The sequence below is a fragment of the Enterobacter sp. 22452 genome, assembly GCF_052045065.1.
GTDB classification, from domain to species: domain Bacteria; phylum Pseudomonadota; class Gammaproteobacteria; order Enterobacterales; family Enterobacteriaceae; genus Enterobacter; species Enterobacter mori.
Genome location: NZ_JBQEOB010000003.1, coordinates 171485 through 227031 on the forward strand (window position 1 = coordinate 171485; position 55547 = coordinate 227031).

Below are 55547 nucleotides of genomic sequence, written 5' to 3' on the forward strand. Positions count from 1 at the left end.
CTGCCACAACATGCCGCGTTTGTTACGTTAGTCTTACGGCGCGGCGTTAAACGACTATTTTCCTGCCTTACCACCGTCTCAGCGTCCGCATGCCAGGATGCGACCGCCTTCAAAAAAACGATTTTCTAAACCAAATCCTAACAACAGCACACTTTCGTGACACTAAAATTGCAGCTAAACGACATCGCCATTACATTGTATTACCCAAAAAATAAACAGTTAGCCAGCAAAGCGTCTGGCGTCATGAGGATATGCTGTTGTCAGAGTTAATGTCCCTTATCCTTTTCCTGGCTTCCGTTGGCGTTTACGCCTGGAAAGCGGGCCGAAACACCTGGTGGTTTATTGCCACGCTGGCGGTGCTCGGCATTTTTATTGTTTTGAACATTACGTTATACGCCAGCGATTACTTTACCGGTGACGGTATTAATGATGCGGTACTCTACACCCTGACGAATAGCCTGACGGGCGCAGGGGTTGGTAAGTACATACTTCCCGCTCTTGGCGTGGTATTTGCTCTGGTTGCTATTTTTGGTTCCCTTGCCTGGGTGCTGCGTCGTCGTCGCCATCACCCGCACCATCATGGCTACAGTCTGCTGGCGCTGTGCCTGGCGTTGGCCTCTGTTGACGCCAGCCCGGCATTCCACCAAATCACCGAACTGGTGAAATCCCAGTCGCGCGAGGGTGACCCCGATTTCGTGGCGTATTACAAAGAACCCGCGAAGAAGATCGACAATCCGAAGCTCAATCTCGTCTATATCTACGGCGAGAGCCTGGAGCGCACCTATTTTGATAACGATGCCTTCCCGAACCTGACCCCGGATCTGGGGCCTCTGAAAAACGAAGGTCTCGATTTCAGCCACACCATGCAGTTACCCGGCACCGATTACACCATCGCCGGTATGGTCGCGTCGCAGTGCGGTATCCCGCTGTTCGCGCCTTTTGAGGGCAACGCCTCGGCGTCCATGTCGAGCTTCTTCCCGCAAAATGTCTGTCTTGGCGATATCCTGAAAAATTCCGGCTACGAAAACTACTTTATGCAGGGCGCAAACCTGCGTTTCGCTGGCAAAGATGTGTTCCTGAAATCACACGGTTTTGACCACCTCTACGGCTCTGAAGAGTTAAAAACCCTCGTCGCGGACCCGAGCTACCGTAACGACTGGGGCTTCTACGACGATACGGTGCTGGACGAGACCTGGCAAAAATTCGAGGAACTTTCCCGCGCGGGCAAACGCTTCTCGCTCTTTGCCCTGACCGTGGATACCCATCATCCGGATGGATTTGTCTCTCGTACCTGTAAACGCAAAAATTATGACATCAATGGCAAGAGTAATACGTCATTTAGCGCCGTCACCTGCAGCCAGGAACATATCGCCGCGCTGATCGACAAAATCAAAGCCTCGCCGTATTTCAAAAACACGGTGATTGTGGTGTCGTCTGACCATCTGGCGATGAAAAACAGCGCCTGGGATGAGCTTAACAAGCATGACCGCAGCAACCTGTTCTTCATCCTGCGCGGCGACCAGCCTCAGCAGGAGGTGATCGCCACCAAGCGTAACTCAATGGATAACGGCGCCACGGTGCTGGACATACTGGGCGGCGATAACTTCATTGGCCTTGGCCGCAGTACGCTGTCCGGGCAATCTCTGTCTGAAGTGTTCCTCAACATGAAGGAGAAAATCCTGGCGTGGAAGCCAGATATCATCCGCCTGTGGAACTTCCCGAAAGAGATGAAAGACTTCACCATCGACCAGGATAAAAAAATGATTGCCTTCTCCGGCAGTCACTTCCGCCTGCCGCTGCTGCTGCGCGTGTCGGACAACCGCGTCGAACCGCTGCCGGAAAGTGAATACTCCGCACCGCTGCGTTATCAGCTGGCTGACTTCGCCCCGCGCGACAATTTTGTCTGGATCGACGCGTGCTACAAGATGGGCCAGCTCTGGTCGCAGCCGCTGGCCCTGTCGACCGACTGGTGTGTCGCTCAGGGACAGCTCGGCGGAGAGCAGTCCGTCCAGCATGTTGATAAAAAACAGTGGAAAGGCAAAACGGCGTTTAACGATACGGTTATCGATACCGCGCGCTATCAGCGTAACGTCGACATGCTGAAGATTGTCGATAACGACATTCGCTATAAAGCGGACAGTTTTATCTTTAACGTGGCCGGTGCGCCGGAAGAGGTCAAACAGTTCAGCGGCATCTCCCGTCCGGAATCCTGGGGGCGCTGGTCCAACGCCCAGCTGGGTGACGAAGTGAAAATTGAGTATGCCCATCCGCTGCCGGAAAAATTCGATCTGGTGATCACGGCCAGAGCGTTCGGGCCAAATGCTAACCGCCCTATCCCGGTGCGCGTGGGGGATAAAGAACAGATCCTGACGCTTGGCAATGACGTAAGCACCACCACGCTGCATTTCGACAATCCGTCGCGCAGCAGCACGCTCGTCATCGTTCCGCCAGACCCGCAGTCCACTAACGAAGGCAATATCCTCGGCCATTCACCGAGACGGCTTGGGATTGGGATGGTGGAAATTAAAATTGTCCGTCGCGACAGTTAATATCCTCTCTGCCCGGCATTCTGCCGGGCAATTTCAAAATTATAAAAAGCTTTGCGCTTATTATAAATCAGATAAAATCACTATATTTAACGCAATCCAATCTATATACATATTAGTTTATGCTCAGGATGTAGAGTATTGCCCTACTTTGATTTTCATGAGGACCCTCTGGCTCCCTCACGTTAACGGGCGACACCTGACATGACTCTCTCACGCAGCACCCACGTCGACTTTCACGTCATCGTTCTGAGCGATAACTATTTCCTGTGGCTTGGCCTGAAAACGCTGATTTCGATGATGATGACGCCGCGTCCTGATATTTTCTGGATCAACAGCGTCAGCCCGGAAACCATCTTGCGCATGCGCGAGCAAATCATGAAAGAGACCACCGATAACGGCTGGCTCATATTTACGGACGCATGCCGCGTGAACGACATCAACGTCTATCTGCCTGCCGGGCGCGTCAGGGTGCTGGCTGGAAACATCTCGATTATTCAGCTCAGCCAGCATTTGAGAAACGCCGATTTCACCCAGCGCTACCGTCCTGATGCTAACCTCACCCGCTCTGAACTGCGGGTGTGCACCCTGCTCAGTAAAGGGATCAGCCTGGTTCGCATTGCGCAACTGCTGAATAAATCCCCCAAAACCATCTATACCCACAAGCGTAACGCGATGACCAAATTCCGCTGCCAGAACCTGGCGGAGTTTCACCGAAAAATCTGCCTGCTGGAACAGCACTCGCTTTACCTCTGATTGTGCTCATTTATTAAACAGCGAGAATGCCCGACTGGATCAATGTTATCGGTAACAAAGCAGTTAGAATAGCGAGCTTCTTAGATGAATAGCACGCGTACTATTCACCGTTTGTATTTTTCCAACTGCTCCTTTGATAATACTCTATGAAATACCTGCTCGCTGATACCCTCGTCTATAACGACGAAGACGGTTCCGTTTCACTTGTTGATACGCCAGAGGTCGAACCTCAGGTGATGACGGCAACCGCCAACAACATTATGAAAATGCTGTTGCTTCATCACGGTAACGTCGTCGAACGCGAGGCGTTCCTGCATGAAGTGTGGGACGAGCGCGGCCTGCAGGGCTCCAACAATTCACTTAATCAGTACATCAGTATCCTGCGAAAAATGCTGGCAAGCCTCATGCCCGACATGGTGGTTATTGTCACCGTCCCCAAAGTAGGCTTTATGCTGAGCGCGGACATCAGGGTCCATTCCCTGGCTGAAAAATCTGATTGCCCAGCCTCAGCCAGTAGGCCGTATCATTTTCAGCCTCAATGGCTGCTCTGTAGCGGGCTGACGCTTGTGGTACTGGCGCTGTGCATCTGGATAGTCGCGCTCAAGCAAAACCAGCAGCATGCAGAAATGCATCTTCTGACACATTTTGGTGAATGTCCGGTCTACACCTTCTCACCGCTGGCAGATGTGTTTCGTAACAAGGCAATAGCGCTGGCACAAGCGATACAGCGCGACGGCAACCTGCCGTGCCTGAAAAACTCCCTCTTTTATCTGCACATTCAGAACACGCTCTTCTACGGCCATGAAGGAAGGATGGTGCTTTCGCAATGCTCCCTGTCGAAAGAGAACACCGCCAGCGCCTGCCGCACGCTTTATGCCTACGAATGGTGAATCATGACGCGTAAAAAAATAGGGCTGGTTATCGCCTTCAACCTGCTGTTAATCATCATGGCCGTGGCATGGTACCGACATACACCGCCCCTGCCCGTCATTTGCGAAGGTAACCTGACCTTCACGCAGCAGCGTGACGACAACAACTTCACGTTCGACGGCGAGATCCTGATGCGATTTCACCCCGACGGCACGGGTTACTTCACGCTCAACGGGAATGTGCAGAATATCCGGCAGGGATGGGAAGTCTCCCGTCAGGAAACGTTTAACTGGCGGCACATGCACGACACGCTTTTTGAAATCGCCATTATCAAGGTCGAGCGATTTAGCCACGATGAATTACCCGATGGGGTATTTGAGAAATACGTTGCTGGCTTAACGCAGGGACAGAAAAGGCTACTGACCATCGAACGCACGCCGGAAGAGGCGATGGTGATCGGCAATTTCTACTCGCCACTGCTAATCTGCTCGGAATAAACAGATCAGGCTATACTTGCCGCCATGAAAATCATCTTCCGCCCCACCACTGCGCATGACGTTGCCAGTCTGCCCGCCATTGAGCGCGCGGCAGGCCAGCGTTTTCGAGCCTGGCCTGAACTGGCATGGCTCGCTGATGGCGACGTCATTTCCGTTGAACAGCATCGCGACTATGTCGAACAGGGCCTGAGCTGGCTGGCGCTGGCAGCGGATCGTCCTGTGGGTTTTCTCCTCGCAGAAGCCCATCCTTTGTCGTTGTTTATCGTGGAGCTTTCGGTTGATCTGGACTGGCAGGGAAAAGGAATAGGTCGGCAGCTCATCGCCTGTGCAGCTGAGCATGCCCGTAAAAAGGGACTGACGTCGCTGACGTTAACGACGTTCCGGGACGTGCCGTGGAATGCGCCATTCTATGAAAAGCTGGGGTTTGAATACGTCACTGAACTCACGCCTGAACTGGGTGAAAAACGTGAAGAAGAAGCAGCGCACGGCTTAGCGTATAACTCCCGCTGCGCTATGCGTCTGCCGCTTTGATATCGCCCGGTGGCGCTTCGCTTACCGGGCCTACAAATCCCTGAACCGTAGGCCGGGTAAGGCGTAGCCGCCACCCGGCACAACGCGCTGGATTAGAACGTTTCCCAGTTATCACCCGCGTCGGCCGTCGCGGCTTTACGCGACATCACCGGGGTGACAACGTTTTTCGCTGACGCGAACTCGCGCGCTTTCATCTGCTCCTGCTGAATGCGGAACACCGCCACAGCCTGGGTCAGACGGCTCGCCTGCTCTTCCAGTGCGGCAGCCGCTGCGGCAGATTCCTCAACCAGCGAGGCGTTCTGCTGAGTCACGCGATCCATCTCCGCGACCGCCAGGCCGACCTGGTCGATACCGCGGCTCTGCTCGTCAGACGCAGACGCAATTTCACCCATGATGTCCGTCACGCGGGTTACCGCATTCACGATCTCACCCATGGTTTCCCCCGCGCTCTCTACCAGAGTAGAGCCCACTTCCACGCGGCTGACGGAGTCTTCAATCAGGCTTTTGATTTCACGGGCAGCCTGGGCGCTGCGCTGCGCCAGGTTACGGACTTCGCCTGCAACAACGGCAAAGCCACGGCCCTGCTCACCGGCACGCGCCGCCTCTACCGCCGCGTTCAGCGCCAGAATGTTGGTCTGGAAGGCAATGCCGTCGATCACGCTGATAATATCGGCAATTTTCTGCGAACTGCCCGCGATGTCACGCATGGTTTGCACCACGTTATCCACCACTTTACCGCCTTTCTGCGCGGTCTCAGACGCGCTCAGCGCCAGGTTGCTCGCCTGACGCGCGTTTTCGGCGTTCTGCTTCACGGTAGCGGTCAGCTCTTCCATGCTGGCCGCGGTCTCTTCCAGGGAGGCGGCCTGCTGCTCGGTACGGGACGAGAGATCGTTGTTACCCATCGAGATTTCGCTCGCGCCGCTGTAGATGGCATTGGCACCGTTACGCACGTCGCCGACGGTACGCACCAGCTCGCCCTGCATGTGGCGCAGCGAGTCGGCCAGTTCACCCATCTCATTAGAACCTTCAACATCGATGCGCTTCACCAGGTCGCCGCTGGCGATATGGCGAATGCTGTCGATCAGGCGATTCAGCGGAGAAATCAGCGCCTGCTTGATGCCCAGCCAGACGGCGACAATCACCACCACCACGGCAATCAGCACGCTAATCAGCACCCAGATAGCCTGGCTGTAAGAGCTGTTGCTGTCTTTCACCGCCGTCTCATACAGCTTGTCGTTCTGCTGCAGGTAGCTCACGTACTGCTTCTCAAAACCGTCCTGATAGCTCTGGGTCGGCTGGTCGAAGAAGGCGTTGATTTTCCCCGCACCCAGCAGCTGAATCAGCTCAGCCAGCGCGCCGTGGTAGATTTCGTAATTACGTTTGATTTCCAGCGCAGCGGCGTCGCTCTGACGCGGATCGCGCGGCAGGGCTTCGTAATCCGCCCAGTTTTTTTCCGCCTGCTTCAGCGAGGCAGACGCAATCTGCATCAGATCGGAAACGGTCGCGCCGCTGCCGATGTTACTCTGATCCATCATGTAGCGGATACCCGCGCGGTTCAGGGTGTTACGGGTTTGCAGCAGGGCAACCCAGCTCCCGTTGAGGGTAGATTGTTGCTGACGAATGGTTTGCAGGACGGTGAAATTCTCTTTGTCATTCTTCAGGGCATTAAAGAAAAGACCACCGGATGTGAGTTGTAAAAGGCCAAATATCGCTAAAACCAGCAGTAAGCTGGTGACAATCTTGATACGGTTTAACATGTTTTCTCTTCCTCAGACAGATACAGAATTTTCGGCCTGGAAAGGGAAAACTTTACGAAAATCATCCTGGAATTTGTGGTTTTTACTCTTCTTCCCGCGCTGCGTTATCCCGGTTTCCGAGTTCAATAAACTCTTCCAGCAGCGCCGTCAGCTGCTTCATCTTCTCCGGCGTGTATTCCGCCTCAATCTGCCGATACGCCTCTTCGACCTGCGCCTGGGCGTGTTCATACAGCGCATTCCCCTCTTTGGTCAGCGACACGTACAGCTTGCGCTGGTCGTTCACCGGCTTTAAGCGCAGCACCAGGCCGTCGCGCTCCATGCGCGTCAGAATGCCGGTCAGGCTCGGGCGCAAAATGCAGGTGCGAAACGCCAGATCGTGAAAATCCATCGACGGATGTTCAGCCAAAACGCGCACAATGCGCCACTGCTGCTCGGTCAGATTATGGCGCTTTACGATCGGGCGGAAGTACGACATCGCCGCTTCCCGCGCCTGCAGCAGCGCGATGGTTAATGAGTCATGCATAGCCTCTCCCTTCACATCATTAACAAGTAAACAATCACTAAAAGATGCTTTTATAAACAACACGTTTTCCGTCAAAAAGTCTAACAGAAACCATTCATTTTTATTAACACTCTGATTTGTATAAAAATAAAAATCAATATGTAAATTTATTGTTATTCATATCACAAATTTTTCACTTCTGATTGCGAAATAAACAGCAAAAGCATAAAACCAGATCATTAACATATTAATGAAATCATAACCCGGACCGCCGGGGTGAGGAGTATGTGAATGAAAGGTACCGTTTTTGCCGTGGCGCTGAATCATCAAAGCCAGCGTGACGCCTGGCGTGAGGCGTTCGAAAAAGCCCCCTACAACACCCCGCCGAAAACAGCCGTGTGGTTCATCAAGCCGCATAACACCGTGATTCGCACCGGCGAGCCGATCCCCTTCCCGCAGGGGGAAACGGTGCTAAGCGGCGCGACGGTGGCGCTGGTGGTGGGCAAAACCGCCAGCAAGGTGCGCGTGGAGGACGCCGCGGCGTACATCGCGGGATACGCGCTGGCCAACGAGGTGAGCCTGCCGGAAGAGAGCTTCTACCGCCCGGCCATCAAGGCCAAGTGCCGGGACGGGTTTTGCCCGCTTGGCGAGCTGGCCGCCGTGGACAACGTGGATAACCTGACCATCATCACCGAGATCAACGGCCGCGAAGCGGACCACTGGAACACCGCCGAGCTTCAGCGTAACGCTGCCGAACTGCTGAGCGCCCTGAGCGAGTTCGCCACCCTCAATCCTGGCGATGCGATATTGCTCGGTACCCCGCAAAACCGCGTTGAAATCCGCCCGGGCGATCGCGTGCGGATTCTGGCGGCAGGCTTTCCGCCGCTGGAAAACCCGGTGGTGGATGAGCGCGACGTCACTATTGCAAACAGCACGCCGCCGCACGCCACGCTGTTTGCCCTCGGCCTGAACTACGCCGACCACGCCAGCGAGCTGGACTTCAAGCCGCCCACCGAGCCGCTGGTATTTATCAAAGCGCCAAACACCTTCAACGGTGACAACCAGACGTCGGTGCGCCCGAACAATATCGAATATATGCATTACGAAGCGGAGCTGGTGGTGGTCATCGGGAAGACCGCGCGCAAGGTCAGTGAAGCCGAGGCGATGGGCTATGTTGCGGGCTATACGGTCTGCAACGACTACGCCATCCGCGACTACCTGGAAAACTACTACCGCCCGAACCTGCGGGTGAAAAGCCGCGACGGGCTGACGCCCATTTCCCCCCACATCGTGCCGAAAGCGGCGATTCCCGACCCGCACAACCTCACCCTGCGCACCTTCGTCAATGGCGAGCTGCGCCAGGAAGGGACCACCGCCGATCTCATTTTCAGCATTCCGTTCCTGATTGCGTACCTGAGCGATTTTATGACCCTGCAGCCGGGCGACATGATCGCCACCGGCACGCCGAAGGGGCTGTCCGACGTGGTGCCGGGCGATGAAGTGGTGGTGGAAGTGGAGGGCGTGGGGCGCCTGGTGAACCGAATTGTCAGCGAGGAGACTGCAAAATGAAAAAGATTAACCACTGGATAAACGGTAAAAACGTCGCGGGAAGCGAGTACTTCCACACCACCAACCCGGCCTCCGGCGAGGTGCTGGCGGAAGTCGCCTCCGGCGGTGAAGCTGAAATTCACCAGGCCGTCGCCGCCGCCAAAGAGGCGTTCCCGAAATGGGCCAACCTGCCGATGAAGGAGCGCGCGCGCCTGATGCGCCGCCTGGGGGATCTGATCGACCAGAACGTGCCTGAGATCGCCGCCATGGAAACCGCCGACACCGGCCTGCCGATCCACCAGACCAAAAACGTGCTCATTCCGCGTGCCTCGCACAACTTCGAGTTCTTCGCCGAAGTGTGCCAGCAGATGAACGGCAAAACCTACCCGGTCGACGACAAGATGCTCAACTACACCCTGGTGCAGCCGGTGGGCGTCTGCGCGCTGGTGTCGCCGTGGAACGTGCCGTTTATGACCGCCACCTGGAAAGTCGCGCCGTGCCTGGCCTTAGGCAATACCGCGGTACTGAAGATGTCTGAACTCTCCCCGCTCACCGCCGACCGTCTGGGCGAGCTGGCGCTGGAGGCGGGCATTCCGGCGGGCGTCCTCAACGTGGTGCAGGGCTACGGCGCGACGGCAGGCGACGCGCTGGTGCGCCATCACGACGTGCGCGCCGTCTCCTTCACCGGCGGCACCGCCACCGGGCGCAACATCATGAAAAACGCCGGACTGAAGAAATACTCCATGGAGCTGGGCGGCAAATCCCCGGTGCTGATTTTTGAAGATGCCGACATCGAACGCGCGCTGGACGCCGCCCTGTTCACCATCTTCTCCATCAACGGCGAGCGCTGCACCGCCGGCTCGCGCATCTTCATCCAGCAGAGCATCTACCCGGAATTCGTGAAGCGCTTTGCCGAGCGCGCCAACCGCCTGCGCGTGGGCGACCCAACCGATCCGAATACTCAGATTGGCGCGCTCATCAGCCAACAGCACTGGGAGAAAGTCTCCGGCTATATCCGCCTCGGCATTGAAGAGGGTGCAACCCTGCTGGCGGGCGGCCCGGACAAACCGACCGATCTGCCCGCGCACCTGAAGGGCGGTAACTTCCTGCGCCCAACCGTGCTGGCGGACGTCGACAACCGCATGCGCGTGGCGCAGGAGGAGATCTTCGGGCCGGTGGCCTGCCTGCTGCCGTTTAAGGACGAAGCGGAAGGCCTGCGCCTGGCGAACGACGTGGAGTACGGCCTGGCGTCGTACATCTGGACCCAGGACGTCAGCAAGGTGCTGCGCCTGGCGCGCAGCATCGAAGCGGGCATGGTGTTCGTGAACACCCAGAACGTGCGCGACCTGCGCCAGCCGTTTGGCGGCGTGAAGGCCTCCGGGACCGGGCGCGAGGGCGGCGAGTACAGCTTCGAGGTGTTCGCGGAGATGAAGAATGTCTGCATCTCCATGGGCGACCATCCGATTCCAAAATGGGGGATCTGACCATGGGTAAATTAGCGTTAGCGGCAAAAATCACCCACGTGCCGTCGATGTACCTCTCCGAATTGCCGGGGAAAAACCACGGCTGCCGCCAGTCGGCCATCGACGGGCATAAAGAAATCAGCAAGCGCTGCCGCGAGCTGGGCGTGGACACCATCATCGTGTTCGACACCCACTGGCTGGTGAACAGCGCGTACCACATCAACTGTGCGGACCATTTTGCGGGCGTCTACACCAGCAACGAGCTGCCGCACTTTATCCGCGACATGACCTACGACTACGACGGCAACCCGGCGCTCGGCCAGCTGATCGCCGACGAGGCGGTGAAGCTCGGCGTACGCGCCAAAGCGCACAACATCCCCAGCCTGAAGCTGGAGTACGGCACGCTGGTGCCGATGCGCTACATGAACGCGGATAAGCACTTCAAAGTGATATCCATCTCGGCGTTCTGCACGGTTCACGACTTCGCCGACAGCCGCCGGCTGGGCGAGGCCATCGTCAGCGCGATTGAGAAATACGACGGCACCGTGGCGGTGCTCGCCAGCGGCTCGCTGTCGCACCGCTTTATCGACGACCAGCGCGCGGAGGAAGGGATGAACAGCTACACCCGTGAGTTTGACCGTCAGATGGACGAGCGCGTGGTGAAGCTGTGGCGCGAAGGCCAGTTTAAGGAGTTTTGCAGCATGCTGCCGGAGTACGCCGACTACTGCTACGGCGAGGGCAACATGCACGACACGGTGATGCTGCTGGGGATGCTCGGCTGGGACAACTACGACGGCAAGGTGGAGTTCCTCACCGAGCTGTTCGCCAGCTCCGGCACCGGCCAGGTTAACGCCGTTTTCCCGCTGCCCGCGTAAGGAGTCACCATGCCGCACTTTATTGCTGAATGTACCGACAACATCCGCGAAGAGGCCGACCTGCCGGGGCTGTTCGCCAAAGTGAACGAGGCGCTCGCCGCCACGGGCATCTTCCCCCTCGGCGGTATCCGCAGCCGCGCCCACTGGCTGGACAGCTGGCAGATGGCCGACGGCAGGCACGATTACGCCTTTGTGCATATGACGCTGAAGATTGGTTCCGGGCGCAGCCTGGAGAGCCGGGAAGCCGTGGGGGAGATGCTGTTTGGGCTGATCAAAACGCACTTCGCGGAGCTGATGGCCGCCCGCTATCTGGCGCTGTCGTTCGAGCTCGACGAGCTGCACCCGACGCTCAATTACAAACAAAACAACGTGCACGCGTTGTTTAAGTAGCCGTCTGCTCGCCCGGTGGCGCTTCGCTTACCGGGCCTACAACGGCCCCGAACGTAGGCCGGGTAAGCGCAGCGCCACCCGGCAAAAACAGGATATCGCCATGCTCGACAAACATACCCATACCCTGATCGCCCATCGTCTGCATCAGGCGGAGCAGTCCCGGGAGCAGATCCGCGCGATCTCCCTTGAGTACCCGGAGATCACGATTGAAGACGCCTACGCCGTCCAGCGCGAATGGGTCAGCCTGAAGATCGCCGAAGGCCGCGTGCTGAAAGGCCACAAGATCGGCCTCACTTCTAAGGCGATGCAGGCCAGCTCGCAGATCAGCGAGCCGGACTACGGCGCGCTGCTGGACGACATGTTCTTCCACGACGGCAGCGACATCCCCGTCGATCGGTTTATCGTCCCGCGCATCGAAGTAGAGCTGGCCTTCGTTCTGGCGAAGCCGCTGCGCGGCCCGAACTGCACAATCTTCGACGTTTACAACGCTACGGATTACGTCATCCCCGCGCTGGAGCTGATCGATGCCCGCTGCCACAACGTTGACCCGGAAACCCAGCGCCCGCGCAAGGTGTTCGACACCATTTCCGATAACGCCGCCAACGCGGGCGTAATCCTCGGCGGCCGTCCGATTAAGCCCGACGCGCTGGATCTGCGCTGGATCTCCGCCCTGCTCTACCGCAACGGCGTAATCGAAGAGACCGGCGTCGCCGCAGGGGTGCTCAACCACCCGGCGAACGGCGTGGCGTGGCTGGCGAACAAGCTGGCGCCGTACGACGTGCAGCTTGAGCCGGGGCAAATCATCCTCGGCGGCTCCTTTACCCGCCCGGTGCCCGCCAGCAGAGGCGACACCTTCCACGTCGACTACGGCAGCATGGGCTCCATCAGCTGCCGCTTTGTCTAGGAGAGAACGATGCAAAACGCATTCAAAGCGGCGCTGAAGGCAGGCCGTCCGCAAATTGGCTTATGGCTGGGGCTGACCAGCAGCTACAGCGCGGAGCTGCTGGCAGGGGCAGGTTTCGACTGGCTGCTGATCGACGGCGAGCACGCGCCGAACAGCGTGCAGACCGTCTTAACCCAGCTGCAGGCCATCGCGCCCTATCCCAGCCAGCCGGTGGTTCGCCCGTCGTGGAACGATCCGGTGCAGATCAAACAGCTGCTGGACGTGGGGGCACAAACCCTGCTGGTGCCAATGGTGCAAAACGCCGAAGAAGCCCGTCTGGCGGTACGTTCCACCCGCTACCCGCCCGCGGGCATTCGCGGGGTGGGCAGCGCCCTGGCGCGCGCCTCGCGCTGGAACCGTATTCCGGATTATCTCCAGCAGGCTAACGACGCCATGTGCGTGCTGGTGCAAATCGAAACCCGCGAGGCGCTGAAAAATCTGCCGCAGATCCTGGACGTGGAAGGCGTCGACGGCGTGTTTATCGGCCCGGCGGATCTGAGCGCCGACATGGGCTTTGCCGGTAATCCGCAGCACCCGGAAGTCCAGGCCGCCATTGAGCAGGCGATCGCGCAGATACGCGCCGCCGGTAAAGCCCCCGGCATCCTGATGGCCAACGAGGCGCTGGCAAAACGCTATCTCGACCTCGGCGCGCTGTTTGTCGCCGTCGGCGTCGACACCACCCTGCTCGCCCGCGGCGCGGAAGCGCTGGCGGCACGCTTTATCGAACAACCGGTTACGTCAGTTAATAACAATAAATCCGTCTACTAAACGTAAGATCTGGAGCGCACCATGACGACCTCTACCCTGCAAACCCATGATAATAAAGCTGTTGAACATCGCGCCATTAACAAGCTGTTCCGACGCCTGATCGTCTTTCTCTTTATCCTGTTTGTCTTTTCGTTTCTCGATCGCATCAATATCGGCTTTGCCGGGCTGACGATGGGTAAAGATCTGGGCCTTACGTCGACCATGTTTGGCCTTGCCGCGACGCTGTTTTACGTCACCTATGTACTGTGCGGGATCCCGAGCAACATCATGCTGGCGAAAATCGGCGCGCGGCGCTGGATCGCCGGGATCATGGTGGTGTGGGGCATCGCCTCCACCTGCACCATGTTCGCCACCAGCCCTGAAACGCTCTACGTCCTGCGCATGCTGGTAGGCATTGCCGAAGCGGGCTTCCTGCCGGGGATCCTGGTCTATCTCACCTGGTGGTTCCCGGCCTATCACCGCGCCCGCGCCAACGCGCTGTTTATGATCGCCATGCCGGTGACCATGATGCTCGGCTCGATCCTCTCCGGCTATATTCTGGCGATGGACGGGCTGTGGAACCTGAAGGGCTGGCAGTGGCTGTTCCTGCTGGAGGGGCTACCGTCGGTGGTGCTTGGCGTGGTGACCTGGTTTTACCTCAACGACACGCCGGATCAGGCCACCTGGCTGGACGACGACGAAAAGCAGGCGCTGAAAACCATGATCGCCCGCGAGCAGGAGGTCGCCATTGCCCAATCCGTCACGCCGCGCTCGACGCTGCGCGAAGTACTGACCCCGGCGGTGCTGCTCTACACGCTGGCCTACTTCTGCCTGACCAACACGCTCAGCGCAATCAACATCTGGACGCCGCAGATCCTGCAAAGCTTTAACACGGGGAGCAGCAATATCGTCATCGGCCTGCTGGCGGCGATCCCGCAGTTTTGTACCATTCTCGGGATGATCTGGTGGAGCCGACGCTCCGACAGGCTGAAAGAGCGAAAAAAGCACACCATCCTGCCGTACCTGTTCGCCGCGGCGGGATGGATGCTGGCCTCAGCCACCGATCACAGCCTGATCCAGTTGCTTGGCATCATCATGGCCTCAACCGGATCGTTTACCGCCATGGCGATATTCTGGACCACGCCGGATCGGGTCATTAGCCTGCAGTCGCGCGCCGTGGCGCTGGCGGTGATCAACGCTATTGGCAACGTCGGATCCGCCGTCAGCCCGCTGCTGATCGGTATTCTGCGCGACGCCACCGGCAGCTTCAGCTCGGGGCTGTGGTTCGTGGCCGGGCTGCTGGTGGTCGGCGCGCTGGTGCTGACGCGCATTCCGATGTCGCAGCGGGATCAACAGAGGAACGATCATGTGCCAGAGCCCCATCGCCAACATTGATATCAGCAAGGAGTACGATGAAAGTCTGGGCACCGACGATGTGCACTACCAGTCGTTCGCCCGCATGGCGGCCTTTTTTGGCCGCGACATGCAGGCGCACCGTCACGACCAGTATTTTCAGATGCACTTTCTCGATACCGGGCAGATTGAACTCCAGCTCGACGATCACCGCTACTCGGTGCAGGCCCCGCTGTTCGTCCTCACGCCGCCGTCGGTGCCGCACGCGTTTATCACCGAATCCGACAGCGACGGGCACGTGCTGACGGTGCGCGAGGATCTGATCTGGCCGCTGCTGGAGGTGCTCTACCCCGGCACGCGGGAAGCGTTTGGCCTGCCGGGGATCTGCCTCTCGCTGGCCGACAGGCCGGACGAGCTGGCGGCCCTGAAGCACTACTGGCAGCTCATTGCCCGGGAATCCACGGAACAGCTGCCCGGTCGCGAGCATACTCTGGTCCTGCTGGCGCAGGCCGTTTTTACCCTGCTGCTGCGCAACGCGAAGCTCGACGACCACGCTTCAGGCGGAATGCGCGGCGAGCTGAAGCTGTTCCAGCGCTTTACCCAGCTGATAGATGCCCACTACCACCAGCACTGGACGGTGCCGGAATACGCCAGCGAGCTGCACCTGACCGAATCACGCCTGACCGATATCTGCCGCCGCTTCGCCAACCGCCCGCCGAAGCGGCTGATCTTCGACCGGCAGCTGCGCGAAGCCAGACGTCTGCTGCTCTTTTCCGACAGCGCGGTTAGCGAAATTGCCTGGCAGCTGGGGTTTAAGGATCCGGCCTATTTTGCCCGGTTTTTTAACCGTTTAGTGGGGTGCTCGCCGAGCGCGTACCGGGCGCAGAAAGTACCGGTGTCGTAATTCCCCGGTGGCGCTACGCTTACCGGGGCTACGGTCCGTAGGGCGGGTAAGCGCAGCGCCACCCGCCGAAAAGCCGCACAGATCACAAAACCACATCCCACCCGAAAAGTACCCGCCGTTGTCCCAAACGTCCCTTCACGTTCCGCCCCTCTCAGGCTTCAATTAAACAACAAAAACAAAACATAAATTTAACAATTCTATTCCGATACGAGGTCCCTATGAAGCCTGAAGATTTCCGCGCTGATGCCAAACGTCCGTTAACCGGCGAAGAGTATTTAAAGAGCCTGCAGGACGGCCGTGAGATTTACATCTACGGCGAGCGCGTCAAAGACGTCACCACCCATCCGGCGTTTCGCAACGCGGCGGCCTCTATCGCGCAGATGTACGACGCGCTGCACAAGCCGGACATGCAGGATACCCTCTGCTGGGGCACCGACACCGGCAGCGGCGGCTATACCCACAAGTTCTTCCGCGTGGCGAAAAGCGCCGACGACCTGCGCCAGCAGCGCGACGCCATCGCCGAATGGTCACGCCTGAGCTACGGCTGGATGGGCCGCACGCCGGACTACAAAGCCGCGTTCGGCTGCGCGCTCGGTGCCAACCCGGCCTTCTACGGCCAGTTCGAGCAGAACGCCCGTAACTGGTACACCCGCATTCAGGAAACCGGCCTGTACTTCAACCACGCTATCGTTAACCCGCCAATCGACCGTCACAAACCGGCGGACGAAGTAAAAGACGTCTACATCAAGCTGGAGAAAGAGACCGACGCCGGGATCATCGTCAGCGGCGCGAAAGTGGTGGCAACCAACTCGGCGCTGACCCACTACAACATGATCGGCTTCGGCTCCGCGCAGGTGATGGGCGAAAACCCGGACTTCGCGCTGATGTTCGTCGCGCCGATGGATGCCGAAGGCGTGAAGCTGATCTCCCGCGCCTCTTACGAGATGGTGGCAGGCGCAACCGGATCCCCGTACGACTACCCGCTCTCCAGCCGCTTTGACGAGAACGATGCGATCCTGGTGATGGATCACGTGCTGATCCCGTGGGAAAACGTGCTCATCTACCGCGATTTCGACCGCTGCCGTCGCTGGACGATGGAGGGCGGCTTCGCCCGCATGTACCCGCTGCAGGCCTGCGTGCGTCTGGCGGTGAAGCTCGACTTCATCACCGCCCTGCTGAAGAAATCGCTCGAGTGCACCGGCACCCTGGAGTTCCGCGGCGTGCAGGCAGATCTCGGCGAAGTGGTGGCGTGGCGCAACATGTTCTGGGCGCTGAGCGACTCCATGTGTTCTGAAGCCACCCCGTGGGTCAACGGCGCTTACCTGCCGGATCACGCCGCGCTGCAAACCTACCGCGTGATGGCGCCGATGGCCTACGCGAAGATCAAGAACATCATCGAGCGTAACGTGACGTCCGGGCTGATCTACCTGCCCTCCAGCGCCCGGGATCTGAACAACCCGCAGATCGACCAGTATCTGGCGAAATACGTGCGCGGCTCCAACGGTATGGATCACGTTGAACGCATCAAGATTTTGAAACTGATGTGGGATGCCATCGGCAGCGAGTTTGGCGGTCGTCACGAGTTGTACGAAATCAACTACTCCGGCAGTCAGGATGAGATCCGCCTGCAGTGTCTGCGCCAGGCGCAGAGCTCCGGCAACATGGACAAAATGATGGCAATGGTCGACCGCTGCATGTCCGAATACGATCAGCACGGCTGGACGGTGCCACACCTGCACAACAACACCGATATCAACATGCTCGACAAGCTGCTGAAATAGCGCAGCGGGAGGTTGCAATGCATTCAGATGAACAACGCCTGCGTTTTCGCGACGCGATGAGCAGCCTGTCGGCTGCGGTTAATGTGGTCACCACCGAGGGCGAGGCGGGCCGCTGCGGTATCACCGCCACCGCCGTCTGCTCGGTGACGGACACACCGCCCTCGATCATGGTGTGCATCAACGCCAACAGCGCCATGAACCCGGTCTTTCAGGGTAACGGCAGGCTGTGCGTTAACGTGCTGAACCATGAGCAGGAGATCATGGCTCGCCATTTCGCCGGAATGACCGACATAGCCATGGAGGAGCGCTTTGCCCTCTCCTGCTGGCAGAAAGGCCCGCTGGCGCAGCCGGTGCTCAAGGGCGCGCTCGCCAGCCTGGAAGGGGAGATAAGCCAGGTGCAAACCATCGGCACGCATCTTGTTTATCTCGTTGAAATTAAAAACATCATCCTCAGTGAAGAGGGCCACGGCCTGATCTATTTCAAACGCCGCTTCCACCCCGTGATGATGGAGCTTGAAGCAGCCGTTTAATCCCTTCCCGCGCTGACCTTTCTTCGGTCAGCGCGGCTTTCTACAAAAAACCCCTAAGGTTTCCGCTAAAGCACGCCGTTATATAACCATAAGAGAAATTTTCTGTGCCTGAATACTGACACCCCGTGTCAGTGCTACCCGCATCATTCAGCGCCGCCCCCAATATACAGGAAGACCTTATGGCTAAATCGACGCGGAGCCGCTCGGCTGAACGTCTGGTCGATATTCTGGTTGAGCTACATTTACACGGTGTGGTAAACCGCAGTGCGCTCATGGATAAATTTAAAATTACCGAGCGCACTGTCTACCGCGATTTAAATGCACTCTCCCCGATTGTTGAACATACCGGAAATGGGCTATATCGGCTCATTCATTCAGCGCAATCTCCCGGCTCGCAAGGACTGCACCACACCCTTGCTAACTTCTTGAATGCTGATAATTTTTTCCCCGATCGTAATGCCGAGTTTTGGCAAAAACTCGAAAACCGCGTTGATGAAAATCATATTCTTATTCTTGGCAACGACGCTGAGCACACCGTACACCGTGATATTGGTCGTTATTTACCGAAAATTGAGAAATCGATTAAAAACCATAATGTTTGTCAGATCGTTTATAAAGGTAAAACCCGTCTGATTAATCCTTACAAACTCATTAACAAAAAAAATATATGGTATTTACAAGCCACCGAAAATAGCAGGTTAAAATCCTTTTCGCTGAGCCAGATTCGCTGGATGGATATTCAGGGCACAACATTTATTCCTGACGAGAGCGTGATTGAACTACTGGAAAAAAGCCTCGATCCCTGGGTCTCTGAAGATACTTTCGAAGTGAAAATATTTATCAACGATAATATTTCCCATTACTTTATGCGACGCGATCTCCTGCCGGAACAAGAGCTGCTGGAAGACCATCACGATGGCGTCACGCTCCGCTGTCAGGCAGCACACGAGAACCAAATTTTGCCGCTGCTTTTGTACTGGCTGCCAAATATTCACATTTTAGAACCTGCCTGGCTGAGGGAAAAGCTGGTGACGACCCTGACAACCTATCTGGCTGAGTGCACGGCATAGCTAACTGCGTGATCGCAATCACATATTTTCTCCCACCGGCGGCGAGCCTGAACCACTCGCCCTCACCTTTGACCGCTCACCCATCACTTTCAACCACTCACTCATTTACCGTCCTTTACACGCGCGTGGATCTGGCACGATCGCTCCAGCATTAATCAATACCTCCTCACAACGAACCCTGACCCTTTTTTCTTTACATAAAAAACCAGGTCTTACTATGGATACTAAAAAACTACTGAAGCACGTGCCCTGGGCCTTACTCGGGATCCTCGGCGCTTTTTGTCTGGCGGTTGTCGCATTACGCCGGGGCGAACACGTAAGCGCCCTGTGGATCGTGGTCGCGTCCGTTTCCGTCTATCTTGTGGCTTATCGCTACTACAGCTTGTACATCGCGCAGAAGGTCATGAAGCTCGACCCGACGCGCGCCACGCCGGCGGTCATTAACAATGACGGCCTGAACTACGTGCCAACCAACCGCTACGTGCTGTTTGGTCACCACTTTGCCGCTATCGCCGGTGCAGGCCCGCTGGTCGGCCCGGTGCTGGCCGCGCAGATGGGCTACCTGCCGGGTACCCTGTGGCTGCTCGCTGGCGTAGTGCTGGCGGGTGCGGTGCAGGACTTTATGGTGCTGTTTATCTCTTCTCGCCGTAACGGTGCTTCTCTGGGTGAGATGGTCAAAGAAGAGATGGGCCGCGTGCCGGGGACTATCGCCCTGTTCGGCTGCTTCCTGATTATGATCATCATCCTCGCGGTGCTGGCCCTGATCGTGGTGAAAGCGCTGGCCGAAAGCCCGTGGGGCGTCTTCACCGTCTGCTCAACCGTGCCGATTGCGCTGTTCATGGGTATCTACATGCGCTTCCTGAGACCGGGACGCGTGGGTGAAGTGTCGGTGATTGGTATCGTGCTGCTGGTGGCCTCCATCTACTTCGGCGGCGTGATTGCGCACGACCCGTACTGGGGCCCGGCGCTGACCTTCAAGGACACCACCATTACCTTCGCGCTGATCGGTTACGCGTTTATCTCCGCGCTGCTGCCGGTCTGGCTGATTCTGGCCCCGCGTGACTACCTGGCGACCTTCCTGAAAATCGGCGTTATCGTCGGTCTGGCGATCGGCATCCTGGTGATTAACCCGGATCTGAAAATGCCTGCAGTAACGCAGTACATCGACGGCACCGGCCCGCTGTGGAAAGGCGCCCTGTTCCCGTTCCTGTTCATCACCATCGCCTGCGGTGCGGTCTCTGGCTTCCACGCCCTGATTGCCTCCGGTACCACACCTAAGCTGCTGGCGAACGAGAAAGATGCGCGTCTGATCGGCTACGGTGCCATGCTGATGGAGTCCTTCGTGGCGATCATGGCGCTGGTTGCAGCCTCCATTATCGAACCGGGTTTGTACTTCGCGATGAACACCCCGCCTGCTGGCCTCGGCATTACCATGCCAAACCTGCACGAGATGGGCGGTGACAACGCGGCGCTGATTATGGCGCAGTTGAAAGACGCAAGCGCACACGCGGCGGCAACCGTCAGCTCCTGGGGCTTCGTGATTTCGCCTGAGCAGATCATGCAGACCGCGAAAGACATCGGCGAACCGTCCGTGCTGAACCGCGCCGGTGGTGCACCGACGCTGGCCGTGGGTATCGCACACGTGTTCCACAAAGTGCTGCCGTGGGCGGACATGGGCTTCTGGTACCACTTCGGTATTCTGTTCGAAGCGCTGTTCATCCTGACCGCGCTGGACGCCGGTACCCGTGCGGGCCGCTTCATGCTGCAGGACCTGCTCGGTAACTTCGTGCCGTTCCTGAAGAAAACCGACTCTCTGGTGGCGGGCATTCTGGGTACCGCGGGCTGCGTAGGCCTGTGGGGCTACCTGCTGTATCAGGGCGTTGTCGACCCGCTCGGCGGCGTGAAGAGCCTGTGGCCGCTGTTCGGTATCTCTAACCAGATGCTCGCAGCGGTTGCGCTGGTGCTCGGTACCGTGGTCCTCGTGAAGATGAAACGCACCAAATACATCTGGGTCACCGTGGTACCTGCGCTGTGGCTGCTGCTCTGCACCACCTGGGCGCTTGGCCTGAAGCTGTTCAGCGCCAACCCGCAACTGGAAGGCTTCTTCTTCATGGCTAACCAGTACAAAGAGAAGATTGCCGCAGGCGGCGCGGATCTGACCGCGCAGCAGATTGCCAACATGAACCATATCGTGGTGAACAACTACACCAACGCGGGTCTGAGCATTCTGTTCCTGGTGGTGGTGTACAGCATCATCTTCTACGGCATCAAAACCTGGATGAACGTGCGCAACGCCGACGGTCGTACGGATAAAGAAACCCCGTACGTGCCGGTGCCGGAAGGCGGCGTGAAGACCTCTTCACACCATTAAAAAAATGGCGGGTGGCGCTACGCTGACCCGCCCTACACAGAAACTGTAGGCCCGGTAAGCGTAGCGCCACCGGGCTTTTTCTGTCTGGAACCCACAATGTTTGGTAACTTAGGCGAAGCAAAAAAATACCTCGGTCAGGCGGCAAAAATGCTGATTGGCATTCCGGACTATGACAACTACGTTGAGCATATGAAGACCAACCATCCGGATAAGCCGTACATGACCTACACCGAATTCTTCCGCGAGCGTCAGGAAGCGCGCTACGGCGGAAGTGGAGAAGGCGGCGTCCGCTGCTGCTAAAGGAGAGACCATGACCCCGATTGCCGTTACCCTGCTGACCGGTTTCCTCGGCGCCGGTAAAACCACCCTGCTGCGCCACATCCTGAATGAACAGCACGGCTTCAAAATCGCCGTCATCGAAAACGAGTTCGGCGAAGTCTCCGTTGACGACCAGCTGATTGGCGATCGCGCCACCCAGATCAAAACCCTCACCAACGGCTGCATCTGCTGTACCCGCTCTAACGAGCTGGAAGACGCCCTGCTGGACCTGCTCGACAGCCGCGACCGCGGTGAAATCGACTTTGACCGTCTGGTGATCGAGTGCACCGGCATGGCCGACCCCGGCCCGATTATTCAGACCTTTTTCTCGCACGAGATCCTCTGCCAGCGCTATCTGCTGGACGGCGTCATTGCCCTGGTCGATGCGGTCCACGCCGACGAGCAGATGAACCAGTTCACCATCGCCCAGTCTCAGGTGGGCTACGCCGACCGCATCCTGCTGACCAAAACCGACGTGGCGGGCGAAAGCGTTAAGCTGCGCGAGCGTCTGACCCGCATTAACTCCCGCGCGCCGGTTTACACGGTGACGCATGGCGACATCGATCTGTCTCAGCTGTTCAACACCCACGGCTTTATGCTGGAAGAGAACGTCACCGCAAAACCGCGCTTCCACTTTATGGGAGACAAGCAAAACGACGTGGCGTCGATTGTGGTGGAGCTGGATTACCCGGTGGACATCGGTGAGGTTTCGCGCGTGATGGAGAACCTGCTGCTGTCGTTTGCCGACAAGCTGCTGCGCTACAAAGGGATGCTGTGGATTGACGGCGAGCCGAACCGCCTGCTGTTCCAGGGCGTACAGCGCCTGTACAGCGCCGACTGGGACAGGCCGTGGGGCGATGAAGCGCCGCACAGCGTGATGGTGTTTATTGGCATCCAGCTGCCGGAAGAGGAAATTCGCGCGGCGTTTGCGGGGCTGAAGAAATAACCGCTATGCATCCCCTCTGCCCAGTAATTAATTAACCTGAAGCGATGAACGTTGCTTCAGGTTAATTAATGACTTACAGCGACGCCCTGGTCCGGCTGTAAATCGCCGAAGCGTTTCCGTAAGGCCGGGGCGAGGCGCAGGGAGGCGCCGAGAGGGCGTGGCCTGCAGGGATGCAGGCTCATGCCCGACCCGATAGCCTGAAGGAATAAGCTGAGGGAACCGCGAAGCGGCGATTTACCGCCGGGAGCCCGGGTCGCCAGGGTGGTGGCGATTGAGCCACCCTGGCACGTTCACCGGTCATGCCGTTACAGAGTAGCAAGGAACATAAAGTGAACGGAATTACCTCCACAGCCGTATGTTCCCCCTCACCCCAACCCTCTCCCTCAAGGGAGAGGGAGCCGTCTGTGCAGGCATTATTTCGTAGGGATACTTATTTCACCGCCTCCGGCAGCGTCACAATCCACAGCTCGCTGTCCGACTCCGGCTTCTTCAGCGGCTTCACGCTGAGCGTGGTTTCCACCGGTTTATCATCCAGCGTCAGCTTGCCTTCCGCATTCACCCGATAATCCTTGAGCTTCTTGCCCTCGACCGGGTGTTGCATCGCCACCTTCACGCCAAAGTCGTTATCGTTCGCCACCGCAAGCCGTTTGCTGTCGATCAGCGCCAGCCCTTCGGCCTTCTCCTGCTGCCAGCCGAGCGCGCGCAAATCAACAACCTGCGTTTTTGCAGCAAGCGTTATGCCGCGCTGCGCCAGGGTTTTCTCATCATCAAACTCCGGGTACTCGCCCGGCTTGTCAAAGGCGCTCAGGTCGCTCGCCTTACTGAGATCCACCTTGTAAATCAGGTTACGCATCCCGTCGTTTTTATCGCTTCCCTGCTCAATCAGCAGGATATGCTGGTCATCGAGCGCCACGATGTCGCCGATTTTGGCGTCGCTGTTTTTGCTGTAGGCCGCGCTGTCGATAGGGTAACCGTACATCGCGGTTTTCCCGGTCGCCGGGTCGAAGCTCACCAGACGCGTAAACAGCGCCTGCTTTTTGCTCTTACCGTCGATATCCAGCGTACTTTGCACGGCGGCGATAATTCGCCCGTCCGGCATGCGGGTCAGGCCTTCAAAGCCCCGATTCGCCTGGCGCCATTTGATAATGTTTGGCAGACCATCCGCGATGGATTTCTCCCCTTCCGCCGCCTGCGGCCCGTGGATCGCCAGGATCTTCCCTTTGCTGTCGACGTTAATCAGGAACGGGCCATACTCGTCGCACAGCCAGTAGCCGCCTTTGCCGTCCGGCGTGATGCCTTCCGTGTCCAGCCCGCGGTTGTCGCCCTTCAGAATGTTTAGCGTGTCGCTGAATGCCACTTCATTGGTGGAGCCAATCACGCCGCTTTGCAGCGGCAGACCGTTAATCTCGCCTTTATCGTCATGCAGCGGGCGGGTATCCGTTGCCTCTGCCTTACCGTTCTGGACGCGAATGGTCATCAGCAGCGGCGCGAAATCTGGCGTGACAAATATTTTGGCTTCATTTTTACCTCTTTTTGGCGCATCGGCGTTGGGACCGCGATCGGTCACGGTCGCAAAGGTCAGGGCGTCGCCCTGCTTGCCGGTAAACAGCAGGCCAGAGCCAATCCCCACCGGGAGTCCGTTCGGAAAGGCGCTGGCAAACGCGCCGCTGTATTTCACATGCGAGCCTTCAGGGAAGCTGACGATATAGCGCTCTGCGGTAGGTTGTGCCGCCAGGGCAGAGAATGAGAGCGCACAGCCCACGAGTACAGGAATGATTTTTCTTTTCATGTTGTTAGCATCCAGTTAGTGAAGCCAACACCGTAATGAAGAAACGTGTCAGAAAAATGACATAAAAGGACGACGGATCTGCACAACATTACGTATAGCAACCACCAGAAATGTAAACCTCTGTCTTTATCTGTGACAGCTGAAACACTTTTGGAAATTATTAGAAACTCAATTAATTCATCTCAAATGGCTTTCTTTGCCTCGTTCAGTTGTCGTTTAGCCAAAAATCTAAACTGTTCCTAAACGCGAATTTATTTGCCATTGACGATCTTCTAAACAAACAATTTTGCAACAGATAAAGATTAAATACCCAACAAAAACAGTATAAAACCGCGATAGATATCACATTTGCAGTCATAAACATCCGTTGTTAAGGTGCCCTCAGATTAATTTGATAACGAGGAACACTCATGAAAAAGCTTAACGTACTTATCCTTTCCGCTCTGACCGCGGTATCTGGCTCCGCACTGGCAATGGGCGGCAGCATTGAGCAGGGTAAAAACTTTACCAACCTGAATGTGGAAATGGGTAAATCTACCTCCGGCCTGTATACCGAAGGCAACTGGCTGAAAAATACCGATGACGGCACCACGACTGGTGGCGTAGGTGCAGGCTACAACTTTGAAGTCGGCCCGGTGATGTTGAACGCAGGCGCTAAGGCTCTCTACGTTGGCCCGAAAAAAGGCGATAACGGCGTGGCGTTCCCAATCGGCGGCGGCGTGAACGTTGCTCTGACCGACAGCATCAAGGTCTTCGGCGAAGGTTACGTTGCGCCAGACGGGCTGAACAACAGCGTGAAAAACTACGTTGAAGCTAACGGCGGCGTAAGCTGGACCCCAATCAAACCGGTTACGCTGAAAGTGGGTTACCGCCACGTGAGCGTTGACGGCAAAGATGGTCGTCCAAACCACACCCTGATTGACGGTGCGTACGTGGGCGGCGGCGTGAGCTTCTAAGGCTCCGCAAAGTGCATAAAAAACCTGCCATCCGGCAGGTTTTTTTATGGTTGAAATTACTTACGCACCACCACCAGCTTCTGGTTCACAAACTCTTTGATCCCCAGATCCGACAGCTCGCGTCCGTAACCGGAGCGCTTCACGCCGCCGAACGGCAGCTCTGGCGCGGTATCGGTGAGCCAGTTGATGTACACCATCCCGGTCTCAATCCGTGATGCCATTTTCTTGGCACGCTCGATATCCTGGCTGAACACCGCGCCCCCCAGACCGTAGTGGGAATCGTTCGCCAGCGCGACCGCCTCGTCGTCGCTTTTCACGACGTACATCTGCGCTACCGGGCCGAAGAACTCCTCGAAGTACGCCGGGTTGTCGCGGGAGATATTCGTCAGGATCGTCGGTTCAAAGAAGCTCCCGTCACGCTGTACGGGCTTGCCACCATGGTGCAGCGTCGCACCGTTTTTCACCGCATCGTTAACCTGTTTGGTCAACGTTTCGAGCGCGTCTTTAGACGACAGCGGCCCCAGCGTGGTGGTTTCGTCCAGCGGATCGCCTATCTTCACCTGCTTAAACGCCTCGGTAAATTTGCTCAGGAACGTATCCGCAATCTTCTCGTGCAGGATAAAGCGCTTCGCCGCGGTACAAACCTGTCCGGCATTGTTGAGCCGCGCGTTAACGCCGATCTTCACGGCTTTATCAAGGTCGGCATCGTCCAGCACCACGAACACATCGTTACCGCCCAGTTCGAGCGTAGATTTCTTGATGTGCTTCGCCGCCTGCGCCGCTACAACGCTGCCCGCTTTTTCGGAACCGGTCAGCGCCGCCCCCTGCACGCGATCGTCGGCAATAATCTTTGCCACCTGATCCGAAGAGATAAACAGGTTGGTCCATGCCCCTTCCGGCGCTCCCGCCTCGCGCACCAGGTGGGCAAAGGTTTCGGCGCAGTGAGGCACGATGCTGGCATGCTTGGCGATCACCGGGTTGCCCGCCGCCAGGTTTGGCGCGAGGACGCGCATCAACTGGTAGTACGGAAAGTTCCACGGCTCGACGGCCATCAGCACGCCGATGGGGTGGTGTTCCACCCACGCTTCCCCGAGCTCAGAGTCGTACTTCACTGGGGCAAGGAAACGCTTCGCGTTGTCGGCGTAGTAGCGAGCGATCTGCGCGCACAGCTTCACCTCGCCGCGACTCTGTTCGATGAGCTTACCCATCTCCTGGCTGGCGATTTTCGCCAGATCCTCCACGCGCGCGTCAATCAGGTCGGCAAGTTTATGCAGCACCGGCAGGCGCTGGTTGATGTCGCCTTTCGCCCAGTCCGAATGGTAAAGCGCATCGGCCGCCTTGAGCGCCGCTTCGATATCCGCATCGGTATGTGAGGGGTATTCTTTGATGAGCTGGTTAGTGGCAGGATTTACTGTCTGATAAGCCATGTCGAATCTCCTTGTTTTACCGCTTAGGGTATTAAGGGTAGTCAACATGACTGGCTGTGGGCGTAAAGTTGGGTATATCCGGAAGGTTCTTAATGAAGCACTGCCAGAGGGTTCGCTGACGTGGTATAAAAAACCTTCAGAAGGAGCGCCCATGACCGATACCCGACACGTCCGTCAGACTTTTCACCGCGCCTCAGGCCTTGAGCTGCGCAGCACCTGGCAGAGCACCCAGGCGTACAAACGCCATAGTCACCCTCAGCTTTCCATCGGCGCGATTGTGGAGGGCCAGACCTGCTGCGTGTGTCACGACAGAGAGTACATCCTTCATCCCGGGGATCTCATTGTGATCCCGTCCTGTGCGCCGCACAGCTGCAATCCCGTCGCCGGGCAACCGCGCAGCTACCATATGCTCTATATCGACACTGAGCTTCCTTTGGCGCTACAGGTGATTCGTAGCCCTGACCTGTTTGCCCAGTACCTGGACGTTGTCGAGACGCTGTCTTCAGCAGCCCTGGACATGCTGCTTTCTGCCCTTCCCCTCAGCACAGATGACGCAGATGCGCTTCGTTCAACCAGCCAGCAGGTTCAGGCGGCATTTCTTTCCGACCTTGCCGCACCACCTTCGCTTGACGAGCTTGCTCAACGCTTCTCGCTGCGCAAGGAGACGCTGATTCGCACCTTCAAGCAGGACACCGGCCTGACGCCGGGCAGCTTCCTCAACATCTCCCGCGTGGAATACGCCAAAGCGCGGCTGCGCGCCGGGGATGATATTGTCGACGTTGGCTACCAGAGCGGTTTTGCCGACCAGAGCCATTTTCATAAGACCTTCGTGAGCTATACCGCCGCCACGCCGCGCCAGTACGCCACGGGCCGATCAATATCAGACAATAAATAGGTTCTGCCGCGCCGTACTCTGACCTCAGATTGTTAACTGAGGTCGCTATGGAACTGTTAGTCCCTTCCGCTTTTCTCGCCCTGGCGCTGGCGCACTTTGTTGCCCTGCTAAGCCCGGGCCCGGATTTCTTCCTGCTGGTAGGCTACGCCGCGCGCTATCGGGTGCGCGGCAGCGCGGGATTGTGCCTCGGCATCGCCGCGGGTAACGCGTTTTATATTCTTCTGGTGATTATCGGCTGGAGCGCGCTGCGCCAGTTTACCTGGCTGTTTACGCTTATCGAGCTTTGCGGGGCGCTGTACCTGCTGTGGATCGGCTCGCATCTGGTGCGCAGCCGCCCGCAAGCGCTGGCGCTGAATGAAACTCGCCAGCGCTTTCCTTCGCTGCGTAAGCAGATCCTGCTGGGGCTCGGCTCGGCGCTCCTTAATCCGAAGAATGCGCTGTTCTATCTGGCGCTGATGACGGCGCTGCTGGGGCCGGACGTCACGCTGCTTCAGCAGGCGACCTGCGGCGTCTGGATGGTGATGGTGGTGCTGGTGTGGGATCTGGCGCTGGTGTCGCTGATGGGGCTGCCCGCGGTCCAGCAGAGGCTCAGCCGCTCGCTGTGGTGGATTGAGCGCACGGCGGGAGTGGTGCTGATGGGGTTTGGTGGGTGGGTGTTGTGGCGGTTTTTGCACATTCCCCCCGTCTCCCTCTATTCTTAACCCATGGAAAAAATAGCTGAACTCAAACGCGCCAAGCTGTTGGCACTGTCGCTGCTGCTGATTGCCGCCGCAGCGTTTATCACCACCCTGTTCCTGCCGCAGACCTTCTGGGTGCGCGGCGTAAAGGCCATTGCCGAGGCGGCGATGGTCGGCGCGCTGGCAGACTGGTTTGCCGTCGTCGCGCTGTTCCGCCGGGTGCCCATTCCGTTTATTTCGCGCCATACGGCGATTATTCCGCGTAATAAGGACCGGATTGGCGACAATCTCGGCCAGTTCGTGCAGGAGAAGTTTCTGGATACCCAGTCGCTGGTGGCGTTGATCCGCCGCTATGAACCGGCAAAAATGATCGGCACCTGGTTCAGCCAGCCGGATAACGCGCAGCGCGTCGGGCAGCATTTGATTCAGGTGATGAGTGGTTTTCTGGAACTCACCGACGACGGGCGCATTCAGCGATTGCTCAAACGGGCGGTGCATAAGGCCATCGATAAGGTCGATCTCACCGAAACCAGCGCCGTCATGCTGGAGAGCATGACCAAAAACAACCGCCACCAGGTACTGCTGGATGCGATCATCAACCGCCTGATTACCTTGATTCAGCGGGAGAGCACGCGGGAATTTATCTCTGACCAGATAGTCCACTGGCTGAAGACCGAACATCCGCGCAAAGCGATGGTGCTGCCCACCGAGTGGCTGGGCGATCAAAGCGCGGAGATGGTGTCGAACGCGGTCAACACGCTGCTGGACGATATCAGCCACGACCGCACGCACCAGATCCGCCAGGCGTTTGACCGCGCTACGCTGAAGCTTATCGACAACCTAAAAACCGATCCGGAGATGGCGGCGAAAGCCGACAACATCAAGCACTACCTGAAAAACGATGAGGCGTTTAACCGCTATCTGGGTGAGATGTGGGCTGACCTGCGCCAGTGGCTGAAGGCGGATATGCAGAGCGAGGATTCCCGCATGAAGCAGCGCGTTGCTAATGCCGGTCAGTGGTTCGGTGAAACGCTGACAAACGACGTTAACCTGCAGGCTTCGCTGAATGAACATCTGGAGCAGGCCGCCCATCGCGTCGCACCGGATTTTGCCGCGTTCCTGACCCGCCACATCAGCGACACGGTAAAAAGCTGGGATGCCAAAGACATGTCCCGCCAGATCGAACTCAACATCGGTAAAGATCTGCAGTTCATCCGCGTCAACGGCACGCTGGTGGGCGGGACGATTGGCCTGATCCTGTTTTTACTCTCGCAGCTGCCTGCCGTGCTGGGGCATTAGTCTGCTTTAGGTGGCGCGATGAGGTAACGCGTCGCCTCAAAGCGGTTAAGGATCAGGTGCACCAGAAAGACCATCGTCAGCGTTGCTACCAGCGAAAAGGTGACGGAAGTGATGCGATAGAGATCGCTGAACACCAGGTCAGTGTCCGGATGCATGTTCTGCCCGAACATAATGCCGATGGTGGTAATACTGGAAAACCCCACGCCCGCGCCCACCTTCTCCATCACGTGCAGGCGCGCGCCAAACGCCAGCCCGAGGCCGATCAGGGGCATCATCAATAGCATATGGCTGCTGTGATCGTAGAGGATCAGCTGCGCCACCAGAATATAGAGGCAGCCCAGCACCACGCCGACCACGCGCCAGATAGAGCTCATCACCGCGCCGCGGTAGTGCATGGGGAACAGAATCAAAATCCCCGCCATCAGCGCGGAGAGCGAATCGCTTAAGTCGCTAATCTGGAACACCACGAATATCAGCGTCGCAACGGTGCCGGAGAGCAGCGATTCGTGGCGCACGCGAGCATCGTCTTTCTCAATCAGCGGCGGCGGCTTGCGGGGCTCCACGTCCGGCAGCAGATAGTTCATCAGCGCGCTCAGGCACACCGCCATGATGCTCGCTTCGATGTTGGAAAACAGCAGCGTGTGCCAGTTGGTAGTGGGGTAGCTCATAAAATTGAGCATCACGCTCTGGCATACCACGCCCATTGAGCCAAACAGAAACAGCGGCCCCTTGCTCATAAAGCGAAAACGCATCACGTACAGGGCAAACACCACCAGCGTCATGATGACCGGCCATTGCGACAGATAACCGATGATGAAGATCATTTCGACGCAGTTAAGCGCGGCGCTGAAGATAAACTGCTTCGCCACGTGGCGGTTAAACACCGGCACCAGCGACAGCAGCATGATCGGGTAGACCACAAAAAACACGCCGTAGCTGGTGTTGTAGAAGCTGGAGATGCTGAGTGCAATCATCCCGGCAAAGACGATGCGCAGGGTCTGGCGAAAATCGTTTGCCGTGTAGACGATGTTGCCGTGCGGGGTAAACACCCGCGCCAGGGTGCTAATAGACATAGTGAAGCAGGCTCACCAGGTGGATCTGCATCCCGGAGAAGAAGCGCGCAAACGGCCCCTCGCTGTTATAGAGCTGCACGGTGGCGCGTGCGCCGGTCGGCAGATGCTTCGGCAGCGCCTCGTCCAGCGCGACGTGAATGCGCATGCGTTGGGCATCGCGCACCCAGCGGTTGGAGGTCTCCGGTTCGGAGAGTTCACCGTTAACCGCTTCTTGTCCGGCGAGGATCCCCGCGTCGCTGCTGGTCACGTGGGCGCGGAACACCTGTCCCGGGAAGGCGTCAAACACCACGGCGGCGTCGGTGCCCTGATGGGTGTGGCGCAGGCTCTTCTCGCGGAAATCGGCGACGATATCGGTCTGGTTGTTCACCAGCGCCAGCGCGGCTGAGCCGGACGAAGCGTAAAAGCCTGGGCTTAACTGTAAGTTACTCACCGTGCCGTCCGCTTCTGCGTAAACTTTCGTCCAGCCGAGATTCAGCTCCGCGTCATCCAGCGCGTTGCGGTATTTTTGCAGCGTCACGTTGCGGTGCTCGTCCCGCTCGCCGCGCTGAATGCGCAGGTTATGGATGTTGGCCTGAATGGAACTGACGGACTGCTCGCTGCTCTGCCAGGTGGTGCGGACCTTATCCAGATCCGCCTGCGAGACGTTCTGCAGGGTGCTCAGCTTCTGGTAGCGGTCGAAGGTCACTTTGTCGTTACGCGCGGTCAGCACGGCAGTTTTCAGGCTGGCCTGCGCGGCGGCGATCTGCGCATCCAGCTGTTCGTTAGACAGGCGTGCCTGCTCAAGCGCGATTTGCGCCGCTTCCACTTTGTTGCGAAACGGCGTGTTGTCGAGTTCAAACAGCAGATCGCCTTTCCTCACCTGGCTGTTGTTGTGGACATGTACCGCCGCCACATAGCCGGAGACGCGCGGAGAAACCGGCGTCACCACGCGCATCACGGTGGAGTCCGGCGTCAGCGGGATCCAGATATCCGCGATGATAAAGTAGACAAACATCAGCAGGAAAGAGGCAATACTCACCCTTACCCAGCGGGCAAACTTTTGTTCAGGAGTCATTATTTTTCGGTCTTGTTATCTTCTTCGCGGATTGTCCGCAAATTGCAGGCGATTTGATTCAACGTGGCGCTGAAAATCTCGATATGTTCCGGCGCGATGTTTTGCGATACGCGCGCCTGATATGTCTCAATCACCTGAGTGAGCCTTTTTAATACGGCTTCTCCCTCAGGCGTCAACGTCAGAAGCCGGATGCGCTTGTCATAAGGCGATACGGCGCGCAGCAGGTAACCCTGCTTTTCCAGCTGTGTCAGGGTGCGCATCAGCGGCGGCAGTTCAATGCCCTGCACCTCCGCCAGCTCAGTCATGGAGACGTTATCCCCGAGCTGATGAAGCTGCATCATCACCGTCCAGCTCGACTGGGTTAACCCGGTATCGAGAATGGCATCGTCGATAACGGCACGCCACTGGCGCACGATCATCGCCATCCGCATACCCATCGGCCTGCGGCAGAACAGTTCTTCTTCACTCATGGGGGGAAACCTCTCGTCACACGCGGATACGATAATAGTTATCATGATAAGTATCAAGAAACGAGAGATGAAAGAGCAGGAATTGCGAAAGGATATCTCCCTCTCCCTATGGGAGAGGGCCGGGGTGAGGGCACCAGCCCGCAGCAGAGTTTAGCGGCTAAAATACTTCCTGACGGCACTTTTCCCCGAAGCCGTCACCACCACCTCCCTGTACCCCGCCACCCGCTGGATCCAACCTTTGCTTTCCAGATAAATCAACAGCGCAGCGCCCGCCTCACCGCCAAGATGAGACCGCCGCTCGCTCCAGTCCAGACAGGCGCAGCAGGCCTTGCGACGGGGATTGGAATTTAACGCAATACCAAGCTTCAGAAACTGCTCGCGGCCATATGGCGTGAGCGCTGAACCGTCTGCCTCCAGCCAGCCTTCCGCCTGCATGAAATCATAGATCTGCACCGCGACCGTTCCGGCAAGATGATCGTAGCAGGTCCTGGCTTCACGCATGGCTTTCGGCGCGGAGGTTTCCGGCGGCGTGATGCGGCTCCAGGAGAGCCCCATCATCTGCTCGACCAGCGCCGCCACGTCGTGCCCCGCCAGGCGATAGTAGCGATGCCGCCCCTGAGACAGGCAGGTAATCAGCTTTCCCTCCACCAGCCGCGCGAGATGCCCGCTGGCTGTCGACGGCGCAACGTCTGCCGCCGCGCTCAGCTCTGTAGCCGTCCACGCCCGTCCGTCCATCAGAGCACAGAGCATCTTCACGCGCGACGGATCGGCCATTGCCGCCGCCACCGCCGCAACGGCCTGCTCCAGCGCCGCGCTGTTATCAGGGGGTAAGCTCGTCTTTAACATTCGTCGCCCAGGGTTCGGTGATCTCTGCGGCCAGCTTATCATCATCCGTCAGCAGAATAATGTGATTCGCATGGTCGCTGTATTGGGTCAGGATTGACACTCCCTTTGCGGCCAGCGCGGCCGCTATCTCGCCCAGCTCGCCGGGCCTCTCCTGTTTCAGTTTTCTGATGACCGGCCTGCTTACCGCCTGCACGTTGAACCCGCCATCGGTCAGCACGCGACGGGCTTTTTCCCCCTCTTCCACCAGGAAGTGGGCATGCGTGCCAAATACGCCACCGCCTTCCAGCCCCACGCCGCTGCGACCCAGCAGCTGTCCAAAGCGCGCCAGTTCACCGGGGATATCGCTAAAAATCACATGAACGTCATACATCGCTATGCCCCCCGGTTTCAGAAGTATATTCCCGCACCACCTGCGCCACGCGAATGCGGTAGTACGCGAAAATCGACTCGCGCCCTTCGGCCTGCGCCGCCTGGTGAAACGCGTTCTGCTTCCAGCGAAGGATAGCCTCTTCGTCACGCCACCAGGAGAGCGAGAGAATTTTGCCGTCGGTGGTCAGGCTCTGAAAACGTTCGATATCAATAAAACCGTCGATGTCCGCCAGCAAAGGCTTGAGTTCTGCGGCAAGCTGCAGGTAGCGCGCCTGATGCGCGGGCTCCGCTTTGGCTTCGAAAAGGACTGCAATCATGGGTGTCTCTCCGTTGTGAGGGTGAGGAGAGAATGCAGGAGGAAAAAGCACAATGCTTCGGTAAGGAGCGAAGTGTTAAGACAGATGGCGCTGCGCTCAACTTCTCGTTGAATTCCGGTGATGACGCACCTATGATTAATGTACGGATAAATGCCGTACATTATTTTTGCCTCTAAACGAGGCGTAAAGCCCGGATAAAGATTGAGAATGAAACCATGTCAGCACTGAAGAAGCAGCGTATCGATCTCCGGTTAACCGAAGATGACAAAAACATGATCGAAGAAGCGGCGGCAATGACAAACCAGTCGATTTCACAATTCATGGTCAGCACAGCCTCCGAACGCGCAGCAGAGGTAATTGACCAGCACCGCCGCCTGGTCCTTAGCGAAGCATCCTGGAATACGGTGATGGATGCCATCAGCAATCCGCCTGCGCCAAATGACCGCCTAAAGCAAGCGGCTAAGCGTCTCCGGGATATGGAGTAAAACGTGAACGACGTGAAGATAGGGATTTTTTCAGAAGACGTTGAGTACGACCTAAGCCAGTTCGATTGCGGAGAAGAGAGCCTTAATACCTTTCTGACGGAGCACCTGAAACGCCAACATCGTGGAAAGTTTTTGCGGGGTTATGTCCTCACCACACAAGAGCCAAAACCGCGTATTCTGGGCTATTACACACTCTCCGGAAGCTGTTTTGAAAAGGCTTACCTGCCCTCAAAAACTCAGCAAAAACGTATTCCTTATAAAAATGTGCCGAGCGTCACCCTTGGCCGTCTGGCGATTGATAAACATCTTCAGGGGCAAGGACACGGAGAATTACTCGTTATTCATGCCATGAAGACCGTTTATTTGGCCTCCTTTGCCGTCGGCATCCACGGTCTGTTTGTTGAAGCACTCAACCATAAAGCCAAAGATTTTTACCTCAAAATGGGGTTCATACCGCTCCAGGCCGAGAATGAATTCACGCTGTTCTTACCGACGAAAACCTTTGAGAGCGTGTTTGAAGAGTGATACTGCACGTAACGCCCCGGCTAGCGGGGCGTGCTTTACCTTCAGCAGACTTAACCCAGAACCGACCTCGGCTCCATAAATGCCCGAATTCCCCACTCACCCATCTCGCGCCCCACGCCGGAGTGCTTGAACCCGCCGAACGGCGCTTTCGGTTCATGGGCAAGCGTGTTCACCAGCACGCGACCGGAAACAATCTGCTGCGCCACGCGTCGCGCGCGGTCCGCATCGCCGCCCAGCACCATCGCGCTCAGTCCGTATTCTGTGTCATTGGCAATGGCGACAGCCTCCGCCTCGTCCTGATACGGAATCACGCACAGCACCGGGCCGAAGATCTCGTCACGGGCAATGGTCATCTGATTGTTCACGTCGGTAAACAGCGTCGGACGCACGAACCAGCCGTCCTGCGTGCCTTCTGGTCGCCCTTCGCCGCCCGCCAGCAGGCGCGCCCCCTCTTCGATGCCTTTGCGGATATAGCCCTGCACCCGCTGCCACTGCCTTTCGCTGACCATCGGGCCAACCTCTGTTGCGCTATCGCGCGGGTCGCCGGATTTCACCGCCGCCACGGCCTGCGCCAGCGCGGCTTCAATTTCAGCCTGGCGAGACCGGGGTACCAGAATGCGCGTCCCGGCCACGCACGCCTGCCCGCTGTTCATAAACCCGGCCTGAATCACCAGCGGGATCGCCTGCGCCAGATCCACATCATCCAGTAGGATCGTCGGCGATTTACCGCCTAGCTCCAGCGTCACGCGCTTAAAGCTTTCCGCCGCGTTGCGCAGGATCGCCTTGCCGGTATTCGTGGAGCCGGTAAACGAGATTTTTGCCACGTCCGGATGGCGGCTGATGGTCTCACCTACCGTCTCGCCGCGTCCGGTGACGATGTTAAACACGCCCGGCGACAGCGCGGCATCGCGCAGCGCTTCGGTGATAATCCGGGTTTGCAGGGCGCTCATTTCACTCGGCTTGATGACTGCCGTACAACCTGCCGCCAGCGCGGCCGTCAGCTTACCGCAGATAAACCCCGCGTCGCTGTTCCACGGCGTGATAAGCCCGGCCACGCCAAGCGGCGTCATCTGTACCGTGGCTGCGCCTGCGGGGGTGACGAATGCAAACGCCTCCAGCGCCTCAATGGCCTGAGCAATCACCTCCGCCGGGTAGCTGGCCATCCACGCCGAGCGCGAGGCGGGGGCACCGTACTCTTCAATGACCGCTTCCAGTAGATCGTCGTGGCGAGCGGCCACGGCGGCGTGCATACGTTTTAGCGCTGCGATGCGTTCCTGCTTTGTGGTCTGCGACCAAACCGGAAACGCCGCTTTTGCTGCCGCAATGGCGCGCTCTGCGTCGACCTCATCCGCCAGACGAACCTGACCAATAACCTCTGCCGTCGCCGGGTTGTACAAATCAAACCACTCGGTGCCGTGGGGGGTAACAAATTCGCCGTTAATAAAGATCTGTTCGATGCTGTGCATATAAACCTCCTCAGGCTGTGTGAGCACAGTCTGGCACGGCTTCTCCGTTGCGATAATCCACGCTATGCTGCAAGGGTTGTTTCGATTTTCAGGATAATCTATGCATCGTTCAGGTCTGACAGAGCTGGAAGTGGTGATGGCCGTCGTGCGGCGCGGCAGCTTTCGCGCCGCGGCGCAGGAGCTGGGCATGTCCGCCACGGCGGTAAGCAACGCCATCGCCGGGCTGGAGAGCCGCCTTGATACCCGCCTCTTTAACCGCACCACCCGCAGCGTGGCGCTCACCGACGCCGGACAGCGCTACGTGGCGCGTATCGGCCCGGCGCTGCAGGAGATCCGTCTCGCCGGCGAGGAGGTTCACAGTGACGCAGGGGAACTTACTGGCACGCTGCGCCTGAACGTGCCGAACCATATCGGCACCCTGTTTCTGGATCAGCTGCTGATCGACTTTATGATCCGCTACCCGAAGATGCGCGTAGAGACCGCCAGCGAAGCGCGAATGATCGACATCGTCGCGGAAGGCTATGACGCGGGGATCCGCCTTGAGGAGTCCGTGCCGCAGGACATGATCGCCGTGCCGCTGACCGGGGAGATCCGCCAACTGGTCACCGCCACGCCGGACTATTTTGCACGCCACGGTATACCCGAGACGCCGGACGATCTGCTTTCACATCAGGGGATCGGCATGCGCATGGCCCACGGCGGGATCTACCGCTGGGAGCTGGCGCGTCGAGGGGAAACGTACGCCCTTGCCGTGCCGCCGCGCTTTGCGACGTCCGATCTTTTTGCCTCGATCCGCGCCGTGAAAGCGGGATTAGGGGTGGGATTTTTGCCAGAACTGTATATCCGTGAAGAGCTTGAGAAGGGAGAGCTGGTGAGCGTGTTAAACGACTGGGCGCAGCCCTTTGCCGGGCTGCGCCTGTACTACCCAGGCCATCGCCACGTCCCGCCGGGGCTGCGGGCGCTGGTGGCGATGATCCGCGAGCGCGGGATTATTCCAGGTTAGCCTTGTTCAGCCCGTAAGCCGCATCCAGCGAACCGGGTTCCATGCGGGAGGTGATCCCCAGACGGTTCCAGGCGTTGATCGCCACGATGGCGAAGTTCAGCTCTGAAATCTCAACGTCCGAGAAGTGCTCCGCCACGCTGCGGTAAAGCGCGTCGCTCACGCCGTGAACGCCAATCTGGGTCAGCGCTTCGGTGAAGGCCAGCGCGGCTTTCTCGCGGGCGCTGAACAGCGGAGACTCGCGCCAGGCCGCCAGATGGTACAGGCGCAGCTCGCGCTCCCCGGCGATTTTGGCCTCTTTCGAGTGCATATCCAGGCAGAAGGTGCAGCCGTTCAGCTGCGACACGCGAATGTCGATCAGGTGCTTCAGCGCCGGGTCGATGGAGGTTTTTGCCACCTCCATGCTCAGGGCAGACAGCGCGTTAGCGAGGGCAGGTGTGACTTTATGGTGGTTGACGCGAGTGCTCATTGTCTTTCCTCTTTTTATGTGCGGCATGTGTCATGCGATGAGGCAAATCTACGCCGTTCATGACATAGTAAAAAGACACAAAAAGCGTGAAACGAGGTAGGACATGAAGCCGGGCTATCACGAGATTTATTCCCGCTATCGCGACAACATCACGCGCGGCGTGCTGAAGCCGGGCGATAAGGTGCCAGCCATCCGCGTGCTGGCGGAAGAGCTGAAGGTGGCGCGTAAAACCGTCGAAACGGCGTATGCCATTCTGACGGGCGAAGGGTATCTGGTGAGCCAGGGCGCGCGCGGCACGCGGGTGAATCCGGATCTTCTGCTGCCCGCGCAGAACGTCTCCGCGGAACAGCCCACCGGCACGCTCCCGGCATCGCTTATCAGCCAGCGCGAGAGAGCGGGATTTCTGCGTCCCGGCATCCCTGCCCTCGACAGCTTTCCCTATAAAAAATGGCTGCTGCTGGCAGGCCAGGCGACGCGCGCCATGCGTCAGGAGGAGATGCTCAACCCGCCGGTGCTGGGCTGGTATCCGCTGCGCCAGGCCATCGCCCGCTATCTGAACATCTCGCGCGGGCTCTCCTGCACCGCCGAGCAGGTGCTGATCACCAGCGGCTACAGCGGCAGCCTGCGGTTGATCCTCGACACGCTTGCCAGCCGCAGCGACAAGGTGGTGTTTGAAGATCCGGGCTATTTTATGGGCCAGCAGCTGCTCAAGCGGATCGTGCCTCGCCTGCACACCGTACCGGTCGATCGCAGCGGCATCGACACGGAATACCTGCTCCATCACCATCGCGACGCCCGTTTCGCCATCGTGACCCCGTCGCACCAGAGCCCGCTGGCAGTCACGCTCTCCCTGCCGCGCAAGCAGCAGCTGCTCGACTGGGCAAGCCAGAACGCGGCGTGGATTATCGAAGACGATTACGACGGGGAGTTTCACTACACCCGAAAGGTGCTGCCGTCGCTGAAAAGCCTCGACCAGCATGACCGGGTGATTTTTATGGGCACCTTCAGTAAGACCATCATGCCGTCGCTGCGCATGGGCTACGTGGTGATGCCCGCCAGCACCGTTGGGGCCTTTACCGACTGCGCGGACATCACCACCAGCGGACAGCCAGTGCTGACGCAAAAAATCCTCACCGCGTTTCTCAACGAAGGGCATTTTTTCCGTCACCTGAAGAAGATGCGCGCCCTGTATCAGACCCGCCGCGACTGGATGATTGCCGCCCTGCGCGAGGTGTATGGCGATCTGTTTTTCACCGAGCAAAACGACGGCGGGATGCATATCGTGGCGTTCCTGACCAGAGGAAGCGGTGACCGGGAGATCGCCAGCTGCTGGCAGGAACAGCAGCTGCAGGTCAATGCGCTGTCGGAGTGGTATCGTGGTTCGGGCAAACGCTACGGGCTGGTGATGGGCTATAACAACGTGCGGTCGTATGAAGAGGCGGTGGAATTGCTGGAAAGGCCGAAGCGGCGGACGCTTGAGCTGTTGAGCTGAAAATCGCCGGGTGACGGCTTCGCTTTACCCGGCCTACTCGATCCCGTAGGCCCGGTAAGCGTAGCGCCACCGGGCGATGACGCGGCTCATACATCATGCCGCGACAACCCAACGTCCTTAAGCTGCTCGTCGCTCATCTGGCTCAATATGCGGCGGGTACGGTTGATGCGATACCAGTTGCAGATCGTTTTGCCGATCCAGATAAACACGACGAACGGACGTTTTGAACGATTCTCATAGAATTCCATGATGCTCTCCTCACTGTACCAGTGGGGTTATCATCCTGGAAATGGACCCGTGCAATACAGACTCAAAAACACCTTTTGTTTAACATACAGATCCGCTAAAACATTATCTGAATGCCAATTTTTACGGCAATCTGTACTGGTTTTACACTCTGTATGGTGAAGACAAAGGATACAGCATGACGCGCTATCAACATCTGGCCAACCTTCTGGCAGAACGCATTGAACAAGGGCTGTATCGCAGCGGCGAACGTCTGCCGTCGGTGCGCACGCTGAGCCAGGAGCACGGCGTGAGTATCAGCACCATACAGCAGGCCTATCAGATCCTTGAAAATCTCCAGCTGATCACCCCTCAGCCGCGCTCCGGCTATTTTGTCTCGCAGCGCAAAGCCCAGCCGCCGGTTCCGGCCATGACGCGCCCGGTGCAGCGCCCCGTGGACGTCACCCAGTGGGATGAGGTGATGATGCTGCTGGACGCCCGCGCCGACAAAGAGATGATTTCGTTTGGCGGCGGCTCGCCGGATATTAACCAGCTGAGCCTGAAGCCCCTGTGGCGCGAGATGAGCCGCATCGCGCAGCATAACCCTGCCGAAATGCTGAGCTATGACGTGCTCGACGGCCGCCTGGAGCTGCGCGAGCAGATCGCCCGCCTGATGCTGGACGGCGGCTCGACCGTGGCAGCGAACGAGATTGTCATCACCAACGGCTGCCACGGTGCGCTGTCGATCGCCCTGCTCTCGGTGTGCAAGCCGGGGGACATCGTGGCGGTGGAGTCACCGTCCTTTCACGGCACCATGCAGATGCTGCGCGGGTTTGACATCAAGGCGATTGAAATTCCTACCGATCCCGAGACCGGGATCAGCATCGAGGCGTTAGAGCTGGCGCTGGAGCAGTGGCCGATCAAGGCGGTGATCCTGGTGCCCAACTGCAATAACCCGCTCGGGTTTATCATGCCGGAAGCGCGCAAAAAGCAGGTTTTAGCCCTCGCCCAGCGGCACGATATCGTGATCGTGGAGGATGACATTTACGGCGAGCTGGCGGCGGAGTACCCTCGCCCGCGCACCATTCATTCGATGGATATCGACGGCCGCGTGATCCTCTGCAGCTCGTTTACCAAAACCGTGGCACCGGGCCTGCGCGTCGGCTGGATTGTGCCGGGGCGCTATTACGACCGGGTGATGCACATGAAATACGCCGCGGGCGGGTTTAACGTGCCGGGCACGCAGATGGCGGTGGCGGCGTTTATTCGCGACGGCCATTACCATCGCCACGTGCGCCGTATGCGCCAGATTTATCAGCAGAATATGGAAACCTACACCTGCTGGGTACGGCAGTATTTTCCGGCAGAGATTTGCGTCACGCGCCCGCAGGGAAGCTTCCTGCTGTGGATTGAGCTGCCGGAGAAGGTGGATATGGTATGCGTCAGCAAGCAGCTGTGCCGGCTGAAAATCCAGGCCGCGGCCGGGTCGCTGTTTTCCGCCTCCGGGAAGTACCGCAACTGTCTGCGGATCAACGTGGCGCTGCCGCCGACGGACAAAAATCGCGAGGCGTTGAAGAAGATGGGTGAAGCGATTGTGATTGCGATGGAGGAGGGCTAGTGCGGCCTGATGCCCTCCCCCCGGCCCTCTCCCGTTGTAGGCCCGGTAAGCGCAGCGCCACCGGGCGACAGACCGCACTACTCGTCGAAGTACCAGTACCCCTGGTTAATCAGCCCGGTGAGCTCTTCAACAAACGCCGGGTTATTCAGCGCATCGCCCAGCTCAGCCTGGCCGAGTTCGGTGTAGCGGCACAGCGCATCCGCCGCCTTCGCGTCTACCGTCTCCAGCTGTTCGCTGTTGATGAAGAAACTGCCGTTGATGTTCAGCACGCGCAGGCCGCTCAGGCGAGACAGCGTTTCGCCGCCCTGCAGCGCGTCCAGCACCTCTTCCGGCGCATACGGCGGCTCGGCGGCGGCGATATCCAGCTCGTGGCGCGGCGTGGAGACAAAGCTCCCGAACCACTTCGTGAAATCATCTGGTTTGCCGATCATGTCGATCATCATCTGACGAATGCGATCGAGCTCGTACTGCTCCACGCGCCCCGGGTGTTCGCGACAGGTCAGATCCGGATCGCTGTAGTGCTCGCCACCCAGATCGTTTTCCAGCGCGTAATCGGCGAAGCTGCTGATCAGATCGCGACCGTTCGGCCCGCGGAAGCCGACGGAGTAGTTAAGCGCCGTCTCATGGGTAAAGCCGTCGTGCGGGAATCCAGGCGGGATGTAGAGGATATCGCCCGGGGCCAGATCTTCGTCGATGATCGGCTCAAACGGATCGACATGCAGCAGCGCCGGATGCGGGCAGAACTGACGCATCGGTAGCTTGTCGCCCACGCGCCAGCGGCGGCTGCCCATCCCCTGAATGATAAACACGTCGTACTGATCGATATGCGGACCCACGCCACCGCCCGGCACGGAGAAGGAGATCATCAGGTCATCCAGACGCCAGTCCGGCAGGACGCGGAACGGACGCACCAGCTCCGCCGCGGGCATATGCCAGTGGTTTACCGCCTGCGCCAGCAGCGACCAGCCCGTTTCGCCCAGATCGTCAAAGTGCTCAAACGGACCATTGCTGGCCTGCCATTTGCCGTTGAAATGACTCACCAGGCGGCTATCGACTTCCGGCTCCATCGCCAGGCCTGCCAGCTCGTCCGGGGTAATCGGATCGACAAAATTCGGGAAGGCATTTTTCAGCACTACGGGTTGTTTTTGCCAGTATTTCTCAAGAAATTCCGGCCAGTTCAGGTTCAGTTGATACGCCATGGGTAGCACCAGTGAGAGGGGAAACAGGCGCGATTATAGAAGAGACGGTACGAGGGGAACTTGTCATGGGTCAAACGAGGACGTGTAGGTCGGGTAAGGCGTAGCCGCCACCCGACACGTACACGGCGATAAAATCTTAATCCAGCTTCAGCTCGTCATAATGGGTAATCAGTTTACCCACGATGCCGTAATCCAGCGCTTCTGCCGGAGACATCCAGAAGTTGCGGTCGGTGTCTTTTTTCACTTTTTCCAGCGGCTGGCCGGTGGCGTCAGCGATCAGCTTGTTCACGCGATCCAGCATGCGGATGATCTCGCGCGCTTCGATCTCAATATCCGTCGCCTGACCGCGCACGCCGCCCAGCGGCTGGTGGATCATAAAGCGGGTATTTGGCAGCGAGTAGCGGTGCTCTTTCTTCGCCGCCAGGAAGATGGTGATCCCGGCGCTCGCCACCCAGCCGGTGCCGATGACGTGCACTTCCGGGCGGATGAATTTGATGAAGTCGTGGATGGTATCGCCCGCTTCCACGTGGCCGCCCTGGCTGTTGATGTACAGCTTGATCGGATCGTTGCTGACGCTTTGCAGCAGGATCATCTGGGTGATGACCTTCTGCGCCAGCTCCTGGTTGATCTCACCGGAGATCACAATCGAACGGGACTCCAGCAGTTTTTGCTGCAGAGCGCCCGCGCCGTTTGACCCTTCCGCTTTATCCTTGTCGCTTTCTTTCAGTGTGTAGTGCATTGTTATTTCCTCAGCTTGTAGCGCTCAAAACCAGAGTGTAGCCTGTTTTACCGATCAAAGTCCTCACAGACAAATAACGAGGGAGCATATGAATATTGCACATGTCGCACTCTGGACCCGCAGCCTGAACGCACAGGTTCAGTTCTGGGAAACGGTTTTTAATGGCCGCAGTAACGAACGCTACGTCAGTAAAAATCGTCCCGGTTTCGAATCTCACTTTATTACGCTGGATGACGGGCCGACCATCGAGCTGATGACGCTGCCGGATCTGCCCGACGCCCCTGCTCACCCGGAGTTTATCGGCTGGGCGCATATCGCCATCAACGTCGGCAGCAAAGCGCAGGTCGACGGCATGGCCGAGCGGGCACAGGCAAACGGCACGCTGCTCAGCGCCCCGCGCATGACCGGGGACGGCTTCTATGAAGCGGTGATCGCGGATCCGGACGGCAACCGCATCGAGCTTGTTGGTGCATAAAATCAGCGTTTCGTTGCTTAACCGCCCCGGTCACGTATCGCTATACTTCATCTTCATACGGTTATCATATTGTGAAATGATAATGATAGTTAATGTGTTAAGATGAAAGTCAGCATAAACAGTCTCTTACGTAAGCGTCGGGACTGTTTGCATCCTCGACATGTCAATCAGCACCGGGGCGGTGAATGGAACACATTGTGTATGTGGTAGATGACGATGACGCAGTCAGACAGTCCGTAATCGGGCTGCTGGACTCGGCGGACCTGAACGCCGTCGGCTTTTCATCGGCAGAAGCGTTTCTTCAACACCGGTTTGAGGATCTGCCGTCGTGCGTGGTCCTCGATATGCAAATGCCCACCATCTCGGGCTTTGAGGTGGCTGACGCCCTAAAGGACAGCGGGCGCGAGATCCCGATTATTTTTCTTACCGGCCACGGCACCATCCCGATGTCGGTGCGCGCCATTAAGGGCGGCGCGTACGAATTTCTCACCAAACCCGTCGAATCCACCGCGCTTATCGACGCCATCGAGTCCGCGCTTCAGCTGGCGGAACACAACGCCGCGCGCAATAAAGAGCACTACGCCCTGAAGCAGCGCCATCTGTCCCTCACCCCGCGTGAACACGAGGTGCTGACGCTGGCGATAAGCGGCATGCTGAACAAGCAGATTGCCGCCGAGCTTGGCGTCAGCGAGATCACGGTTAAGGTGCACCGTCGCCGCGTGATGGAGAAAATGCAGGTGCGCTCCGTGGCGGAGCTGGTCAGGGCCGTTGAGCGCCTGACCAATAGCCTGCCTGCGGAGTAACCTTTACCCTTCCTGTGCCGCCAGCGGCAGCGCAAACGCAAACACCGTGCCGTACGGCTCCCGGCGGCGCGCGCTCAGCTTCCCGCAGTGGCGCTCGATGATGCTGGCGCTGATGGTCAGCCCCATCCCCATCCCCTGCGCTTTGGTGGAGTAGAACGAGTCAAAAATCTGCTCCAGCCGCTCGGGCTCAATGCCGCTCCCGGTATCGGCGATCTCGACGATCACTTTCCCGTCCGCGTTGGCGGTGCTGAGGGTAATGGTGCTGGCGCGATCCTTGACCTCGGCCATCGCCTCTACCGCATTCATCACCAGATTCAACAGCACCTGCTGGATCTGCACACTATCGCCGGTGATGAAGCTGTCCTGCGCCCTTAACAGATAATCAACGCTAATGTGTCGCTGCTCCAGCTCGCTGCGCGAAAGCGTGATGATATGGTGGATCAGGTAGTGCATGTCGATGCGCGAGAAGGTGGGATCCTGCTTACGCGTCAGAGACTGGATGCTGCGAATGATCTCCCCCGCCCGCGCGCCTTCCGCGGCGATCTCCTCCAGCCCTTCGCGGACTTTATCCAGCCGGGCGGGCTCGCGGTTGAGCCAGCGCAGGCTCGCCCCGGCGTTCGAGACGATCGACATCAGCGGCTGGTTGATCTCGTGGGCGATGGAGGAGGTCAGCTGCCCGACGGTGGTGGCCCGGGACACTCGCGCCAGATCCGCCTGCGCGACCCGCATGGCATCCTCCGCGGCGCGCTGGCTGGTGATGTCGGTGATGATGCCGTAATACTCGTTCACCTCGCTGCCCACGCCCACCGGATCGCCAATCCCGAGGATGTAGCGGGTTGAGCCGTCGGTACGCTTAACGCGAAACTCCGCGCGCATGGAGAGCCCGTCGCGCACGCTCCGGGTGACGATGGCGCTGATGCGGGCGTAATCGTCCTCATGAACGAAGGTCAAAAACTCCGCCATGGAGATCATCTTTTGCTGCTCGGGCAGGCCGAGAATGCGGGCGTACTCTTCCGAGACAAACATCAGATCCTGCTCCAGCTCCCAGCGCCAGCTGCCGGTGTGGCTGATCTGCTCGCCCAGCATCAGCGAGGTCTGGCTGGATCGCAGCTCTTTCTCCACCCGTCGGCGCTGGATGTTCTCCGCCAGCAGCTCGGCGTACAGCCGCGCCGTCTCCAGGGATACCGCGGCCTGCGCGCCCAGCAGGCTCACCACGCGCGAGTGCTCGGCGGTAAAGACCTCCGGCATCAGGCGATTTTCCAGGTACAGCACGCCCACCAGCCGCGCCTGTTTGAACATCGGGACACACATGACCGCCGCCCCCGAGGTCACCAGATAGGGGTCCTGACTAAAAGGATGGAACTCCTCCGGCCTGCCGGTGCGGATCTCCTGCCCGGTGCGGATCACCGCTGCCAGCACCGACAGCGGCAGGTCGGTCGCCGTCGGCACGTCTTTCAGGATCCGCACCCGCACGCCCTCGGTGCTGGTCCAGGCGCTGGCCTCGATCTCCGGGATGAGGCTCTCGCTCACGCGCAGCAGCAGGCCGCGCTGCGCCCCGGCGCGTTCGAGCAGGATGGTCATCAGGTTTTCGATTAAGCGCTCAAGGTTAATCTCTTCCGAGAGCGCGCGGGAGGCTTTGATGACGCTTTGCAGATCGCGGATGGTCTCGTTCTGGGCGAAGGCCACCGTGTCGTAGGCGCTGGCCTGCCCGGAGGCCAGCAGGTGCGGGAAATCCTGCTCCAGCTGGCGCACCTTGGCCTGCGCGCCCGCGCGTCCCCAGGCGGCAATCGAGCCGCGGAAGTGCGCGTCCGAGGCGGTCGGGTAGCCGCAGGCCAGCGCAAAGCGCCCCGCCAGCTCGTGGGCCAGGGCGTTGATCGGATTAAACCCGCCCTCGCGGGAGAGCCGGACCGCCTTCTCATACTGCTCGAGCGCAATGCTGTTCATCCCGTCCAGACGCACGATTTCGGCGTAGATCAGCGCCTCTTTATCCGCAAACGTGCCGGGATTAATGCGCGCCCAGAGGGCGATTTTGTCGTAGTGGACGTGAATGCTGCGGCGGTGATTCGCCGAGAAGGTCTCCGGCGTCAGCTGACGCGACAGCGCCAGAGCGCTGTAAAGATGGTAGTCCAGCAGATGGATGTGCCCCGGCGCAGACCACGCGTACCAGCCCGCCATCTCGAGATCCGCCTGCGCGTCGGCATATTCCCCGCAGGTAAAGTGCGCCATGCCGCGATACAGCCAGTACCAGAACAGCATGGTGGCGTTCTTCTCCGGCGCCTGCTCCGGCGACGCGGGAAGCAGCGCCTCCGGCAATACCTGCGACGCGGTCCAGGTGCCGATGACCGGCGTGCGCAGGAACTCAACGTAGCCGCGCTGAACCATCAAAATGGTTTCCACGTCCTGGAAGTGGGTTTTACGCACGAACGCCAGGCCGCGATCGATGCTGGTCAACACTCCGTCCAGGTGGTCGCCCCGCGAGAGGAAGTTAATCACCTGATGGCAGGCCGCAAAGCAGGCCATCGTCATATCACCGTGGGTCACCGCCGAGGTGAAGCAGGCCTTCGCGCACTCGATGGTAAACGATAAAGGCTGGGTCCAGACGCTGAGCTGGTCGAGCGGCAGCAGGGTTTTGGCTTCGAAGGCATCGTAGCCGTGGCGATTGACCAGCTCGCGGGCCAGGGTGCCGTACTGGAACCCGAGGCGGTACTCGGCGTAGCGGTGGCCCATCAGCACGCCAAACCAGGCCATCGCCGTGGTGGAGGCGCCGGTAATGCCGTGGTCGAGAGTCAGGTGCATCATGCGGCAGAGCAGCAAAAAGTGCAGGCGCGGGCAGATGAAGCTGGCGCAAATGCTGGCGCTGTAGAGCAGGTTCATCACCGCTTCGGTTTCCGGGTTATCCATCCGCGACAGCTGGGCAAACAGGTTTTGCGGCGCGTCGGCCGTGCGGTTGCAAAACAGCGCCCAGGCCTCGTCGCAGTCGGCATCTTCCGGATGGCGGCTAATCTGGATCCCGAAAATCCCCAGCCAGCAGAGCGCCGCCTCCAGCGCCAGACGGCTGTCCGACTGGCGAATATACACCTCCACCAGCAGGTTGGCCGCCAGCGCCTTTTCGGTCAGCCCGCCGGGGCAGCCGAGAATGGCGTCACACAGCTCGCGGGTGCGCTCCAGATGCCCCAGCGCAAACTCGCAGCCCGCCTCTTCGATATCGAGCATAAAGTCTGACACCGTCCCGGCGTTGCCCAGCGCTCTGGCGGTCTGAATATAGCCGAGCGCCGAAAGGTAATCTCCCGAACGCTTCGCGCGTCGCGCGGCCAGCAGGCTCAGTTCGCGGAACATCTGGCGCTGCGGTGCGGGCTGGATGCTGTCCAGCGCGGCCGTGACGTGGTGAACGGCGCGGAACAGCAGCTCGTTCCCCGCCGCCTGACGCGCGGCGTCGGCCAGCAGGCTGGCGGTCGTCAGGTGAATATGGCTTTTCTCATGGCGATCCAGCAGCGCAAAGGCCGCCTCCTGCACCCGGTCGTGGGTGAAGGCATACTTTTTTTCCGTCAGCACGATGAGCTGGGCCATCACCGCCGGGTGCAGCGCATAGCGCATTTCCGCCATCGACAGGCCAACCACGCGGCAGATCATCTCCATCTCGCCCGTGCCGCCGAGGCAGGCGATGCTGCCCAGCAGGCGGCGCGTCTCGTCGGGCAGCTCTTCGAGCTGCTCCAGCACCAGAGTGACGACGTTTTCGGTGTAATGCCTGGCGCGGATCGCCTGCAGATCGTAGTGCCACTTGTCCTGATATTTGTTGTGCACCACCAGGCCGTCATCGACGATGCGGCGGAAAAACTCGTGCACAAAGAGCGGGTTGCCGCCCGTCTTCTCGTGGATCAGCGTGGCGAGGTCGGTCGCCGCGCTGCGGGTGCGAAATACCGTCGCCAGCCAGCGCGCCACCGCTTTCACGGAAAGCGCCTGCGGGACAATCTCGCTCGCGTTTTGCGCCGCCTCCGGCAGGCCTGCCAGCAGCGCCTGCAGGGCGGCGTCGGACACGGAACTGATATCCCGGTGGGCCGCGACCACCAGCAGCGGAACAGCGCCGCAGTTCATCAGCAGATATTTGAGCGTATGCAGGCTGGCGGCGTCGCTCCACTGGAGATCGTCGAGCACCAGTACCAGCGGGCAACCCTGCGAGGCAAAGGTTTTTACCAGCGCCAGCACCATATGGCTGAAGCGCGCCCGGGCATCAATGGAAAACGTATCCGCCGAGAAGCGCGGCTTGCTCTCCAGCAGCAGGCCCAGCTCGGGCACCAGGCTGACGGCCAGCGCTTCGTATCCCTCCAGGGCGCGCGAGAGGCGGATTTTCCACTTCGCCACGTCCTCTGCGGGCAGCCCCAGCAGGTGCAGCGTCAGGGTGCGGAACGCGGAGCTTAATACGCCGTAAGGCAGCGACGGTGAAAACTGGTCGACTTTGCCCACCGCCAGCAGCACCGTACGCTGCTGCAGCGCTTTGAGCGCCGTCGCGATGATCGACGATTTGCCGATCCCCGACGGCCCGCCGATCGTTACCAGCTCCGGCACCAGGTTCTGCCCCACCCGCTCAAACGCGGCAATGACGTCGTTCGCCTGCGGATGCGTCGCAAACAGGGAGTCCGCAAGATGGATCGCCGGGGTGCGGTCCTGCTGGCCGGGGGTAAAGGCGACAATCTCGCCCTCGCAGGTCAGCGTCGCCTGGCAGCGGCGGAGGTCGGCAATCAGCCCGTCGACCGTCTGGTAGCGGTGATCGGGGTGCTTTTCCAGCAGCTTGAGGATGATGGTCGACAGCATTTCCGGCACGTCCGGGCGGATCGCGTCCGGGGCCAGCGGCGCCGAGGCAATATGGTAGTGCGCCCAGTGGGTCTGATCGTCCTCCCCCAGTTCAAACGGCAGGCGCCCGGTCAGGAGTTCATACAGCACCATGCCGAGGCTGTAGAGATCGCTGCGGCCGTCGACGGGGCGCTGGGTGCGGGTGGTGTGCTCCGGCGACATATACGCGGGCGTACCGCCTGAAACGGCAAGCCGGGTCTGGGTGATGGCATCGGAAAGGCTGCTGGAAAGGCCAAAGCTGCCCAGACGGCAGGTGGCATCGTGCTGAACAAAAATACTGCCGGGTTTGATATCGCCGTGGATCAGGTTTTGCAGATGCATCTGGCGCAGGGGAACGCAGATCTGGATCGCCATTTCGATAAAGCGCGCGATGCCCGAGATCGCCCTGCCCGCGCGCCGCGCCAGCAGCTCAAACGCAAACGGGGCATACACCAGCGCGAAGCGCCCCCGGTACTGGGTGGAAGCAACGGCGCGGATGGCCCAACTGTCCTGCAGCACGTCGCGCAGCGCAAACTCGTTTTTCAGCAGCCGGGTGGCCCGCTCTTCCTCTTCGTCGCTCACCGCGGTGGCGATAATGAACGAGCCGCCGGAATGAGGATGCCGCGCGTGCATCCAGGCGATACCGCCCTCCTGCGCCAGCACGGTAAAAATCACATCCTCTTTAAGGACAAAAACCCGCCCCTGGTGAAGATTCCCCTGGGCGGGCCAGAATGCAGGCTGCTCGTGTTCGTTCATCCGCGATCCTTATTGTCGGCGGGCCAGCTCCCGCTGAAGATGATCCAGCAGAATATCGATGTTAATGGGCTTACGCAAAAATGCAGCGGCGCCCAGACCGAGAGCGTACCGCTGCATATTTTCGTCAGCATGACCGGAGATAAAGATCACGGGCGGCGGCGGTACGGCCAGTAGCCGCAGCTTGTCAAACAGCTCCAGACCGCTCATGCCCCGCAGCTTGATATCGGCGATCACCAGCGCCGCGCCGGACAGTGCGAGAGGATGGCTCAGAAACACCTCTGCCGAATCAAACGTATCGGTCGAATAGCCTTCCGACTCCAGGAGATTACTCAGCCCGCTGCGGACGGAACGTTCGTCATCAATGATGGCAATGCGCCACGGCAGCGTCATGCTGTCTTTCCTCTGGTAAATCATTAAACGTCGCGATCGTCCTTCGCGGGCGCAGGGGGCGCCGTGCCGCTGATTTTCGGCACGCATTCGTGACGAAACCAGGCGAGGGTAAGCGGTTCGCGACTCAGTAAACGCCGTCCCACCGGGATGAGCTGTTCGCCCACCAGCATGCCAAACAGGCCGAGCAGGGCGACAACCGGCGGCGCCGGGGAATGGACGTCGAGCAGAGCGTAAATTACCCCAGCAACCACGCCGCACACCAGCGAAATTATCCATGCTTTCATGAGGACGCTCCCGTCTGCGAGTTGGCCTGCGGAGCGGTCACCTGAGGCGGCGGCGCGCCGTCGCGGGATAACAGATGCCGCGTCGCCTGTTCACCCGCCAGCATCCCCAGCAGGCCAATCAGCGCCAGTGCGGGCGGCGCGGGGGAGCGCACCTTCAGCACGGCATACATCAGGCCAATCAAGACGCCTGCGGCAAGGGATATCAGCCCAATACTCATTGTGAACTCCAGAGAAAAAGGCAGCGGCGAGCCGGATGAGGGACCAGCCCGCCAGCGGGGCTTAGCGAGCCGGAACCGGCGCTAAGGTGCGGTGCTCGCTCTTCTGGCGAGACGGCGCTTTGTGCACCATGGTGTAGGCGTAATCCACGCCCATGCCGTACGCGCCGGAGTGCTCGCGCACGATATCCATCACTGCGGTGTAGGTCTCTTTACGCGCCCAGTCGCGCTGCCACTCCAGCATCACCTGCTGCCAGGTCACCGGGATCACGCCAGCCTGAATCATGCGCTGCATCGCGAAGTCGTGGGCTTCTTTGGAGGTGCCGCCGGACGCGTCCGCCACCATATAAATTTCGTAGTCGCCTTCCAGCATCGCGCACAGGGCGAAGCTGTTGTTGCACACTTCGGTCCACAGGCCGGCAACCACCACCTTCTTCTTGCCGTTGGCCTTCAGCGCGTCGCGCACTTTCTGGTCATCCCAGGAGTTCATGGAAGTACGCTCCAGAATGTCCTGGCCCGGGAACACGTCCAGCAGCTCCGGGTAGGTATTGCCGGAGAAGCTTTCGGTCTCAACGGTGGTGATGATGGTCGGGATGTTGAACACTTTGGCCGCTTTCGCCAGCGCCACGGTGTTGTTTTTCAGCACCTGGCGGTCAATAGACTGCACGCCAAACGCCATCTGTGGCTGGTGATCGATAAAGATGATCTGACAGTTCGCAGGGGTTAACACTTCGAGCTTTGAAGAGGTCATAGCATTTTCCAGTGGTTAAGGGTGAAATCGCCGCGAGCGCCGCGACGATAAAATCACCCTCATCCTGCGGTTTTCCGTCCCTGCGCGTAATTATCTCTTCGTATAGTTAACCTTAGGTATAGTTATACTTTGGTATACCTATCCTATTGTATAACTGGATCTTTGCCGAAACCGGTTCCCATAATCCTGACCATTCCCCTCTCAGTCAGGAGCAGTTATGGTTACCCTCGGTAAAGCCGATCTCATTCTGGTTAACGGCCAGTTTCACACCGTCGATCGCGAGAACCCTGTCGCGGAAGCCGTTGCCGTGCGCGACGGAAAATTTCTGGAAGTGGGTACCGTCGCCGAGGTGATGCAACACCACTGCGACGGCACCAAAGTGGTCGACTTAAAAGGCCACACCGCCATCCCCGGCCTGAACGACTCGCACCTGCACCTGATCCGCGGCGGGCTAAACTACAACCTCGAGCTGCGCTGGGAAGGCGTGCCGTCCCTGGCCGACGCCCTGCGGATGCTGAAAGAGCAGGCCCTGCGCACGCCGTCGCCCCAGTGGGTGCGCGTGGTGGGCGGCTGGACCGAGTTCCAGTTTGCTGAGCGCCGCATGCCGACCCTCGACGAAATTAACGACGCCGCGCCGGACACCCCGGTCTTCATCCTGCATCTGTACGACCGCGCCCTGCTCAACCGCGCCGCGCTGAAGGTAGTCGGCTACACCAAAGACACGCCAAACCCGCCGGGCGGCGAGATCCAGCGCGACGCCAACGGCAACCCGACCGGGATGCTGATTGCCCGTCCGAACGCCATGATCCTCTACGCCACGCTGGCGAAAGGGCCGAAGCTGCCGCTGGAGCAGCAGGTCAACTCTACCCGCCAGTTCATGCGCGAGCTGAACCGCCTGGGGCTGACCAGCGCCATCGACGCGGGTGGCGGCTTCCAGAACTACCCAGAAGATTACGAGGTGATTGCCGAGCTGCACGAGAAAAAGCAGATGACCATCCGCATCGCCTATAACCTGTTTACCCAGCGTCCGGGCCACGAGCTGGAAGACTTTGAAAAATGGACCGACATGCTCACGCCGGGCCAGGGCAGCGACTTCTTCCGCCACAACGGCGCGGGCGAGATGCTCGTCTTCTCCGCCGCCGATTTTGAAGACTTCCTCGAGCCGCGCCCTGACCTCGCGCCGGGCATGGAGGATGAGCTGGAGCGCGTGGTGCGCCATCTGGTGGAGCACCGCTGGCCGTTCCGCCTGCACGCCACCTATAACGAATCCATCAGCCGTATGCTGGACGTGTTCGAGAAGGTGAACCGCGACATTCCGTTCAACGGCCTGCACTGGTTCTTCGACCATGCGGAAACCGTCACCCAGGCCAACATCGACCGCATCAAAGAACTGGGCGGTGGCATTGCCGTCCAGCACCGCATGGCCTTCCAGGGCGAATACTTCGCCGAGCGTTACGGCATCGAAGCCACCCGCCATACGCCGCCGGTGGCGAAAATGCTCGAGACCGGCGTGCCGGTGGGCTTAGGGACGGACGCCACCCGCGTGGCGAGCTACAACCCGTGGACCGCGCTCTACTGGCTGGTCTCTGGCCGTACCGTCGGCGGGATGCAGATGTACGACCACAGCGCCCGTCTGGATCGCGATACCGCCCTGATGCTCTGGACCCAGGGCAGCGCGTGGTTCTCCAGCGAGCAGAACCAGAAGGGGCAGATCAAGGTCGGCCAGCTTGCCGATCTGGCCGTGCTGAGCAAAGACTACTTCCGCGTGCCGGAAGAGGAGATCAAGGGCATCGAGTCCGTCCTGACGGTGGTGAACGGCGACATCGTCTACGCCGCAGGCAGCTTTGGCCCGCTTTCCCCGCCTGCCATTCCGGTCCTGCCCGAGTGGTCACCGGTGGTCAAGGTGCCGGGCCACTACCGCAGCGCACCGCCGCAGGCCGCCCGCGTCGGCATGAGCCCTATCCACCACTGCAGCGGCCCGTGCGGGGTTCACAGCCACCAGCATGATTTCGCCCGCACGTCAGAGATGCCGGTGTCCGACGATAACGCTTTCTGGGGGGCGCTGGGCTGCAGCTGCTTTGCATTCTGATGAAAAATACCACTATGCCGCCCCGGATCGACCTGGGGCTGTTCTTCCTGCGCCTGACCGGCAGCCTGCTGCTGCTTTACGTGCACGGCCTGCCGAAGGTGCTGCACTTCAGCGAAGAGCTGACGCGCATTGAAGATCCGTTCGGCTTCGGGCCCTGGGCGAGCCTGATCCCGGCGATTGTCGCCGAGGTGATTTGCCCGCTGTTTATCATTGCGGGGGTTTACACCCGCCTGGCGTGCCTGCCGATTATCGCCGTGCTGCTGGTGGCGATGCTGGCGGTCCACCCGAACTGGTCGATTGCCGAAGGGCAGTTTGGCTGGCTGCTGCTGATTGTCTTCACCACCCTTGCCCTCACCGGGCCGGGCCAGTGGCGGCTGCAGCGTAAGGCAACGGAGAGGTTTGCATGACCCAGGTTAACGACGTTCGCGACGCACACGTCGAGACGACGCCCGCACCGACGGTTTCGCCCTGGCAGCCGCTGAGCCAGCCGGTGTTCCGCATGCTGTGGATCGCCACGGTGGTCTCTAACGTCGGCTCATGGATGAGCGACGTCGGCATCAACTGGAGCATGCTGACCCTGAGCGCCGACCCGCTGGACATCGCGCTGGTACAGGCGGCAAGCAGCCTGCCGATGTTCCTCTTCGCCCTGCCGTCCGGGGTGATGGCGGACATCGTCGACCGACGTAAATACCTGCTCTTCTCCCAGCTGTGGGTGTTCATCGCTGCCGCCGGGCTGACGGTGCTCTCCTTCACCGGACACGTTACCCCCACCGTTCTGCTGGTGGCGACGTTTCTGCTGAGCGTGGGGGCGGCGATGAGCTCGCCGCCGTTTCAGGCCGTGGTGCCCGATCTGGTGAGCAAGCCAGAGCTGGGTGCCGCCGTGGCGCTGAACTCGCTCGGGGTGAACATCAGCCGGGCGATTGGCCCCGCGCTGGGCGGCTTTTTGCTGTCGCTCGCCGGGCCGTGGATGGTGTTTGCCCTGAACACGCTGTCCGTGGTCGGCGTGGCGTGGGTGCTGTGGCGCTGGCGTCCGGCACCGTCCATTCAGCGTCTGCCGCCGGAGCACTTCTTCTCGGCGGTGCGCTCCGGGATTCGCTACGTACACGCCGCGCCGGTACTGCGCAACGTGCTGGTCCGTACGGTGGCCTTTTTTGTCTTCGCCAGCGCGGGCTGGGCACTGCTGCCGCTGGTGGCACGCCGCGAGCTGGGCTTAGGCCCGGCGGGCTACGGCGTAATGCTGGCGTGCATTGGTCTGGGGGCAATTGCCGGGGCTATTTTGCTGCCGCGCCTGCGCCAGCGGCTGAACGCCGACCGCCTGATGGTGGCCGCCAGCCTGACCTTTGCTCTCACTATGCTGGCGCTGGCGTTCGTGCGTCACGTCTGGTTGCTCAACCTGTTTGAATTCTTCACCGGCTTCGCGTGGATTGCGGTGCTCTCCACCCTCAACCTCGGCGCGCAGCGCAGCGCCGCCCGCTGGGTAAAGGCCCGCGCGCTGGCGGTCTACCTGACGGTGTTCTTCGGCTCGATGACCACGGGCAGCGCCATCTGGGGGCAGATCGCTTCCCGGTTCGGCACCCCGACCTCGCTGGTGGTCGCCACGCTGGGGATGGTGCTGGCAAGCGCGACGGTGTTCCGCTGGAAGCTGGGGAAAGATCCGGACCTGAACCTCGACCTGAGCGGCCAGCCGCTGGACGGCGTGGAGATTGACCTGCCGAACGAGCGCGGCCCGGTGCTGGTGTCGCACGAGTACATCATCGACCCGCAGAACGCGAAGGCCTTCCTGGAGGCGGTCCACGAGCTGCGCCGGGTGCGCCGCCGCGCCGGGGCGATGAGCTGGGCGGTATACGAAGATATTGAGCGCCCCGGTCT

The 55547-nt window shown here is 59.3% G+C and carries 54 protein-coding genes (1 of these 54 cut by a window edge); 33 read left to right on the top strand and 21 right to left on the bottom strand.

The genetic code is table 11. The features are described from left to right. The first annotated feature begins 257 nt into the window (after positions 1 to 257). The 5 genes from opgB (at position 258) to ACTJJA_RS10715 (ending at position 5200) form a co-directional block, all read left to right on the top strand. A complete protein-coding gene (gene opgB / locus ACTJJA_RS10695) occupies positions 258 to 2549 on the top strand; it encodes a phosphatidylglycerol--membrane-oligosaccharide glycerophosphotransferase (RefSeq protein ID WP_440667872.1) in 2292 nt (763 codons plus the stop codon). Positions 2550 to 2750: 201 nt separating this feature from the next. Beyond that, the gene (locus tag ACTJJA_RS10700; RefSeq protein ID WP_440667874.1) at positions 2751 to 3302 is read left to right on the top strand and encodes a helix-turn-helix transcriptional regulator; all 552 of its coding nucleotides are present in this window, start codon (positions 2751 to 2753) and stop codon (positions 3300 to 3302) included. Positions 3303 to 3448: 146 nt separating this feature from the next. Beyond that, positions 3449 to 4192, top strand: coding sequence for a winged helix-turn-helix domain-containing protein (locus tag ACTJJA_RS10705; RefSeq protein WP_440667876.1), 744 nt, complete (start codon positions 3449 to 3451; stop codon positions 4190 to 4192). 3 nt (positions 4193 to 4195) lie between these two features. Further along, complete coding sequence (locus ACTJJA_RS10710; protein WP_440667878.1) at positions 4196 to 4669, top strand: hypothetical protein; 474 nt, start codon at positions 4196 to 4198, stop codon at positions 4667 to 4669. A gap of 24 nt (positions 4670 to 4693) precedes the next feature. Next, positions 4694 to 5200, top strand: a complete 507-nt coding sequence (locus ACTJJA_RS10715; RefSeq protein ID WP_440667880.1) for a GNAT family N-acetyltransferase — start codon at positions 4694 to 4696, stop codon at positions 5198 to 5200. Between the two features lie 92 nt (positions 5201 to 5292). Here ACTJJA_RS10715 and tsr read toward each other — a convergent pair whose 3' ends face one another. Beyond that, on the bottom strand, positions 5293 to 6957 hold the full coding sequence (gene tsr, locus ACTJJA_RS10720) for a methyl-accepting chemotaxis protein (RefSeq protein WP_010427186.1): 1665 nt from the start codon (positions 6955 to 6957) through the stop codon (positions 5293 to 5295). An 82-nt stretch (positions 6958 to 7039) separates the two neighbouring features. Continuing rightward, on the bottom strand, positions 7040 to 7480 hold the full coding sequence (gene hpaR, locus ACTJJA_RS10725; RefSeq protein WP_089598019.1) for a homoprotocatechuate degradation operon regulator HpaR: 441 nt from the start codon (positions 7478 to 7480) through the stop codon (positions 7040 to 7042). A gap of 270 nt (positions 7481 to 7750) precedes the next feature. Between hpaR and hpaG the strand changes: the two genes are divergently transcribed. From hpaG to ACTJJA_RS10745, 4 genes are read left to right on the top strand one after another with little or no spacing between them, the layout of a single operon-like run. Beyond that, positions 7751 to 9028 carry a 4-hydroxyphenylacetate degradation bifunctional isomerase/decarboxylase gene (hpaG, locus tag ACTJJA_RS10730; protein WP_440667882.1) on the top strand — a complete coding sequence of 426 codons (1278 nt, stop codon included), beginning with the start codon at positions 7751 to 7753 and terminating at the stop codon, positions 9026 to 9028. Further along, complete coding sequence (gene hpaE / locus ACTJJA_RS10735) at positions 9025 to 10491, top strand: 5-carboxymethyl-2-hydroxymuconate semialdehyde dehydrogenase (RefSeq protein ID WP_047367279.1); 1467 nt, start codon at positions 9025 to 9027, stop codon at positions 10489 to 10491. The genes hpaG and hpaE overlap by 4 nt, the downstream gene beginning before the upstream one ends. A gap of 2 nt (positions 10492 to 10493) precedes the next feature. Then, entirely contained in the window at positions 10494 to 11345 is an 852-nt protein-coding gene (hpaD, locus tag ACTJJA_RS10740; RefSeq protein ID WP_042717302.1) for a 3,4-dihydroxyphenylacetate 2,3-dioxygenase, read from the top strand. 9 nt (positions 11346 to 11354) lie between these two features. Further along, complete coding sequence (locus ACTJJA_RS10745; protein ID WP_440667885.1) at positions 11355 to 11735, top strand: 5-carboxymethyl-2-hydroxymuconate Delta-isomerase; 381 nt, start codon at positions 11355 to 11357, stop codon at positions 11733 to 11735. On the opposite strand, the gene ACTJJA_RS10750 is transcribed toward ACTJJA_RS10745, so the two are convergent. Further along, the gene (locus ACTJJA_RS10750; RefSeq protein WP_258538310.1) at positions 11728 to 11850 is read right to left on the bottom strand and encodes a hypothetical protein; all 123 of its coding nucleotides are present in this window, start codon (positions 11848 to 11850) and stop codon (positions 11728 to 11730) included. The two genes, ACTJJA_RS10745 and ACTJJA_RS10750, sit on opposite strands and share 8 nt — an antisense overlap. On the opposite strand from ACTJJA_RS10750, the gene hpaH reads away from it, so the two are divergent. The 10 genes from hpaH (at position 11836) to yjiA (ending at position 22698) form a co-directional block, all read left to right on the top strand. Next, complete coding sequence (gene hpaH / locus ACTJJA_RS10755) at positions 11836 to 12639, top strand: 2-oxo-hept-4-ene-1,7-dioate hydratase (protein ID WP_108417166.1); 804 nt, start codon at positions 11836 to 11838, stop codon at positions 12637 to 12639. The genes ACTJJA_RS10750 and hpaH overlap by 15 nt on opposite strands. 9 nt (positions 12640 to 12648) lie before the next feature. Continuing rightward, a complete protein-coding gene (gene hpaI / locus ACTJJA_RS10760) occupies positions 12649 to 13446 on the top strand; it encodes a 4-hydroxy-2-oxoheptanedioate aldolase (protein ID WP_440667887.1) in 798 nt (265 codons plus the stop codon). A gap of 21 nt (positions 13447 to 13467) precedes the next feature. After that, on the top strand, positions 13468 to 14820 hold the full coding sequence (gene hpaX, locus ACTJJA_RS10765) for a 4-hydroxyphenylacetate permease (protein WP_440667889.1): 1353 nt from the start codon (positions 13468 to 13470) through the stop codon (positions 14818 to 14820). Further along, positions 14792 to 15682, top strand: a complete 891-nt coding sequence (gene hpaA, locus ACTJJA_RS10770) for a 4-hydroxyphenylacetate catabolism regulatory protein HpaA (protein ID WP_042717310.1) — start codon at positions 14792 to 14794, stop codon at positions 15680 to 15682. The genes hpaX and hpaA overlap by 29 nt, the downstream gene beginning before the upstream one ends. 218 nt (positions 15683 to 15900) lie before the next feature. Next, positions 15901 to 17463: a 4-hydroxyphenylacetate 3-monooxygenase, oxygenase component gene (hpaB, locus tag ACTJJA_RS10775; RefSeq protein WP_010427196.1), complete on the top strand. Its 1563-nt coding sequence runs from the start codon at positions 15901 to 15903 to the stop codon at positions 17461 to 17463. Positions 17464 to 17480: 17 nt separating this feature from the next. Beyond that, complete coding sequence (locus tag ACTJJA_RS10780; RefSeq protein WP_440667892.1) at positions 17481 to 17993, top strand: 4-hydroxyphenylacetate 3-monooxygenase reductase subunit; 513 nt, start codon at positions 17481 to 17483, stop codon at positions 17991 to 17993. 179 nt (positions 17994 to 18172) lie between these two features. Beyond that, the gene (locus tag ACTJJA_RS10785) at positions 18173 to 19063 is read left to right on the top strand and encodes a helix-turn-helix transcriptional regulator (RefSeq protein WP_440667894.1); all 891 of its coding nucleotides are present in this window, start codon (positions 18173 to 18175) and stop codon (positions 19061 to 19063) included. A gap of 217 nt (positions 19064 to 19280) precedes the next feature. Beyond that, positions 19281 to 21434, top strand: a complete 2154-nt coding sequence (locus ACTJJA_RS10790; RefSeq protein WP_100165532.1) for a carbon starvation CstA family protein — start codon at positions 19281 to 19283, stop codon at positions 21432 to 21434. 96 nt (positions 21435 to 21530) lie between these two features. After that, positions 21531 to 21734: a YbdD/YjiX family protein gene (locus tag ACTJJA_RS10795; RefSeq protein WP_003856610.1), complete on the top strand. Its 204-nt coding sequence runs from the start codon at positions 21531 to 21533 to the stop codon at positions 21732 to 21734. A gap of 10 nt (positions 21735 to 21744) precedes the next feature. Next, a complete protein-coding gene (yjiA, locus tag ACTJJA_RS10800; RefSeq protein ID WP_440667897.1) occupies positions 21745 to 22698 on the top strand; it encodes a GTPase in 954 nt (317 codons plus the stop codon). 430 nt (positions 22699 to 23128) lie between these two features. Here yjiA and ACTJJA_RS10805 read toward each other — a convergent pair whose 3' ends face one another. Further along, positions 23129 to 24487 carry an esterase-like activity of phytase family protein gene (locus ACTJJA_RS10805; protein WP_440667899.1) on the bottom strand — a complete coding sequence of 453 codons (1359 nt, stop codon included), beginning with the start codon at positions 24485 to 24487 and terminating at the stop codon, positions 23129 to 23131. A 410-nt stretch (positions 24488 to 24897) separates the two neighbouring features. On the opposite strand from ACTJJA_RS10805, the gene ACTJJA_RS10810 reads away from it, so the two are divergent. Continuing rightward, positions 24898 to 25443, top strand: a complete 546-nt coding sequence (locus ACTJJA_RS10810) for a YfaZ family outer membrane protein (protein ID WP_063428749.1) — start codon at positions 24898 to 24900, stop codon at positions 25441 to 25443. A gap of 56 nt (positions 25444 to 25499) precedes the next feature. Here ACTJJA_RS10810 and ACTJJA_RS10815 read toward each other — a convergent pair whose 3' ends face one another. Further along, positions 25500 to 26870, bottom strand: coding sequence for an NAD-dependent succinate-semialdehyde dehydrogenase (locus tag ACTJJA_RS10815; RefSeq protein WP_440667901.1), 1371 nt, complete (start codon positions 26868 to 26870; stop codon positions 25500 to 25502). 151 nt (positions 26871 to 27021) lie between these two features. Here ACTJJA_RS10815 and ACTJJA_RS10820 point away from each other — a divergent pair, with 151 nt between their 5' ends. From ACTJJA_RS10820 to ACTJJA_RS10830, 3 genes are read left to right on the top strand one after another with little or no spacing between them, the layout of a single operon-like run. Continuing rightward, complete coding sequence (locus tag ACTJJA_RS10820) at positions 27022 to 27765, top strand: helix-turn-helix domain-containing protein (protein WP_440667902.1); 744 nt, start codon at positions 27022 to 27024, stop codon at positions 27763 to 27765. Positions 27766 to 27812: 47 nt separating this feature from the next. Beyond that, the gene (locus tag ACTJJA_RS10825) at positions 27813 to 28466 is read left to right on the top strand and encodes a LysE family translocator (RefSeq protein WP_440667904.1); all 654 of its coding nucleotides are present in this window, start codon (positions 27813 to 27815) and stop codon (positions 28464 to 28466) included. A gap of 3 nt (positions 28467 to 28469) precedes the next feature. Then, positions 28470 to 29741 carry a DUF445 domain-containing protein gene (locus tag ACTJJA_RS10830; protein ID WP_440667906.1) on the top strand — a complete coding sequence of 424 codons (1272 nt, stop codon included), beginning with the start codon at positions 28470 to 28472 and terminating at the stop codon, positions 29739 to 29741. Here ACTJJA_RS10830 and ACTJJA_RS10835 read toward each other — a convergent pair. The 6 genes from ACTJJA_RS10835 to ACTJJA_RS10860 all read right to left on the bottom strand — a co-directional run bounded on the left by ACTJJA_RS10835 (position 29738) and on the right by ACTJJA_RS10860 (position 33870). Then, entirely contained in the window at positions 29738 to 30814 is a 1077-nt protein-coding gene (locus ACTJJA_RS10835) for a DUF2955 domain-containing protein (protein WP_440667908.1), read from the bottom strand. The two genes, ACTJJA_RS10830 and ACTJJA_RS10835, sit on opposite strands and share 4 nt — an antisense overlap. Then, complete coding sequence (locus ACTJJA_RS10840) at positions 30804 to 31871, bottom strand: HlyD family secretion protein (RefSeq protein ID WP_440668258.1); 1068 nt, start codon at positions 31869 to 31871, stop codon at positions 30804 to 30806. The genes ACTJJA_RS10835 and ACTJJA_RS10840 overlap by 11 nt, the downstream gene beginning before the upstream one ends. Then, positions 31868 to 32338 carry a MarR family winged helix-turn-helix transcriptional regulator gene (locus ACTJJA_RS10845; RefSeq protein ID WP_440667910.1) on the bottom strand — a complete coding sequence of 157 codons (471 nt, stop codon included), beginning with the start codon at positions 32336 to 32338 and terminating at the stop codon, positions 31868 to 31870. Before ACTJJA_RS10845 ends, ACTJJA_RS10840 begins: the two co-directional genes overlap by 4 nt. 150 nt (positions 32339 to 32488) lie before the next feature. Continuing rightward, positions 32489 to 33184 carry an ArsR/SmtB family transcription factor gene (locus ACTJJA_RS10850; protein ID WP_440667912.1) on the bottom strand — a complete coding sequence of 232 codons (696 nt, stop codon included), beginning with the start codon at positions 33182 to 33184 and terminating at the stop codon, positions 32489 to 32491. After that, entirely contained in the window at positions 33159 to 33554 is a 396-nt protein-coding gene (locus ACTJJA_RS10855; protein WP_440667914.1) for an amino acid-binding protein, read from the bottom strand. The genes ACTJJA_RS10850 and ACTJJA_RS10855 overlap by 26 nt, the downstream gene beginning before the upstream one ends. After that, positions 33547 to 33870 (bottom strand): antibiotic biosynthesis monooxygenase family protein, encoded by a 324-nt coding sequence (locus ACTJJA_RS10860; RefSeq protein ID WP_440667916.1) that lies wholly within the window; start codon positions 33868 to 33870, stop codon positions 33547 to 33549. Before ACTJJA_RS10860 ends, ACTJJA_RS10855 begins: the two co-directional genes overlap by 8 nt. Before the next feature lie 215 nt (positions 33871 to 34085). On the opposite strand from ACTJJA_RS10860, the gene ACTJJA_RS10865 reads away from it, so the two are divergent. Further along, positions 34086 to 34355, top strand: coding sequence for a type II toxin-antitoxin system TacA family antitoxin (locus ACTJJA_RS10865; RefSeq protein WP_059312717.1), 270 nt, complete (start codon positions 34086 to 34088; stop codon positions 34353 to 34355). Between the two features lie 3 nt (positions 34356 to 34358). Continuing rightward, on the top strand, positions 34359 to 34880 hold the full coding sequence (locus ACTJJA_RS10870; protein ID WP_440667918.1) for a GNAT family N-acetyltransferase: 522 nt from the start codon (positions 34359 to 34361) through the stop codon (positions 34878 to 34880). A gap of 50 nt (positions 34881 to 34930) precedes the next feature. Here the strand turns inward: ACTJJA_RS10870 and ACTJJA_RS10875 are convergent, their stop codons facing one another. Beyond that, on the bottom strand, positions 34931 to 36346 hold the full coding sequence (locus ACTJJA_RS10875; protein WP_440667920.1) for an aldehyde dehydrogenase family protein: 1416 nt from the start codon (positions 36344 to 36346) through the stop codon (positions 34931 to 34933). Positions 36347 to 36446: 100 nt separating this feature from the next. Here ACTJJA_RS10875 and ACTJJA_RS10880 point away from each other — a divergent pair, with 100 nt between their 5' ends. Continuing rightward, entirely contained in the window at positions 36447 to 37349 is a 903-nt protein-coding gene (locus ACTJJA_RS10880) for a LysR family transcriptional regulator (RefSeq protein WP_440667922.1), read from the top strand. Here ACTJJA_RS10880 and ACTJJA_RS10885 read toward each other — a convergent pair. Continuing rightward, entirely contained in the window at positions 37336 to 37815 is a 480-nt protein-coding gene (locus ACTJJA_RS10885; RefSeq protein WP_023334367.1) for a carboxymuconolactone decarboxylase family protein, read from the bottom strand. The genes ACTJJA_RS10880 and ACTJJA_RS10885 overlap by 14 nt on opposite strands. 103 nt (positions 37816 to 37918) lie before the next feature. Here ACTJJA_RS10885 and pdxR point away from each other — a divergent pair, with 103 nt between their 5' ends. Further along, positions 37919 to 39307: a MocR-like pyridoxine biosynthesis transcription factor PdxR gene (gene pdxR / locus ACTJJA_RS10890; RefSeq protein ID WP_440667924.1), complete on the top strand. Its 1389-nt coding sequence runs from the start codon at positions 37919 to 37921 to the stop codon at positions 39305 to 39307. An 86-nt stretch (positions 39308 to 39393) separates the two neighbouring features. Here pdxR and ACTJJA_RS10895 read toward each other — a convergent pair whose 3' ends face one another. Then, positions 39394 to 39555: a DUF1127 domain-containing protein gene (locus ACTJJA_RS10895; protein WP_010427246.1), complete on the bottom strand. Its 162-nt coding sequence runs from the start codon at positions 39553 to 39555 to the stop codon at positions 39394 to 39396. Between the two features lie 176 nt (positions 39556 to 39731). Between ACTJJA_RS10895 and ACTJJA_RS10900 the strand changes: the two genes are divergently transcribed. Further along, a complete protein-coding gene (locus tag ACTJJA_RS10900; RefSeq protein ID WP_440667926.1) occupies positions 39732 to 41150 on the top strand; it encodes a PLP-dependent aminotransferase family protein in 1419 nt (472 codons plus the stop codon). A 77-nt stretch (positions 41151 to 41227) separates the two neighbouring features. Here the strand turns inward: ACTJJA_RS10900 and ACTJJA_RS10905 are convergent, their stop codons facing one another. Next, positions 41228 to 42349 carry a ribosomal protein uL16 3-hydroxylase gene (locus ACTJJA_RS10905; protein ID WP_214577120.1) on the bottom strand — a complete coding sequence of 374 codons (1122 nt, stop codon included), beginning with the start codon at positions 42347 to 42349 and terminating at the stop codon, positions 41228 to 41230. 136 nt (positions 42350 to 42485) lie between these two features. Continuing rightward, a complete protein-coding gene (locus tag ACTJJA_RS10910) occupies positions 42486 to 43088 on the bottom strand; it encodes an ATP-dependent Clp protease proteolytic subunit (protein ID WP_008501342.1) in 603 nt (200 codons plus the stop codon). Positions 43089 to 43176: 88 nt separating this feature from the next. Between ACTJJA_RS10910 and ACTJJA_RS10915 the strand changes: the two genes are divergently transcribed. Then, positions 43177 to 43563, top strand: a complete 387-nt coding sequence (locus ACTJJA_RS10915) for a VOC family protein (protein ID WP_440667928.1) — start codon at positions 43177 to 43179, stop codon at positions 43561 to 43563. 185 nt (positions 43564 to 43748) lie between these two features. Further along, the gene (locus tag ACTJJA_RS10920) at positions 43749 to 44366 is read left to right on the top strand and encodes a response regulator transcription factor (protein ID WP_440667929.1); all 618 of its coding nucleotides are present in this window, start codon (positions 43749 to 43751) and stop codon (positions 44364 to 44366) included. 3 nt (positions 44367 to 44369) lie between these two features. On the opposite strand, the gene ACTJJA_RS10925 is transcribed toward ACTJJA_RS10920, so the two are convergent. From ACTJJA_RS10925 to ACTJJA_RS10945, 5 genes are all read right to left on the bottom strand, one after another. After that, positions 44370 to 49949 carry a trifunctional serine/threonine-protein kinase/ATP-binding protein/sensor histidine kinase gene (locus ACTJJA_RS10925; protein WP_440667931.1) on the bottom strand — a complete coding sequence of 1860 codons (5580 nt, stop codon included), beginning with the start codon at positions 49947 to 49949 and terminating at the stop codon, positions 44370 to 44372. Between the two features lie 9 nt (positions 49950 to 49958). Then, the gene (locus ACTJJA_RS10930) at positions 49959 to 50339 is read right to left on the bottom strand and encodes a response regulator transcription factor (RefSeq protein ID WP_120159629.1); all 381 of its coding nucleotides are present in this window, start codon (positions 50337 to 50339) and stop codon (positions 49959 to 49961) included. 23 nt (positions 50340 to 50362) lie between these two features. Next, positions 50363 to 50623, bottom strand: coding sequence for a XapX domain-containing protein (locus ACTJJA_RS10935; protein ID WP_010427264.1), 261 nt, complete (start codon positions 50621 to 50623; stop codon positions 50363 to 50365). Continuing rightward, the gene (locus ACTJJA_RS10940) at positions 50620 to 50841 is read right to left on the bottom strand and encodes a DUF1427 family protein (RefSeq protein WP_440667934.1); all 222 of its coding nucleotides are present in this window, start codon (positions 50839 to 50841) and stop codon (positions 50620 to 50622) included. The genes ACTJJA_RS10935 and ACTJJA_RS10940 overlap by 4 nt, the downstream gene beginning before the upstream one ends. Positions 50842 to 50902: 61 nt before the next feature. Then, complete coding sequence (locus ACTJJA_RS10945) at positions 50903 to 51589, bottom strand: hydrolase (RefSeq protein WP_023331928.1); 687 nt, start codon at positions 51587 to 51589, stop codon at positions 50903 to 50905. Between the two features lie 217 nt (positions 51590 to 51806). Between ACTJJA_RS10945 and ACTJJA_RS10950 the strand changes: the two genes are divergently transcribed. The 3 genes in view from ACTJJA_RS10950 to ACTJJA_RS10960 are tightly spaced (each overlapping or abutting the next) and all read left to right on the top strand, a layout consistent with a single transcriptional unit that may run on beyond the window. Continuing rightward, positions 51807 to 53678, top strand: coding sequence for an amidohydrolase (locus tag ACTJJA_RS10950; protein ID WP_042717361.1), 1872 nt, complete (start codon positions 51807 to 51809; stop codon positions 53676 to 53678). Then, positions 53678 to 54085 carry a DoxX family protein gene (locus tag ACTJJA_RS10955; protein WP_440667937.1) on the top strand — a complete coding sequence of 136 codons (408 nt, stop codon included), beginning with the start codon at positions 53678 to 53680 and terminating at the stop codon, positions 54083 to 54085. Before ACTJJA_RS10950 ends, ACTJJA_RS10955 begins: the two co-directional genes overlap by 1 nt. Then, positions 54082 to 55547, top strand: the 5' portion of a protein-coding gene (locus ACTJJA_RS10960) for an MFS transporter (RefSeq protein WP_440667939.1). 154 nt of this gene lie beyond the right edge of the window; the window shows 1466 of its 1620 coding nt (coding positions 1-1466); the start codon lies at positions 54082 to 54084; its stop codon lies beyond the right edge, outside the window. The genes ACTJJA_RS10955 and ACTJJA_RS10960 overlap by 4 nt, the downstream gene beginning before the upstream one ends.

What these genes read in the sequence shown, in the direction of transcription:
- ACTJJA_RS10850 (WP_440667912.1), bottom strand. Translation starts at nt 33,184, where the DNA reads ATGTTAAAGACGAGCTTACCCCCTGATAACAGCGCGGCGCTGGAGCAG.
- ACTJJA_RS10810 (WP_063428749.1), top strand. Translation starts at nt 24,898, where the DNA reads ATGAAAAAGCTTAACGTACTTATCCTTTCCGCTCTGACCGCGGTATCT.
- hpaD (WP_042717302.1), top strand. Translation starts at nt 10,494, where the DNA reads ATGGGTAAATTAGCGTTAGCGGCAAAAATCACCCACGTGCCGTCGATG.
- ACTJJA_RS10950 (WP_042717361.1), top strand. Translation starts at nt 51,807, where the DNA reads ATGGTTACCCTCGGTAAAGCCGATCTCATTCTGGTTAACGGCCAGTTT.
- ACTJJA_RS10905 (WP_214577120.1), bottom strand. Translation starts at nt 42,349, where the DNA reads ATGGCGTATCAACTGAACCTGAACTGGCCGGAATTTCTTGAGAAATAC.
- ACTJJA_RS10710 (WP_440667878.1), top strand. Translation starts at nt 4,196, where the DNA reads ATGACGCGTAAAAAAATAGGGCTGGTTATCGCCTTCAACCTGCTGTTA.
- ACTJJA_RS10795 (WP_003856610.1), top strand. Translation starts at nt 21,531, where the DNA reads ATGTTTGGTAACTTAGGCGAAGCAAAAAAATACCTCGGTCAGGCGGCA.
- hpaI (WP_440667887.1), top strand. Translation starts at nt 12,649, where the DNA reads ATGCAAAACGCATTCAAAGCGGCGCTGAAGGCAGGCCGTCCGCAAATT.
- ACTJJA_RS10935 (WP_010427264.1), bottom strand. Translation starts at nt 50,623, where the DNA reads ATGAAAGCATGGATAATTTCGCTGGTGTGCGGCGTGGTTGCTGGGGTA.
- ACTJJA_RS10945 (WP_023331928.1), bottom strand. Translation starts at nt 51,589, where the DNA reads ATGACCTCTTCAAAGCTCGAAGTGTTAACCCCTGCGAACTGTCAGATC.
- ACTJJA_RS10820 (WP_440667902.1), top strand. Translation starts at nt 27,022, where the DNA reads ATGACCGATACCCGACACGTCCGTCAGACTTTTCACCGCGCCTCAGGC.
- ACTJJA_RS10855 (WP_440667914.1), bottom strand. Translation starts at nt 33,554, where the DNA reads ATGTATGACGTTCATGTGATTTTTAGCGATATCCCCGGTGAACTGGCG.
- ACTJJA_RS10705 (WP_440667876.1), top strand. Translation starts at nt 3,449, where the DNA reads ATGAAATACCTGCTCGCTGATACCCTCGTCTATAACGACGAAGACGGT.
- ACTJJA_RS10750 (WP_258538310.1), bottom strand. Translation starts at nt 11,850, where the DNA reads ATGTTTGTCGAGCATGGCGATATCCTGTTTTTGCCGGGTGGCGCTGCG.
- ACTJJA_RS10940 (WP_440667934.1), bottom strand. Translation starts at nt 50,841, where the DNA reads ATGAGTATTGGGCTGATATCCCTTGCCGCAGGCGTCTTGATTGGCCTG.
- ACTJJA_RS10830 (WP_440667906.1), top strand. Translation starts at nt 28,470, where the DNA reads ATGGAAAAAATAGCTGAACTCAAACGCGCCAAGCTGTTGGCACTGTCG.
- ACTJJA_RS10780 (WP_440667892.1), top strand. Translation starts at nt 17,481, where the DNA reads ATGCATTCAGATGAACAACGCCTGCGTTTTCGCGACGCGATGAGCAGC.
- ACTJJA_RS10815 (WP_440667901.1), bottom strand. Translation starts at nt 26,870, where the DNA reads ATGGCTTATCAGACAGTAAATCCTGCCACTAACCAGCTCATCAAAGAA.
- yjiA (WP_440667897.1), top strand. Translation starts at nt 21,745, where the DNA reads ATGACCCCGATTGCCGTTACCCTGCTGACCGGTTTCCTCGGCGCCGGT.
- ACTJJA_RS10825 (WP_440667904.1), top strand. Translation starts at nt 27,813, where the DNA reads ATGGAACTGTTAGTCCCTTCCGCTTTTCTCGCCCTGGCGCTGGCGCAC.
- ACTJJA_RS10715 (WP_440667880.1), top strand. Translation starts at nt 4,694, where the DNA reads ATGAAAATCATCTTCCGCCCCACCACTGCGCATGACGTTGCCAGTCTG.
- ACTJJA_RS10915 (WP_440667928.1), top strand. Translation starts at nt 43,177, where the DNA reads ATGAATATTGCACATGTCGCACTCTGGACCCGCAGCCTGAACGCACAG.
- ACTJJA_RS10925 (WP_440667931.1), bottom strand. Translation starts at nt 49,949, where the DNA reads ATGAACGAACACGAGCAGCCTGCATTCTGGCCCGCCCAGGGGAATCTT.
- ACTJJA_RS10910 (WP_008501342.1), bottom strand. Translation starts at nt 43,088, where the DNA reads ATGCACTACACACTGAAAGAAAGCGACAAGGATAAAGCGGAAGGGTCA.
- ACTJJA_RS10955 (WP_440667937.1), top strand. Translation starts at nt 53,678, where the DNA reads ATGAAAAATACCACTATGCCGCCCCGGATCGACCTGGGGCTGTTCTTC.
- hpaH (WP_108417166.1), top strand. Translation starts at nt 11,836, where the DNA reads ATGCTCGACAAACATACCCATACCCTGATCGCCCATCGTCTGCATCAG.
- ACTJJA_RS10835 (WP_440667908.1), bottom strand. Translation starts at nt 30,814, where the DNA reads ATGTCTATTAGCACCCTGGCGCGGGTGTTTACCCCGCACGGCAACATC.
- hpaB (WP_010427196.1), top strand. Translation starts at nt 15,901, where the DNA reads ATGAAGCCTGAAGATTTCCGCGCTGATGCCAAACGTCCGTTAACCGGC.
- ACTJJA_RS10790 (WP_100165532.1), top strand. Translation starts at nt 19,281, where the DNA reads ATGGATACTAAAAAACTACTGAAGCACGTGCCCTGGGCCTTACTCGGG.
- ACTJJA_RS10860 (WP_440667916.1), bottom strand. Translation starts at nt 33,870, where the DNA reads ATGATTGCAGTCCTTTTCGAAGCCAAAGCGGAGCCCGCGCATCAGGCG.
- ACTJJA_RS10805 (WP_440667899.1), bottom strand. Translation starts at nt 24,487, where the DNA reads ATGAAAAGAAAAATCATTCCTGTACTCGTGGGCTGTGCGCTCTCATTC.
- pdxR (WP_440667924.1), top strand. Translation starts at nt 37,919, where the DNA reads ATGAAGCCGGGCTATCACGAGATTTATTCCCGCTATCGCGACAACATC.
- ACTJJA_RS10785 (WP_440667894.1), top strand. Translation starts at nt 18,173, where the DNA reads ATGGCTAAATCGACGCGGAGCCGCTCGGCTGAACGTCTGGTCGATATT.
- hpaE (WP_047367279.1), top strand. Translation starts at nt 9,025, where the DNA reads ATGAAAAAGATTAACCACTGGATAAACGGTAAAAACGTCGCGGGAAGC.
- ACTJJA_RS10895 (WP_010427246.1), bottom strand. Translation starts at nt 39,555, where the DNA reads ATGGAATTCTATGAGAATCGTTCAAAACGTCCGTTCGTCGTGTTTATC.
- ACTJJA_RS10845 (WP_440667910.1), bottom strand. Translation starts at nt 32,338, where the DNA reads ATGAGTGAAGAAGAACTGTTCTGCCGCAGGCCGATGGGTATGCGGATG.
- ACTJJA_RS10880 (WP_440667922.1), top strand. Translation starts at nt 36,447, where the DNA reads ATGCATCGTTCAGGTCTGACAGAGCTGGAAGTGGTGATGGCCGTCGTG.
- ACTJJA_RS10885 (WP_023334367.1), bottom strand. Translation starts at nt 37,815, where the DNA reads ATGAGCACTCGCGTCAACCACCATAAAGTCACACCTGCCCTCGCTAAC.
- hpaA (WP_042717310.1), top strand. Translation starts at nt 14,792, where the DNA reads ATGTGCCAGAGCCCCATCGCCAACATTGATATCAGCAAGGAGTACGAT.
- ACTJJA_RS10920 (WP_440667929.1), top strand. Translation starts at nt 43,749, where the DNA reads ATGGAACACATTGTGTATGTGGTAGATGACGATGACGCAGTCAGACAG.
- tsr (WP_010427186.1), bottom strand. Translation starts at nt 6,957, where the DNA reads ATGTTAAACCGTATCAAGATTGTCACCAGCTTACTGCTGGTTTTAGCG.
- ACTJJA_RS10745 (WP_440667885.1), top strand. Translation starts at nt 11,355, where the DNA reads ATGCCGCACTTTATTGCTGAATGTACCGACAACATCCGCGAAGAGGCC.
- hpaX (WP_440667889.1), top strand. Translation starts at nt 13,468, where the DNA reads ATGACGACCTCTACCCTGCAAACCCATGATAATAAAGCTGTTGAACAT.
- ACTJJA_RS10930 (WP_120159629.1), bottom strand. Translation starts at nt 50,339, where the DNA reads ATGACGCTGCCGTGGCGCATTGCCATCATTGATGACGAACGTTCCGTC.
- ACTJJA_RS10865 (WP_059312717.1), top strand. Translation starts at nt 34,086, where the DNA reads ATGTCAGCACTGAAGAAGCAGCGTATCGATCTCCGGTTAACCGAAGAT.
- hpaG (WP_440667882.1), top strand. Translation starts at nt 7,751, where the DNA reads ATGAAAGGTACCGTTTTTGCCGTGGCGCTGAATCATCAAAGCCAGCGT.
- hpaR (WP_089598019.1), bottom strand. Translation starts at nt 7,480, where the DNA reads ATGCATGACTCATTAACCATCGCGCTGCTGCAGGCGCGGGAAGCGGCG.
- ACTJJA_RS10700 (WP_440667874.1), top strand. Translation starts at nt 2,751, where the DNA reads ATGACTCTCTCACGCAGCACCCACGTCGACTTTCACGTCATCGTTCTG.
- ACTJJA_RS10900 (WP_440667926.1), top strand. Translation starts at nt 39,732, where the DNA reads ATGACGCGCTATCAACATCTGGCCAACCTTCTGGCAGAACGCATTGAA.
- ACTJJA_RS10875 (WP_440667920.1), bottom strand. Translation starts at nt 36,346, where the DNA reads ATGCACAGCATCGAACAGATCTTTATTAACGGCGAATTTGTTACCCCC.